Consider the following 57,671-nt stretch of genomic DNA (forward strand, 5'->3'; position numbering starts at 1 on the left):
CCTCCTCACCCTGGGCCAGACTCACCCGCCTCAGGCCAGCGCCACCGCCTTACAGACTCCCCAAAGAAAGAATCGGCCTCCGCACAAAAAGCACGCTTGGACTGACATTTCTAATTTGCGGACGGGGAGGTGCGGATGATTTCTTGGACTACTTGGAGTCATGTATTCGTCCGCACCCCCTTTGCGATGATTAGAGATGTCACCTCTGTTGTCCCGTAGTCTCCCAGCGACGCAGGCCTATTTCGCCGCGACACGGGCGGCCTATCTCGAATCCCACGGCAAGCCACAAGCGTTCTATTCGGACAAGGCTGGCGTCTTCCGGGTCAACGCCTGCTTCGGCTGGAACATTCAGACCCGGGCATGCCCGGCCTCGGTCAGGTGCGCATCACGCAGGACGCTATCGGCGTGAATTTCGTGGACACCATGGTGCGCAACGGCAGCTATCCCGTGGCGCTACCCACGGTGCCTGGCTCCGGGCGACCGCGTGGCGTACTTCTTCGCCGCGGGTGGTTATGCCAGCGAGCGCTTGATCGCCGCTGAGTCACTAATCCGGCTGCCTGACGACATCTGCACGTTCACCGCCGCAACGCTCCTCGCGAAGGGACTTACGGCTTGGATGGCCTTGCGCGCCTTGCACCACCTTGAACCGGGCGAAACCGCCCTGGTCACAGGTGCGTCGGGCAGTGTCGGCAGTATCCTCTCGCGATGGGCGAAGTCGCTGGGCGCGGCCGTGATCGGCGTCGCCGGTTCTCGGGACAAACTGGCCAAGGTCCGCTCAGGCTCGCATCATGCCCTGTACGCCGGGGACGCCAATCTTGGCAACAAGATCCGTGCGTTGGTCCCGCAGGGCGTGGATGTCGTGTTCGATCTCGTGGGCCAAGCCACTGCCGAAGAGACCGCGCGAGCCGTGCGGGACGGCGGTACCATCGTGGCCCTTGGCGCTGCGTCCGGCAGCCCCCTCGCAGTGCCGGCAGAACTGGCGGCGCGCGGCATCCAGATCAAGCGTGGCGGGACACCTCAATTCGTCAACGACTCCACCATCGGCACGGCATCCAGCGAGTTGTTTGCGCTGATCCGATCCGGCGCCTTGCGTGATATTGACGCCGTGCACTTCGAACTGGCAGACGCTGTCCTCGCACATCAGGCGATCGAACGGAGAACCTTGGGCGGCATACCGCTGTTGGTGCCCGCCGGCGCCAGATGCTGAAGCGTAATCCGTTGATGCCCTTCCCTACAGTCAGCCAGGAGTCCTTCTATGCCTTCCGATCCCATTTTCGTCGCCAAAACATTCTTTGCTCACTGGAGCGAGAATCGCCTTGATGAAGCGCTGTCCATGCTCGCTGACGACGTGCTCTATGACAACGTCCCATTCCCAGACATCGTTGGCCGCGACAACGTTCGAAATTTCCACGAGACTTTCGGAATCGGTACCACCTTCAAGGTGGACTGGCAGGTCACCCACCTCGCCGCGGCAGGCAACGTGGTGCCGAACGAGCGCCTGGACATCTTCCGCCATCGCGACGGCGGCGAAATTTCGCTGCCCGTCATGGGTACCCTTACCGTAGTGGACGGCGAGATTACAGTGTGGCGGGATTACTTTGATCCCGCGGATTTTGAGCGCCAGCTTGCCGGCATACAGGGCTGAGCAAATCGGACGCAGCTCTGCGGCGCAGAGCGATTACGTCCAACACTCGCCGAGCAAGGGCCGCCGCGGTCAGCCGTCCACTCTCCGTCGGCCGACTTCGGCCAGTTACGGCCATCTAGCTCAAACTATTCGGTTTATGAAGGGCCGGCGCGAAACAGAAAGCTATCAACGATTGAGTGCACCGGCCCTCGCGACTTTAGGTTAACGGTAAAAGCTGGCACGAACGTTGCTCCCCCCGATTCGTCACTGCATATTGATTACAGACCCATTGGCGTCTGATCTTTCGGGGAGCGTTTGATGAAGAAAAAGATTGCGCGCTTGGCAGCCATGGCGCTGTCCGTTGGTTTACTGGCTTTCGGTACTGGCTGCGCACTGGCGCAGACATATCCATCCAAGACGATCAGGCTGGTGATACCTTTTCCGCCGGCCGGTGCCACTGACGTCCTGGGCAGGGCAATTGCGCAGAAGCTGTCCGAAGGACTTGGACAGTCGGTGGTGGTCGAGAACCGACCTGGTGCAGGCAGCACCATCGGATCGGACATCGTTGCGAAGGCGGCGCCGGATGGCTACACGCTATTGTTGGCGTCAGGCTCTCTTGCCATCGCATCCAACCTATACACCAAACTCGGCTTCGATATTCTGAAGAGCTTCACGCCGATCTCGCTTGTGGGCCATGTACCCCATATGCTGGTCGTGAGCCCTTCGATTCCTGCGAATTCGGTCAAGGAACTGGTCGCGCTGGCCAAGTCCAAGCCCGGACAGCTAAGCGCCGCTTCGCAGGGAAATGGCACACTGTCTCACCTGGAACTGGAAATGTTCAAGTTGTCCACTGGCACCGACATGCTGCATGTCCCTTATAAGGGCAGCAATAACGTCATGCCCGATCTACTTGCTGGCAATGTCTCGGTGTTCTTTGATAGCGTGCCGTCTTCCATGCCGCTGGTGAAGAGCGGCAAGCTCAAAGCGCTTGGTGTCGTTGGGGCCAAGCGCCTGCCCATGAGTCCGGAGATTCCGACACTCGCCGAAGCCGGACTTCCCGGGCTCGAAATGAAGAACTGGTTCGCACTACTGGCACCCGCAGGCACACCGGCCGAGATTATCGAGTTGCTCAACATGCAGGTGCAAAAGGCCGTTATCACCCCGGATCTTGCCGCGCGGCTGGCTGACCAGGGTGTCATCCTGGAAGCCAGCACGCCTAAGCAGTTAGCCACGTTGATGCAATCGGACGTCGCAAAGTGGGGCAAGATCATCAGAAGTGCAAACGTGCGCCTAAACTGACTGAGCGCAGCGCCGAGGCTCTCCCCAGGAGTCCGGGTCATCCGGCGTGGATTCGCCCCTCCCGGCACTTCGTCTCCTCACGCTTCGGGAACCCAAGTTTCGCCGGCTGCAAATCGTTTGGCGCGAGCGTGGACTTGCGGCGATGCTTGCGCGCCGGGACCGGCCCACGACTGACCGTCGAAAATCAGCTCTCGCGATGGCTCCCGTCCGCGTCACACCGCACAGCCGCATCACGCGCTGGAACTCGTCCGGGATGATGGTCAACGCGCGTGCCGGACCCCGCTCGTCGGCGACGGACGCGGAAACTGAGACCTCGGTCGCAGCCCCGATCCATTCCGCAATGTCTCCGTGTTCGTCAAGCACTAGGCGCCGATCGCGCCTAACCGGCCCTATGAACGTGAGCGCGGACCGAGTCCGGCCAGATCCCGTCATTCGAATTCAACCGAACGACTGTCCGAGACATCTTCAATCTCGGACGGTCACGTGTGAGAGCTAAGCAAGACTGAATCCCGATGACCTACGCTGCGGCGGCACCCGTTGCGCGAGCCAGGGTGCAACTACTCCGCGAAGTCCTTCCCCTGCCTCGCCTCCCCGCTCACTTCACCGAATCCGACACGGTAACCATTCCCCTGACACCATCCACGGATCGATACCTCATCGCCATCGAGCAGGAAGTGCCGTGTGCTGCCGTCCGGCAGGGTCAGCGCTTCTTTGCCGTTCTTCGTGATTTCAAGCAGGCAGCCAAGCGAGTCGGGCGTCGCGCCGCTGAGCGTCCCCGAGCCCATCAGGTCGCCAACGCGCACATTGCATCCCGATACGGTGTGGTGGGCGAGTTGCTGCGCCACAGTCCAATACATCGAGCGGAAATTGGTGTGGGTGACCGGAACACGGACCTTGCCGCCTGCCGGTCTGATCGACGCCTCCAGTTCGATCGCGTAGGCGCCCTCCCCGTCCTGACGGAGATAGTCCAGCGGGGCAGGCTGCTGCACCGGGTGGGCGCAACGGAAGGCCTCCAGTGCATCCATGGTCACGATCCATGGCGAGATCGACGTGCAGAACGACTTGCTGTTGAAAGGCCCGAGCGGCGCCGATTCCCACTGCTGGAAGTCGCGCGCGCTCCAGTCATTGAGCAGCACCATACCGAACAAGTGGTCAGGCGCCTGTGCGATCGGGATCGGCTCGCTCATCGCACTCGGCTTGCCGATAACAAAGGCCATTTCGAGTTCAAAGTCGAGCTTGCCGGACGGTCCGAAGACTGGCCGCGGCTCGCCCGGCTGGCGCCGCTGCCCGCTGGGTCGGCTCACCGGCGTGCCGCTGGCCACGATCGTACTGGCACGGCCGTTGTAGCCGATGGGCAGTTCCAGCCAGTTGGGCGGCAGTGCATGCTCCGGCTCGCGGAACAGCCTACCGCAGTTCTCGGCATGGTGGCGCGATGAATAGAAGTCGGTGTATCCGGTCACCTCCAGCGGGAGGTGCAGCCGGGCTTGCGCCATGGGCACCAACGCGCGTTCGCGCAGCGCGGCGGCGGTGTACGCATCGGCGTCCAACGCAAGCCATTCAGTCAGGCGTTGGCGCACATCGCGCCAGGCGGATTGGCCCAGCGAGATGAATGGATTCAATGTGCTCGCCGCGAATACCTTTCGCATCGCCTCTGGCAGCAGGCCGGCCGCTGCCAGCTCCTGGAGATCGACGATCCGGTCGCCGATCGCGACACCGGCACGGGTGCTCCGTTCGGCCGTGGAGAATACGCCATAGGGAAGATTCTGCAGAGGAAAGTCAGTCAAGCCGGTATTGGCAGATTCGACCCAGCTCAGTCGTAGTGTGGTCAAGGCGGGGCTCTCTTCAGGCTTGTGCTCGGAGATTCTGCGGGGGCGCACTGCTCTGCGTGGGCGGGGCGGCCTCGCGCGCTAGCATGTCGGCAACAATCCGCCGCGCATGCACGAGGCCCGCATCGGAGGCGATCATGACCAGCGGGCCGTCCGGATTGGCGTCCATCGACATCTGCTGGGCCTCGACCACCACCTTGTCTTCGCCAAACGTAATCGGAAGGCTGCGCATCAGCGACGCCCTGGTCTCCTCGTGCCGGTCTGCCCCGCAAGTACGCGCCCCGGACCAGAAGTAGTGGGTCGTCGTAGCGGTTTCCGGCGTCTGCAGATTCAAGCCCATGAATGCGATGCCGCTGCTGCGATTGCCTTCGCGCGCGCCCGTTCCTGTGTCCACGGCACCGGTATGGATACGGACCACAGACGGCGGGATGAATTCGATCTCCATCCAGCGGTCAACCTTTGGCGTGCCGAAGGTATGGGCAGCGAGATATGAGGGCGGCGGCACCGAATCCATCATCCAGCGCGTAACGCGCACGCCGTTGTCCAGGCGCGTTGTCTTCGTCTCGGCGTCGGAATGGGCCTCCGGCGTGCCGCCGATGGTGCGGGTATGGACGTAGCCGACATGCGTCAGGTCCATCAGGTTGTCGGTGATCAGTTGATAGTTGGCCCTGACCAGGTAGCGGTCCTTGATCCAGCTCCAGGCCGGATCGTCATGAATCGCGTGGCGCGGCACCGCAGCCGGGTCGGCCTGGGCCGGATCGCCGAGCCAGATCCAGACGACCTGGTCCTGTTCGACGACGGGGTAGCTGGCGACCCGCGCCGCCGAGGGAATGCGGGTCTGACCGGGCACCTTCACGCAACTGCCATAGCGATCGAAGGTTAGCCCGTGGTAGCCGCACTGTACCTGGTCGTCTACCACGCAGCCGTGCGACAGCGGCAGTGCCCGGTGGCAACACCGGTCTTCCAGCGCGGCGACCGTGCCGTCACGCAGCCGGTAGAACACGACCGGTCGGTCGAGCAGCCTGCGTTGCAGCATCTCGCCGACCTTGACCTCATCGGCCCATGCGCCCATGTACCAGGCATTCATTACGAACATAACTGTCTCCTAATTCAAACAAGAGCCAACCTTGCGGCAGGTTTCATAGGTCGAGGACGAGGACCGGCGAAAGCGAGCGCGAGCAGCACGGCAGGAAGCAGTCGTTGCCGGCACGCTCGTCATCGCCGAGGAAGGCATCGCGGTGATCTGGGGTGCCGGACAGCACCCCTATCCGACAGGTGCCACAGACGCCCTGCTCGCAGGAATGCGGCACATCAATACCGGCCGCGGTCAGCGCATCCAGGGCTGACTGGTCGGATTCGACGCGGATTCGCACGCCGGACCGGCGCAGTTCAACGTCGAACGCCGCGTCGCTGGTGCACACATTCGGCAGCTTGCCGAAATACTCACGATGCAGGCGCGACTCCGGCCACCCGTTCCGACGCGCCGCGACAAACGCGGCGTCGATCAGTCCCGCCGGGCCACAGACGTACAGGTGCGTTGCCGCCTCGGGCGATGACAACAACGCGTCCAGCGACAGCCTCTGTGCGGGTGCACCGTCATCGGCGTGGATCGATACCGATCCGGCCAGATCTGCCTGCATCAGCCGTTCACGGAACGCTGCGGCAGCTTCCGTCCGCACGTAGTAGTGCAGCGCGAACGACGCACCTGCCGACGTCAGGTGCTCCGCCATCCCCAGTAACGGCGTGATGCCGATGCCCCCCGCCAGCAGAAGGCTCGACGTTGCGGACGGATCCAGCGGGAAGTGGTTGCGGGGCGCCGAAACCTCCAGGTCGTCGCCTACTTTCGCGTGCGCGTGCAAGGAGCGGGACCCGCCACGGGAATCCGGGGCGTCCAGCACGCCGATCACGTACCGGTGGCGCTCGTCCGGGCTATTGCAGAGGGAATACTGGCGGGTCAGGCCGGCCGGCGTCAGGACATCCACGTGCGCGCCCGCGGTGAACGGCGGGAGAATCGTCCCGGACGGGTCGACCAGTTCGAACGCACGGATCGACATCGTCTCCTGCCGGATCTCGGAAATTCTGAGCCTCATGGCTGCTTCCCGATCTTCATGCCCGCCAGCACTTTGGACCAGCGCGCACGTTCGGCATGGATGAACTGGCCGACCTCGGCGACCGACATCGGATGGGGCTGCACACCGACGGTGGCCATCTGCTCGATCACCGTCTTGTCGGCCACCACCGTATTGAGGTCACGGTTGATTCGCTCGACGATGTCCGCGGGCGTCCCTTTGCGCGCCAGCAGTACAAACCAGCCATTCACATCCTGGCCCGGCACCGTCTCCGCCAGCGCCGGCACGCCTGGGGCCAGTGGTACGCGAGTCTTGGACGTGACCGCCAACGCCTTGACGCGTCCGCCCTTCAGCATCCCTTCCACACCGGGGATGCCGTCGAACAGCAGTTGGACGTCACCGTTCATCACCGCCGTCAGCGCCGTGCCACTACTGCTGAAGGAGACGATGTTCAAGTCCAGGCCAGTGCTGCGGCGAAAGGACTCGGCCGCCAAGTGAGGCAGTGAGTACTGCCCGTTGACGCCGATATTGACCGTACCGCCCGTCTTTTTCGCTTGCGCGATAAACGACGGCAGGGAGTCGGCGCCATACCGCTTGTCGGCAACGATCACCAGTGGACCCATGGCTACCATCGCCACCGGTGCGAAGTCGGTATCCATGTCGTACCGGGCGCTGGCGTTGACCTGCGGCGTCACGGCGATAGCGGCCGCATGTGTCAGGATGAACGTGTACCCGTCCGCCGGCGCTTGCTTGACGGCGTTCATGCCGATGATGCCGCCTGCGCCAGGCTTGTTGTCGACGATCACCTGGTCGCCCCACCGCGTGCCGAGACGCTGGGCGATCAGCCGGGCCATCACATCGGGGGGACTACCAGCCGCGCTGGGCACCACCATGCGGACCGGATGGCCCGGCCAGCCTGCGGCCCCGGCTGATAGCGTCCCCGCCGCCAGCACCAGCGCGGTCAGGGCTCGAATACGTCTGATCATGTTGTCTCCTCAAAATCGATGCAGGACACCGGCCACGACGCCGGTCTGGCTCTCGCCCGGCGTCACGCTGTTGGGCGCTGCGAGGCCGACCGTGGAACCGTGGCGATTCTTCGCATAGCCGATGTTGGCGTATACCAGGGTCCGCTTGGAAAAGTTGTACAAGGCCGACAACGCGAACGTCGTCGCATCCTTGTCGCTGCCTTTCTGATCATTCTGGTAGACCGCGCCAGTCAGGCTGAAGGCCGGCGTGAACTTCCAGGTGAGACCCGTCCAGTAGATATCTGCGATGGCGGTGGTGCCGCCCACCCGTGAGCGCAGGTTGCGCACGCCAACGAAGGCCTTGGCGCGCTCCCAGGCATAGGTGGCCGCCACGACCGTGCGCCGGTCGGTGTTGTCCTGTGTGGCGACCGCGGCGCCGTGGCGCTCGTCGTAGGCAAGCATCGCACCGAACGGCCCCGCGCCATACTGGATCGAGCCGCCCCATTCCTGGCCGACCTTCAGGTTGCCGGGAACTTCACTGCCGTTGGGGATCGTCGAGTCGTAGCCGAAGCTGTACTGCGCCGACACCGTCAACGGGCCGGCTTCCTTGGTGTACCGCACGGCGTTGTCGACCCGGCCGCCCATCTGCGGATCCTGTCCGAAGACCGAGTACAGGTTGTAGACCATCGGGTCGAATGGGATCGCCACGTCGAAGATGGCATTGCGATGGCGGCCAAGGGAGACCAGCCCATAAGGTGTCTCGATGCCCACGTAAGCCAGCCTCCCGAACAGCCGGCCACCCTGTTGCAGCGAGCCGCTGTCCATGCTAAGACCCGACTCCAGCACGAAGAACGCGGAGTTGCCACCGCCGAGGTCCTCGTTACCTCGAAAGCCCCAGCGGGAGCCCGCCTGACCGCCACTGGTCATGCGGGTGACGCTGTGCGAGCCATTGGGCTGGTTGTTGATGACCTCTATGCCGTTGTCGAGAATGCCGTAGATGGTGACGCTGTTTTCGGCATGCGCGGTGCCGGCGACTGCCAGGCACAGCGCCAGCGCTGCCTTGCCGGAACGGCGGCAAATGTCTTGTGGGGGGTGCTTGGGTTGCAATGTCTCCTCCTTTTTCGGATGTCAGTGAGGACCATCCGTTTATGTAAGCGAGCGTGCCTGCCCGACTGTGCAGGCTTTCGGCTACGCCTCGCGTGCTTAAAATCGATACTGCGGTGATCGCGGTCAGCCGTGTCCGGTTAGCCGCCGGAGCAGAGCATCGGGTTCGGCTGGCGGCGCATCGGCACGCCACGCCACGTGCTGATCGGGGCGGATCAGTGCGTAGCGGGCGTCATAGAGCGCTCGGACATGTGCGTTGTTCAACTGCACGATCGTGAGCGGGCATCCAAGCCGAGCCGCGGCGGCTTCCAACGCACCGGCGCCTTCTGCGCTGTCGTCCAGCACCAGCAGCGTGAGACCGCCGCCGAACGTGTCGTAAAGTGACGCGCCCCTGCCCGTGCCTTCCGCCAGCCACGCATGCGGCGCTCGGCAACCGGGGCTGGCGGACGGCACAAAGGCGCTCGGATGGCAGTCCGCCGTCGCCCCGGTGCCGTAGTCGATGAGCGGCGACTCCGTGTAGCGATAGCCAAGCACCACACCCAGCGAGTCGAACTCCCGCGCTTTAGCGGTGCGGACCTGCACGGCCACGGCCTCGCGCGCGGCATCGCCGGCCGGGCCGTCGGTCTCGATGTCCGGCACGCACAGGTTGCTCGTCCGGGTAGCGTGATTCAGTACAGCTTCATCGATCACGCGGCGGTGCACCGGGCGCCGTTCGTGCTCGTAGCTGTCCAGCAGGCCATCGCCGCCCCACCCCTGCATGGTTGCGGCGAGCTTCCAGCCCAGATCGACGGCATCGCCGATGCCGAGGTTCATGCCGTAGCCGCCATAGGGCGGATGGAGGTGGCAGGCATCGCCGGCCAGGAGTACGCGTCCCTCGCGGTAGCGTTCAGCCAGCAACTGGTGTGCTTCCCAGTCGTCGACCGAGAGAATCTCCGGCGAGATGTCCAGCCCGGTGGCGCCGCGGATGAACCGCACGGGATCCTCGGTCAGTGCCGATACCGCCCCGCCGATGTACCAGCGGTCCCCGGTATCGAGCGGGCCCATCACCGCGGGCGAGTCGGCATTGACGAGCCAGTACATCACTGCTTTTGGCAGTCCGTGCATTGCCTCCAGGCCGGGCTGGCGGAAGACGATCATTCGGTTCCGCGACAGTCCGCCCGAACCCTCCATGCGGATACCCAACAGCCGTCGCACAGTGCTGCGGGCGCCGTCGGCGCCAATCAGGTAGCGGGCGCGGACGGTTTCTACCCCGCTGTCACCGTCGAGCACGGCACTCACGCCATCGATGTCCTGCGTGAACGCCTCCAGCCGCGTGTCGAACGAGAGGCAGACACCGGGCTGCGCGAGAATATGGTCTTGCAGTACCTCCTCCAGCTTGTATTGAGGAATCCACTGCGCGTGCTCCGCATAGAGCGGGTTCTGCCCGGGCCGGCAATAGAATGCGTTCTCGAAAGCGGTGATCGGCCGGCCGGCAAGCCGGGTCGCGAAGCAGACGGTCGAGGGATAGTCGACACCGAAGGGCGCCTTGGCCCGGAATGCGTCGATCAGGCCCCAGCGTCGCAGGTGCTCGCAGCTCCGGACGTTAGTGGTTTTCGCCCGTGGGGCATTGCCCACGCGGGCATTGGCTTCGACGATACGCACTGTCACACCGCGCTGACCGAGTTCGATCGCCGCTGCCAGCCCCACCGGCCCGGCACCGACGATCAGGACATCGACGTCGCATGCGGCGACGCGTTCATCCTTCATCTGCATGATTTTCATCCTGTTGACTGGCGCCGCCGGACGACGCCGTTGACTGGCTTCGACCGTCTCAGTCGGCGTTGCCCTGAGCACCCGTCGTGCCGGTCTTACCTGGATAAGGCGGCGCCCAGCTCGCCAGCATTTCGATGCTGTTCGGGTAAAAGGCGGCAGGCGTACTTTCGTTGAAGACGTCGCCGTCGGCGTAGTGCTCGACGACATTGCCGGCGGGGTCGTGCCAGTAGTCGAACACCTGGCTACCCAGTACGTGCCGACCCACCCCCCAACGCGGCTTCCAGCCCCTGCTGCCCAGCCAGTGGTGCCCTGCGCTGATCGCGTCGAACGACTCCACCTCGAACGAGGCGTGATGCGCCGTTCCCGCCAGCGGGGCCGGTGCCTCGACAAAGCCGACGGCGTGGTGATCGACATACTGGTCTGCCTTGGACAGCCGGTAGAATCCGGCCACCATGCGGTCGCCGCCAGGCTCAGTCAGGCCATCGGAGAGCCGCAGCCCGAGATGCTGCGTGTACCAAGCGTCAGTGGCCGCGATGTCGCGCACATGGAGCAACACGTGCCCGAGCCGGAAGACTGGAGCGGGCCCACGCGGCGGGCGCAAGGTTGCGCCGAGCCGAGATTTCGCGGCCGGCGTGTTGGTCTTTGCCGCGCAGGCAGGCGGTTGGGCGTTGTGCGTCGTTGTCGCTGCGTCGCGCTTCCAGTGCACGAGATGGATCGCGAAGCCGTCAGGATCGCGGAGCCGCACGCGCAGGCCTGCGCAGGGACCCCCGACTTCCTCGATCGTACTCGCGCCGGGGATCGCGACCGCCCGGTGCAGTTCGTCGGCTGATGCGACTTCAAAGGCTACGTAGGCCATGCCGGACCTGTCCTTGCTGGCGGCCAGCGTGACATGCGCGTATGGCTGTGCGCCGTTGCCTTTCATGTGCAACGCGTCGCAGGTCTGCGACAGCGGCGCGAGTCCGAAGTCGGCAAGGAAGACCGACATCGTCACGAGGTCTTCGGCGTAGTACGCCACATGGGCGATGTCTTCGAGCTTGATCATGGCGGGAGGTTCGTGGATTGTCGCCGGACTGCCGCTCATTGGGCGGCGGGGTCGCTGGCCACGGGATTGCACAGCACACCGATGCGGTCAACTTCGACCTCGACCACGTCTCCCGCCTTCATCCACAGCGGCGGATTGCGCTTGGCGCCCACGCCGCCCGGCGTGCCCGACACGATCACGTCACCTGTCTCCAGTGGCATCACCGTGGAGAGATAGGCGATCAGTTGCGGGATGCTGAAGATAAGCAGGTCAGTCGTCGTGCGCTGAACTTCCTCGCCGTTCAGGCGGGTCGTCAACGTCATCACGGTGCCGGGCGGAATCTCGTCAGCTGTGACCATCCACGGGCCGAATCCGCCTGTGCGGTAGAAGTTCTTTCCCGGCCCCCACTGCGGCGTATGGACCTGCCAGTCGCGCACGGAGCCGTCGTTGTAGCAGGCATAGCCGGCGACGTGATCCCAGGCGTTCGCCTCCGCAATGCGGCGGCCAGGTTTGCCAATGATCACGGCAACCTCCCCCTCGAAGTCGAACTTGTGCGACTCGGGCGGTACCAGCAGCGGTTGCCCGTGCCCCTGCTGAGAATCGGCTACGCGCAGAAAAATGGGGGGATGGGCAGTTTCAGCCTTGCCAGTTTCGGCCAGGTGAGCGTGGTAGTTGAGACCGACGCACAGAATCTTGCCCGGGTTGGGGATCGTGGGCAGGAATATGACGTCCTCGGTAAGGAAATCAGGACGACCTGCCGAGGCGGCCGCAGCGCATACCGCTTCCGCCGGCGCGCCAAGCAACGCCTTCAGGTCAGGATAGCGCTCGCCAAAGCGCGCGGAGAGGTCAATGATGCCGTCATGGGTGACGACGCCGTAGGCTGGGCGGCTGCCGGCCAGGAAGGAAGCAAGGCGCATAGTGGGAGCTGTCTCGGGTGATGTGTTTGTCGTTTTGCGGCATGTCGTCGCGCCACGGACCGAAAGGTAGCCCCGCCGCCGTTCCCCCGAAAGATGGCAAAATTGCGCCGGAGATAGCTGACAGCTATCACTAAATCCACACAGGCCCAACTCCGATGAAGCTTCACAACCTCCGCGACTTCGTCGCCGTCGCCCAGACAGGCAGCCTGCGTGCGGCAGCGCGCAAGCTGGAACTGGCACAACCTTCGCTGTCCAAGAGCATCCAGCAGCTCGAAACCGAGCTGGGCGCGACGCTGTTCGAGCGAAATGCGCGCGGCGCGATGCTGACGCCGTCAGGAAAGGCATTCCTCCATCGCGCGCAGGCGGCACTCAATGAGCTGAAGCGGGGCCAGGGCGAAGTACGGCAGATTTCCAGCGGGACGGGCGGCAGCGTCAGCATGGCCGTCTCAGCGGCGGTGGCACTTTCCGTCCTTCCCGACACCATCAAGGCGTTCAGCGCGAAATTCCCCGATGCGGCGATCCGCATCATCCCGGCTCAGCCCGGCACGATGCTTCCGGAACTCCGCGCCGGCGCACTGGACTTTGCCATCGGACCCCGCCCATCCCTGCCGCTCGGGGACGACTACAGTGTCGAACTGCTGATGCAAAACAGACGCGCCATCGTCTGCCGCCGGGATCATCCGCTGCGCAAGGCGCGCAGACTCAGCGACCTGCTCGGTGCGCAATGGCTCGTGTCGAGCGCCACGGGCATGATGGCGACCGACCATGATCAATTCTTCCAGTCGCACGGACTCGACGTGCCATCACGGGTAGTGCTGTGCGACTACGGCACTGCGACATGGTCGCTCCTGGCATCCACAGACATGCTTGCGGTGCAGCCCCGGCAGTGGGTCGAAGCCGCGCTGATGAAGGGCGTGCTGACGGAGATCCCGATCGCTGAAAAGCTGCCTTTCGTAGACATTGTCCTTGTGCGGAGGCGAGGTTTGCCACCCACGCCTGCAGCAGAGACGATGCTGTCTCTGTTGCAACGGCATATCGTGTACTACGCCGGCGAGGTGGGAAGCGAGGATTCTAGCGGCGCCGGCAGCTAGTTTTGCCGACGTGGTTGTGCCGCTCTCGAAAGGCCTTTACCGGGGTCCGTCTACTTGACACCCGTCGCTCGGTTTGTCACTGGGGTTTATTGACCGCAAAATTCGGCAGTGGGGATGACTGCTCGTCAACTGGAAGCAGACCTACGGCATAGCTCGCTCGAATGGCCCTGATGGGTCGCCTTCAGCCGGCTGGCCCAGACGTAACCGATCTCGCGGTCGGTCGGGCCCCTACCGGCGCAGCATAGAATTGATCTCGAGACCGGTCATTAAAGCGCCTGCGTATCATGGAGAATTCGCTGCTGGAATTGATTGACTCCGCCCTTCGGGAGATTCAACCGATGGCCGCTCAGGCGTTCGAGCCGGCAGTCAGCATCGAGCGTCAACTAAATTGGTGTCGCAGTTTTGAATGTGGACTTCCTATCGAACCGGCGCCGGGACCATTTTCGATGGGCCTGATTGCGGTCCGTGAGTTCGATATGTACGGAGATATGCCTGAACTCGCTTCTCTCATAAACAAGGTGCAGCGACTCGTTGAAGCCAAGCTTGCTAGAGCGAACGAGAAAAGCTGATCGGTCAGGAGTCCATCCGCCGGTGGACGCCTGCCCCGTCAACGAAGCAAAAGAACCGTGATCACGCCAAGCGCCAGCAGGATCAAAATAAGCCCGGAGATGCGTTCCAGCCACGGCAGAGTCCGTGCGAAGCGTCTCAGGACGCTTTGGTGGCCGATCAGGACGGCAATCACCACATCGTAAAGCAACACCACACTGAACATCCAGGTGCCGTAGAGCGCCTTCCATCCCGCACTGGCGTGAGGGCCGGCCAGCATCGCGGCCAAGCTGGCATAGAACAGCGCGTTCTTCGGGTTGAGGATGCCAGAGAGGAAGCCCATGCCGGCGGCACGTCGCCAGGCGACGAGTGGTTGCGTGCGCGGAGCGTCCCGGCCAGCGGATGCTGCCACATTGAGGTCATTGCTGCCGGCGCAGCGCACGAACAGCACGCCGATATAGAGCAAATAGGCGCAGCCGGCCAACTGCAGAACGACGAACAACCTCGTGTCCGGCTGCAGCGCGGCTGTGCCGCCGAACGCGGCAGTGATGAACACCCCATTGGCTATGGCGATGCCAAGGCAAGCGCCGCTGGCAACGCGCCAGCCAGCAGACAGGGATGTTCGGGCGATCAGGAAAAAATCAGGGCCGGGGGAAAGCAGGGCCAGGAAATGCACTGCGGCGATCATCAAAAACTGATGCATTCAATGTACACCTACGAATCTTTCTCGCAGTGTGCCGACCGCAGCGCGTTCTGTATTGAAGGAAATTGCAGTCGTACCGTTTCCGACGCTACGCGCGGAAGCGTCCTGGCGTGACGCCCGTATGCGCTTTGAAAACCCTCTGGAAATGCGCTTGATCGGCAAAGCCTAGGTTCTGGGCGACGTCCGAGATGCGCTCTCCACCCCGAAGCTGCTCCCTTGCCAGATTGATGCGCTGGTTCAGTTGCCAGGCATGCGGCGTCATGCCGGTCACTGCGCGGAAAGCGCGGATCAGTTGGTAGCGACTCATGTCAGCGAGTTGTGCCAGTTCGTCCAAAGTAATGCTGGAAGCGGGCGCGGTGCGAAGGCAATCGAGGGCTGGCCGGATTTGTGCCAGCAGCTTCGATGGAGCGTCTGGCGCTTCGATGCGCAAGCCCTGCCTAGTGTCGCAGTCGCCGATGAACACGATCAGCGCTGCTTCCTTGTCGCACGGGCTGACCTCAGAGAACAACAACGCGTTAAGTTGGCAGAAGCGTGCGTAGACCGACGGGTCGGTCACGACCCTTATCGGCTCGGTATCTAGCGAGTGGGCCTGCGCGTACTCCATCCGGACGGCATGGAGCCAGGCCGCGTCCAGGTGCAGCATCTGGTAGCTCCAAGCCGTTTCGGGTGCCGGGTTGCAGGCATGCACGCGTGTCGCGGGCACGAATACAAGTGTGCCGGGATGCAACGCGACTGGACCGCCGGTGCCGCCGTCGAAGACACTGCGGCCGTCATCGACGGCGCCAATGGAAAAGGTGGGATGGTGGTGCGGCTTGTAGCAGGCTCGGCTATGACAGGCGCGGCGGCTCTCGACAAAAGACATGCTCGGGTCGTGCCAGAACGCCTGACTCGACTTGTTGCGCGGTGCCGCACGAAAAGGCGAATGGGCTGACATCCAGTGCTTCGGTTTTGATGGGATCGCGTTTAAGAAGACTCAATGCATAGATCATACTAGAACCTCCCGGGTGCGCTAACGGAGCGATCACTTCGTTCACACTGGCATGCGTGGCTAGGCGAAAAGAGCCATGCGTACACGAGAAGTCCCGCCTCATCTGTTTGTTGCGGGACTTCAGCCGTGCGTACAACGGCGGCGGTTTATTTCTGGTTTGCAGTAAGTACCTTGAAACTCGTCATCAGGTTGCGATAGTCGGGAATGTGGTTGGCGAACAGCGTGCCAAGGCCCTCAATGTCATTGCGCCAGTCGCGATGCAACTCGCAGGCCACGCCGAACCACGTCATCATCTGGGCCCCGGCATGGGCCATTCGGTGCCACGCCGCATCACGAGTGATCGGATCGAAGGTACCGGAGGCATCGCCCACGACAAAAACATCGAAACCTTCGGCCATTGCAGACAGGGCGGGAAAGGCGACGCAGACTTCCGTCACTACGCCGGCAATGATGAGTTGCTTCTTGCCCGTGGCCTTGACGGCCTTTACGAAATCCTCGTTATCCCACGCGTTGATCTGTCCTGGGCGTGGAATAAATGGCGCTTCGGGAAACTGTGCCCGTAATTCGGGCACAAGCGGGCCGTTGGGGCCATTCTCAAAACTGGTGGTAAGGATGGTCGGCAGCTTGAAGTACTTGGCCAGATCGGCCAGCGCCAGTACGTTGTTCTTGAACTTGTCCGGGTCGATATCGCGTACCAGCGACAGCAGGCCAGCCTGGTGATCTACCAGAAGCACGGCGGCATCGTTCTTGTCCAGGCGCTTGTAAGGCGTGGTCATGACAGTCTCCTTGCGGGGATGGGCATTTACGCTTGCGGATGAAGCGTTCCTTAATCGCCTCGAAGACCGCCTTGGCGCAGGCGATCGCCGAAGCGTGGAGGCAATCATAGGATTGCAGAACCCAACGTAGTAGTGCCGTAAGATGCCGTCTGTGTTCTATGAAAGGAACAGTCATGGACGACCTCAATGATCTCTACTACTTCGTCAAGGTCGTAGACCATGGAGGCTTCACACAGGCCGGCCTGGCACTGGGCACGCCAAAGTCCAAGCTGAGTCGGCGCATTGCCGCGCTGGAGGCCCGATATGGCGTGCGGCTGCTGCAGCGCTCGACACGCCACTTCTCGGTGACCGACACCGGCCGAGAGTTCTATGACCGGTGCGTCGGGGTACTCGTTGAAGCCGAAGCGGCGCGCGAGGTGATGGAGCGCGAACGGTCTGAGCCCCAAGGTATCGTGCGCATGACCTGTCCGACCACATTGCTTGAATACCGTATCGCGGGGCTAGTAGCCCAGTTCATGCTGGAATATCCGAAGGTACGTGTACACCTGGAAGCTACCAACCGGCGCGTCGACGTGATCGGCGAGAGTCTAGATCTAGCGTTGCGGGTCCGGTTTCCTCCGCTGGAAAACAGCGACCTCATAATGCGCGTGCTGTCCGAAAGCCACCAGCGACTCGTGGCGAGCCCGGCCCTGCTCGAAAACCGGAATTTGCCTCAGCAACCGACAGACCTGACAGGTCTGCCGAGCCTAGACTGGGGGCCGGCACGCAGTCATGTCTGGCAACTGGTAGGGCCAAATGACGAGCAAGCGGAAATCCGGCACGAGCCCCGATACGTGACCGACGACATGTCTGCACTCCGTAAGGCGGCGCAATACGGTGTCGGCATCGTGCAGCTCCCATGTATGGTGGTTGAGGATGACTTGCGAAAGGGCACGCTGGTGGATGTGCTACCAGGTTGGGAACCCAAGGGGGGCATCATCCACGCGGTGTTCCCGTCGCGCCGAGGCTTACTGCCCAACGTGCGGCTTCTGCTCGACTACTTCGCGGCGCACATCTACAAAGAATAAAGATGGCGGCGCGCAAACGCGTAGCGCTGTCGCGACGATCACTACTTTTCCCTGAACATCCTCGCGGCCTTCCTCAGGGATCGACGATGAACCGAACAAGAAGCGTTGTTTCGGTGAATGGTCGCGCGTCAAATTCGCCAGGCAAACCTGCAAGGAGCTTGCCAGCCGAGGGCATGACATTTGGATTGCACGTAAGGTGTTCCCTAGCAGCTCATGAATCCGCTAGGGATTGGAAGTCCCGGCCTGCTCGTCCCAAACGTTCGAAGTTTCGATGTGACCTTTCAACTCGAACTGGCGCTTCGCGGCGTCACCCAATGATCGCTACGCACGGTCATATCCAGGTAGCCATTTCGCACACTATCAACAAGCCAAGCAGCAGACGGCATGATGTGTCCTGGCTAGGCCTGCCGCGCAAGTTGACTTAAAAATGCGCTGCAAATGTATCGATATAGATACTTTTTGCGATTAACGCGAACGGGGGGCTCTCCTGTCCGCTGTACGCAAGCGATATCGATCGATTCAAGTCAAGAAAGCCCCGGGCCACTTGGGTGATCAACGCGTCGACGGTAAACCGGTTGGTGATCGCAGAACTTCGAGGCAAATATGTTAGCCAACAGTCCCGTTCCAAGAATGCCACGATCAATCGGCCGACTGGTTACGGGGCGCCAAGGACGATGACCTCCATTGTCCCGTAGGCTCCCAGCTTCGCCCCTGGCTGCGGGAGGCAGCGATGGCGAACACGATCGGTGACTATGAGAATGCGCGTTGATCGCATGAAGGCTCCAGGCGGTGGCAGGACGGTCATTTGACGCGCTGGTCCAAGTAGCAACCGTTGGCCCGCTCACAACAGAAATCGTGTCACCGAACAGAACTCGCCTTCGCGAACCGTGCGCGTGTCATGTAGATCAGATTCCTTCCTCAAAGCATCCAGGAGGGTTTGCCGTGGCACCTCGGTGTGACGCTCCTCACTACCATGGACATGGTCGAGCGTAGAGAGCAGTGTGACGAGCCGCCCTTTTTTCGACTTACCGCCCTTTGACGCAAAGCCCTCCCACAGGGTCTTGGGAGTCGCATTGCGGCTGCCGTGATGGCCCACCTTGTAGAGCCCCACATTGGCCAGTCGCGCTACATGCTTTGGATCTGATAACGCGTACTGCCAGTTTTCAAACTGCGCATCGCCGGGGAACAAAATGAACTTCCCGTTCGCTTCGAAAAGCAAAATGACACTTGTGTTGTTCATCTGCTTATCCAGAATCCGAACGAGCGACAGCAAGTTCTCGGCTTGTTCACGCTGCGCCTGGTATCGATACCATCGCATATCCCACGGACGACGCACGTCCTCGTACTTTGGAAACAAGCTGAAAGAGCCGGGCTTGCCCATTCTTGCGATGCGCCCACGTTTAGCCCAAAACTCTGCCCGAGCTCCTGACAATTGCCAGTACTCTTCTGCGTTGGTCTGGCTTTGCTTCCGAATTCCAGCATGCTGCTCGAGCGTAGGCGGGCCCAACACGTATGTTTTTACGCCAGGGAGGATGTCCTCAAGTCCTGCGCTCGCGCCCGCATACACATACTTCCTTCTCCGCCCCATGCTTGCAAGGTTCTCGACGGCATCCCGATTGGCCAGTTCGTTGTCATCACCAAGAAATTCTAGCTGCGCCTTTACTTCATTGAGATGGTTGCCTCGCAAGCGCGCGCTCGCCGATTTCACATAGCCAGCAAACTCATTCATGTCGTTAAGCATTACAAGATGCTTACGCATGGCCTGATGGTGATTGCTTTGGCTCACGCTCGTGGGTGCCTTCGCGTCGGCCTGGGCCTCGGGATCCTCGGTCCAGGGCTGGATTACCAAGTCCGGATTTAATTTTCTGATGATTTGGCCTGGCCCCTTACCCGAAACTAGCGAAAAGCCGCTGATGTGATCTTTGTGTCTGTGCGTAGCGACGACCGCGTGCAGCTTGCCTCCACAATCTGTCTCGATCGAGCGCGCAATCTCCAACAGGTACTTCGCCGAGTCATTGCCCTTGGGCGCTCGCGTGGTGCCGAAGTCGATGAGTACATGCCTGAGATCCGCCGGATAGTGAAACGTAAGCAAGAAACAATCACCAAAGCCTACGTTGTAGCTGCGCAGCGTCAGCTCTGTCGGACTATTCTTTCTCGCTGCTGCCTTCTTCGAGGTCATGCTACCAGCCCCCTTTTGCCGTGAATGCCGGTCGAAGCTCTCGATCGCGATGCATCGCCGCAATCCGTGCGGTGACCGACTGCGGCTGTGAAAAATGGCCACTGTCCCAGAGGCTCCGCAGGCGATCACTTTGCTTTTCGCTCGTCACGCCGGTCCCGATGTGGAATTTGAGTAGACCGTATTCGTTGAAGACTATTGTTCCACCGCCAAAGAGATGAATCAATTTGGCAGTCGGCATCTCCGCGGGCTTCCTGATCCCAAGCGTCGCAAGTTCGCTGGCATAAACGGACAACTGCTGAATGTACTCAACCACCGTTTCACGTAGGATCGTGTGGTCGTTGCTCACCCTCACGACCGGCCTTACCGACGTCACACGCGTGAAAGCGTCCGGATGGATGCCGAGCGCAATTTTGTTCTCCCATACGAAGCGGAACACCTCGACAGGATCGCGTTGCATTCTCTCAAAGTGCGTACCTATGAGCGTAAACTCGCTTGCTCGCGGTGGCTTCCAGGCGCCATCAGTTCTAGCATTGCTAGCTGGCTCCACCCCGAATGACGCAAATGAGGCCCGCAGTGCTTCTCGATAGTGGTATTTGCCATCATTTGGGTAAAGCTGCATGTCTGCGGTCAATATGCCGCTTAGGTAATCGCCGAAGGTCAGATCGACGGGTGGCATGTAGTCGAGCGCCCGAATTAGCATCCGTAGCAGGTGCGTGGCGGATTTCACGCCCTCCTCTACGACAACCGAGCGAGCCACACCACCTGGGCTTGTCTTCACGATTGGGCTCAGCCGTTTGACCCAGACTTCGAAGAATGCATGCATGACGATGGCGACAAGCAGTTCGCCACGATCATGCGCCTCCTGAAAGCGCTCGCTCTTATAGAGAGTACGATCCGGCTTGATGTTGAGCGATTCACGTAACGCCGAACCCGGCACGCCGTTTAGCGCAGCGCCCATTTGCTTGGCGAGCTTGGCGAACTGAGCACCGCTAAGTTTTTTTGCCGTCAGATTGACCACGGGCACGAGACCGCCTCGGGCCGACAAGGGCTCGAGCAGCCAATCGATGATGGAATCGCTCTTAAAGACTGATAAGAGCGCGATGATGTCAGAGTAGCCCTCGTGGAAAGCCGCCTGATCGGGCGACGATGGAAGAAGGTAGTAAGGTCTGAGGCCATCCAAAAGCGCATGGGTTGTCTCATGCACCACAATGTCGTGCGACAGACATGTGTAGACCGGCTTGCCGTGCTCATCGGGGAAATACCCGAAGTTCAGACTTTCTGATTCGCGGGAATAGTAGGCATTGGCATCAGCGAACGCATGCGGCGCTACCTTGAGCTGATGGCTTGGCATCTCGAACCCCCAGGCGACGGTGCGACCCAGTGCAGCTTCGAATGTCTGTAGGGTCGCCATGGTGATGGCATACACGTTCTGCTGATGAAAGTACGGATTTCGAACCAGCTTGTCGATGTCCGTTACCGAGGCAAATATGTCGGAATCGAGGTCGTCGGCCCGAGATTTATAGAACGTGTCACTCGAGGCGTCATAGTCGATAACGTGGACACGAAATCCTTTGGGCCCCTGCTCCAGACGCTCTGCAGGTAACGACACTGTTGTTGTCAGGGCCCTACCCCCCGCGCCCAACACCGCAGGATCCTGTGCGAGGATCGTCCAATCACGCATTGGTACATCGTGCGTGACAGCATCGTAGACGATGCCACCGCTTGTTCTCGCGACCATTATCTCCCCCCCTTCTCTTCGGCTTCGTCAGCCTTTCACGGGTATTGTCTTTGGGCGGCTGCTAGCGACGATGTATGCGGTCGTCGACTGTCTTGTTGTTGATACGAACTGGCGCCAAGCGTAATCCACAGTATGGCAACGAATAGGTCAACGCATCCCCTCAAAATGGGGGAGAGACCCAGATAAATAGCATTCGCTGAAGAGGCCAATCGAAGAGGTCGCGAATTTCGTTTGGAACATCTAGATTCTTCTTCACGTCTGCGACTGCAGCGCTGGTTGATGACTGTCACAGCCGGCTGTTCAGAAGACAGACCTTCCGGTGTCCATCTCTTGCCGATACTCATGGACTCGCTAAATAGTCCGTGCTTTGGCACAAAATGCAATCGGCTTCCGCTCGTGAGATACGTTGCAAGGGGGCCAGGAAGAGTCATTGACCCCGAGACGGCGTGAAGTCCGCTCTACGTGTTGACAATACATCGCTCGCCGCTGGCTTGATAGCGAGGCCGGCCGCGATCGCGGATGGCGGCTTCCACGCGAGGCGGTGGCACAAGATGTACAGAGTTGGCGATATACACTTTGGCGCGGCATGGGCGCTGTTGCGCGTTGCAGGGCGCCGGGCTTTATCTCAGCAGACCGCGTTCGAGCGCATTGTGGTGGAGCGCAACGGCAAGATTACATTTGTGAAGAGAAAGCCTGCCGAAGCAGCCAGCACAGATCCGGGCCACCGCGTGTGGGGCGGTGAAATGGAACAACGAAGAGACCAAGAAGAACAAATTTCGAAGACGCACCCACAGACTCGGCATGGCGCGAAATATCGTCGCTCTGAGTGCTACGCCGGCCGGCTGACCGTGTCAGGTACAGTTAGCGCGATAGGTTTCCTCGATCTGCTTGCGCGAGTTATCTCGCTCCAGCTTTGGAACGGCGCGGCCCTGTGCGCTTTGCGTCGCGGTGCCGGGGGAAGTGTAGCCGCGCTGCTTCGACGTGCCGCTCAGCTCTTCCAGCAGTGCCTCGCAACGTTCGCGCTTGGCATCGGCCGGACTGGCGCTTGGTGCCGAAGGCGGCCGATAGGGACTGCTTCCTTCGCGCACCGCGTCGGAGATGGCTGCGGCACCGGAACTTGGAGGCTGCTGCGCATGGGCGAGGAAAATGCCCGGGCAGATGCCCAGCGCTCCAACGGCGACGATCACGCACTGAAACGGCTTCGTGGTGTTTGGCATGGGTTGCTCCGCTGAAACAGTGATGCACGGCGACTTACTCTTCAACAGCCAGCACTTAATGTGCACGATGCTGGAAAGGCTTGCCATTGGACCTTGGCCTCAGCACGCCGTCGACAATCGCTGCGGCGCAGCTGAAGCCATCGCTGCTTTACGGAATGAGGATAGGCTGGGCCAGCACCCCGGTACGCAGCGGACGGCACAAAATGTCCCGCATTTTTGTTTTCATCGTCAATGGCACTCTGGCACCGCCGCAGCAAGTGTCGGCGCGCCATCGCTACCGTATCCGTTGCAGCTCGTCAATGCGAAGACGGTATGCGCGCATCAGGCACGCCTTGTCTGCACACTGATTACGTGAATGCCTGAGCCAGTCGCGCTGCCCGTCCCGTAGTGGCGCCTTGTTGGTGCTTGCCTTCAGCTTCTTCCCGTACAAATTGCCGAGCTCTCGATCAACGCTTGCCAGTTCCGCGTCACCACAGACTAGCTGCAAAGGCATTGAGGCCACCTTGCTACAGTCCAGGCTGCGCATCAGGGCGTCGCGGTTCTGCGGATGCTTTTCCAGCTTGCCGGGCTTGCACAGTCCCTGCAGCGACCCGCACGCGACGCTACGTCCAACCCACGCCATGTCTCGCGCACCGTGATCTGCGATGAATCGGTTGATGGCGGCATGACTGACACCCCGCTGCATTGCGTTTGCGGCAACGATCTCGTTGCACAGCGAATCACTCACATACGAGTTTGCAATCCGTTTGTAGCAGCTATGGAACCCTAGTTGTCCCGATCCGAGAATACCGCGGCGCTCACCAGATGCAAACAAAATCGATGCGCACGCTGATGCGCATCGAGCGTTGTCGGGAACGACGGTATAGACACGAATCTTGTCCATGACATCGACGAGTCTGAAGGCAGCTTCGACGTTTCCGCCTGGACTGTTCAGGATCAGTGCCACGAGTCCGTCGTCATCGCGATCTGCGAGCCGCGCGACCGCGCGAAGTTTGTCGGCATCGCCCTCATCGATGCGGCCTTCCGCAATGATCATTCGCTGGTCGAGTTGGGGCTGCTGATAAAAGCGAAACTCCATGCCCAACGCTTCGACCGGAATCGCCAGCGCCTGGAGGAAAAGCCAGGGCAGGAAAGGCGCAACCTGGCGCAACACCATTCCATCGCGTGGCAGGCCTACAATCACCCGCATGGCTTCCTCCAAGGCTCGAACTCTGCTCCTAGTTTAAGTCATCTGAATTTGTAGGTTGGGGGCGCTACTTCCAAGGCGCAAGCCCACTCTCTCACTGATGGATGTCCACCGGAGAAAAGTTGCAGTCCGTAGGTCATCGCCCCCTGAGCAAGCCATCATTCGACACTGTCATGCGTGACCGCGCGCGGTACGATGCAATTGCAGTTCAACGACGACGATTTGAATGAAACCGCGTGCAACAAACCTAGACTGGCGATTTCCCGGAGGGGTGACCACCATCTGACATAGACATCATTCCGTTTGGAAAAGCTGTAGTGGTGTCCCGTGCCAGGTGGCTAGTTTCTGGGACTTCACACCCCGTCCGCCCCGCCGCCCAGTACCTTGTACAGCGTCACCAGGTTGTCCTGCCATGTCATCCGCAGCGTGACGAGGTCCTGCTGCGCCGCATACAGCGAACGCTGTGCCACCAGCACGCTCAGATAGCTGTCCACGCCCTTGCGATAGCGCGCCAGCGACAGGTCGTAGGCCGCCTGGCTGGCATCGGTCAGCGATTGCTGCGCCGCCAGGCGTTCGTCGATCGTGCCGCGGGTGGCCAGCGCATCGGCTACCTCGCGAAAGGCGGTCTGGATGGCCTTCTGGTAGCTCGCCACCCCGATGCGCTCGCTGACCTTTGCCGCATCGAGATTGGCGCGATTGGCCCCGCCATCGAACATCGGCAGGCTCACGGACGGTGCGAAAGCCCACGCGCCCGTCCCTGCCTTGAACAGTCCGGACAGCTCGCCGCTGGCGGTCCCCGCACTGGCCGTCAGCGTGATGCGCGGGAAAAGCGCCGCGCGGGCCGCGCCTATATTGGCATTGGCCGCCTGCAGCGTATGTTCCGCCTCGCGCACATCCGGCCGATCCAGCAGCACATCCGACGAAACGCCCGCCGACACCTCGCGGATCACTCCCGCCGTCAGGTCCTCCAGCGGCGCGACATCGTCCGGAATTTCCGCGCCAAGCAGTAGCGCCAGCGCATTGCGGTCAAGCACCATCTGGGAGGTGTAACGCGCCACGTCCACGCGCGCACTGTCCACGCTGGTCTGCGCCTGCTTCAGATCCAGTGCCGACGCCGTGCCCAGTTCGAAGCTGCGCTGCGTGATGTCGTAGGTGCCGCGTTGTGCGGCCAGCGTCTGCTGGGCCAGCTTGTACAGGGCGGCATCGCTGCTCCACGTCAGATAGGCCGTGGCAACCTCGGAAACCAGCGTCACCTGTGCCGCGCGGCGTGCTGCCTCGGTGCCCAGATAGGTCTGCAGCGCCTGGTCGCGCAGGCTGCGCACGCGGCCAAACAGGTCCAGCTCGTAGCTCGCGGCACCGACGCCCACGCTGTATTGATGCGTCGTGGTGGCTGCCGTGGTGCCAGCGAACGATGCTGGCGTGCGTGATGCAGAACCGTCCGCCGTGGCATTGATCGTTGGAAACAGCGCCGCCCGCTCGACCTGGTACTGCGCGCGCGCCTTCTCGACATTGAGCAGGCTGACGCGCAGGTCGCGATTGTTGTCCAGTGCCAGCGCGATCAGGCGCCTCAGCGTGGCGTCCGTAAAGGCCTCGCGCCACGGCAGCTCAGTGGCTGCGACCTCGCCAGCACCGTTGGCGGCGGCCTTGCCCTGCGATTCTCCGCCGGGCAAGGCGGCAGGCGTGGCGCTGTCTGGCCGCTGGTAGGCAGGCGCCATCGTGCTGCACCCAGCCAGCGTCAGCAGGCAGGCCAGCGCCACGGCCGCAATCGTCGGTCTTTGCATCATGCTTGCTCCTGTGTGTCGGCATCCGGTGCAAGATGCTTCCGCTTTGTTGCGCGCCGCGCCATCACGTCGGTAATCATGTGGAAAAATAGCGGCGCGTAGAAGATGCCGAGCAGCGTGGCCGCCAGCATGCCCCCGGCCACGCCGGTACCCAGTGCGTTCTGGCTGCCCGCGCCTGCCCCGGTGCTGATTGCCAGCGGCAACACGCCGAGGATGAACGCGAACGACGTCATCAGGATTGGCCGTAGCCGCATGCGCACGGCCTGCAATGTGGCGCGGGTCAGGTCGACGCCCTCCGCATGGAGCTGCCTGGCGAACTCGACGATCAGGATCGCATTCTTGGCAGACAGGCCGATCGTCGTCAGCAGCCCCACCTGGAAGTAAATGTCGTTGTCGAGCCCCCGCAGCGTGGCCGCCACCAGCGCGCCCAGGATGCCGAGAGGCACCACCAGCATCACCGAGAACGGTATCGACCAGCTCTCGTAGAGCGCAGCCAGGCACAGGAACACGAACAGCACCGAGATGGCGTAGAGCGCCGGCGCCTGGGACCCGGACATGCGTTCCTGGTCCGACAACCCGGTCCACTCGTGGCCGATACCGTCGGGCAGCGTCTGCAGGATGCGCTCGATGGCCGCCATGGCTTCGCCCGAGCTGTGGCCCGGCGCGGCTTCACCTACGATCTCGACGGCGGAAACGCCGTTGTAGCGCTCCAGCCGCGGCGGACCCTGCGTCCACGACGCGCTGGCGAACGACGAGAACGGCACCATGTCCCCATCGGTGTTGCGCACGTACCAGTGGTCGATGTCCTCGGGCATCATGCGGCTCGAGGACATGCCCTGCACATAGACCTTCTTGACGCGCCCCTGGTGCAGGAAGTCGTTGACGTATGCGCCGCCCCAGGCCGTCGACAGGACGTCGTTGATGTCCGCCACGCTCACGCCAAGCGCACCTGCCCTGGCGTGGTCGATATGCAAACTGACCTGCGGCGTATCGTCCTGCCCGTTCGGGCGCACGGCCACCAGTGCCGGCTCCTTTGCTGCGGCCGCCAGCAGCGCATCGCGCGCGGCCATCAGCTTGTCGTGCCCGAGCCCACCGGTGTCCTTTAGCTGCAGGTCGAAGCCGGTGGAGTTGCCCATGCCCATCACGGCCGGCGGCACCATCGGGAACACATTGGCCTCGCGGATCTTCGCGAACGCACCCCGGGCACGCGCGGCGATGGCGGCCGCCCGCAGCGACGCCTTGTCGCGCATGCTCCAGTCCTTGAGCTGCGCGAACACCATGGCGTTGTTCTGACCATTGCCACCGAAGCTGAATCCCACCACCGCGAACACCGAAGCGACGGCATCCTTTTCTTGCCCCAGATAGTATTGTTCCACCTGCTTGATGACCTCCAGCGTCCGGGCCTGCGTGGCGCCAGCCGGCAGTTGCACCTGAGTCATCAGGATGCCCTGGTCCTCCTCGGGCAGGAAGGAACCCGGCAGGCGCGCCAGCAATAGCGCCATGGCGATGCCTAGCGCCGCATACAGCGCCAGGTAGCGGCGGCGGCGCCCCAGCATGCCGCGCACTGCTCCTTCGTAACGGGATGCGCCGCGCTCGAACGTACGGTTGAACCAGCCCGCCAGCCCGCGCGTCGCCAGCGCATGACCGCCCTTGCCGTGCGATTTCAGCAGTGCCGCGCACAGCGCGGGCGTGAGCACCATCGCCACCACCACCGACAGCGCCATGCTCGAGACGATCGTCACCGAGAACTGCCGGTAAATCACACCGGTAGAGCCGCCAAAGAAGGCCATCGGCACGAACACGGCCGACAGCACCAGCGCGATGCCGATCAGCGCGCCCGTGATCTGCGACATCGAGCGGCGCGTGGCTTCCCTGGGCGGCAGCCCTTCCTCGGCCATCACGCGCTCGACGTTCTCCACCACCACGATGGCATCGTCGACCAGCAGCCCGATCGCCAGCACCACGCCGAACATCGTCAACGTATTGATCGAGAAGCCCAGCGCGGCCAGCACGCCGAACGTGCCAAGCAGCACCACGGGTACGGCAATGGTCGGAATCAGCGTGGCGCGCAAGTTCTGCAGGAACACGTACATGACCAGGAATACCAGCACGATAGCTTCCACCAACGTCTTCACCACTTCCTGGATCGACAACGTCACGAACGGTGTGGTGTCGTACGGGTAGACGGCCTTGACGCCGGAGGGCAGCGATGCCGACAGCTCCGCCACCTTGGCCTTGACCGCCTGCGCGGTGCTAAGCGCGTTGGCGCCGGTAGCCAGCTTGATACCGAGCCCGGTAGCCGGCTTACCGTTGTAGCGCGACGTGGAGTCGTAGCTCTCGCTGCCAATCTCCGCGCGGGCCACGTCGCGCAGCCGCACCGTGGCGCCGTCGGTCGTGGTCTTGAGCAGGATGGCCTCGAACTCCGAGGGCGTCTGCAGGCGGCTTTGCGCCGTCACGGTGGCATTGAGTTGCTGCCCCGCCACCGACGGTGCGCCGCCGATCTGCCCGGCCGACACCTGCGTGTTCTGCGCCTCGATCGCCGTCTTGACGTCGGCCGGCACCAACTGAAAGCTGCGCAGCTTGTCGGGATCCAGCCAGATCCGCATCGCGTACTGCGATCCGAAGACCTGCACATCGCCCACGCCATCCACGCGGCTGATCGGATCCTGGATACTTGACACCGCATAGTTCGACAGGTCGGCCTGGCTCATCTTGCCGTCCTCCGACACGAAGCCGACAATCAGCAGGAAGCTGGTGGACGACTTGGTCACCGACACGCCAAGCTGCTGCACCGTGGTGGGCAGCAGCGACGTGGCGAGCTGCAGCTTGTTCTGCACCTGCACCTGAGCGATGTCGGGATCGGTGCCGGCGTTGAACGTCAGCCGGATCGAGGCATTGCCCGCGGAGTCGCTCGACGACGACATGTAGCGCAGGTTGTCGATGCCCTTCATCTTTTGCTCGATCACCTGCGTAACGCTGTCCTCGATGGTCTTGGCCGAGGCGCCCGGGTAGGTCGCGGCGATGCTGACCGACGGCAGAGCGATCTCGGGATACTGCGCCACCGGCAGGGTGCGGATTGCCAGGCCGCCAGCCAGCATGATGACGATGGCAATGACCCAGGCAAAGATAGGCCGGTCGATAAAGAAGCGCGACATCGTTATTCGGCCCTCCCCGCCTGCGCGGAACCGGCCTGCGCGTTGTTGGCAACCACGGGCGCCACGGCGTGCCCGCCACCAACCACCACCGGTGTGACAGCCATACCGTCACGCACCTTCTGCAGGCCGTCCACGACCACACGATCCCCGGCGCTGATGCCCGAGGCGACGACCCAGTTCGTGCCCGCGCTACGCGACGTGCTGACCTGCCGCACATGGATGCGGTTGTCGCGGTCCAGTACCATCACGGTCGGATTGCCCTTGCTGTCGCGGCTCACGCCCTTCTGCGGCACCAGCAGCGCCTTGTCGTCCGTGCCCTCCTGTAGCACCGCGCGCACATACATGCCCGGCAGCAGCTGATGCGCTGGATTCGGGAACGTGGCCCGCAGCGTCACGGCGCCGGTGCTCTGTTCCACCGAGACGTCGGTGAACTGCAGCCTGCCGCCCAGCCCGTAGGTGCTGCCGTCCTCGAGCACCAGGCCGACATCGGCACCGCCCCGCTGCAGCGAGCCATCGGCCAGCCGGGCGCGCAGCCGCAGCAGCTCGGCGCTGGACTGCACCACGTCGACATAGACCGTGTCGAGTTGCTGAACCGTCGCCAGGGCCGTGGTCTGGCTGGCCGTCACCAGTGCCCCGGGCGTAACCCCCGACTTGCCAATCTGACCAGCGATGGGCGACGTCACCCGCGTGCGCTGCAGATCGATGCGGGCGCTTTGGAGGGACGCCTCGTTGGCGATGACATCGGCTTCGTAGGCATCCAGCGACGCCTTGGCGTCGTCGTAGTCCTGCTGGCTTACGCCCTTGATGTCCAGTAGCTCCTTGTAACGCTGAGCCTTGAGCCGGGCTGCCGCCAGCGTGGCCCGCGACTTGGCGACCGCGCCACGCGCGTTGTCAAAGGCTGCCTGATAGGATGCGGGATCGATCTGGTACAGCACGTCGCCGGCCTTGACCTGGCCGCCTTCGGTGAACAGCCGCTTCTGCACGATGCCGCCGACCTGCGGGCGCACCTCCGCCACCAGCGCGGCCGACACCCGGCCCGGCAGTTCGGTGGTCAGCGTGGTACTGGCCGGCGCGATCGTGACCACGCCGACTTCGGGCGGCGCGGCGGCCGGCGCGGCGCCTTCGTTTCCGTGGCAGCCGGACATCAGCGTCGCTGCGACCAGCATCGGGCCCAGCGGCAGCAAGCGGTGGATTCCTGTTGTCATGCATTCCCTTCCTGAAGCCGAAGGCATGACGAAGTGATGCAAAACCAACGTCGCCCCCCGGACAATTAGCTTGCAGTCATTGTCGCGAGGGGCCCTTCCGGCAGGGGTAAGCAACTGCAAAGGAATACGTAAAGAACCTGTAAAGCCGGCCGGCTACCGGTTCAGAGACGGCGCAGATGGCCGATAATGCGGCAACGGAATACGGACCAAGACGTGGAAATCCTGCTGATCGATGACGACGCGGAGCTGTGCGACATGCTGGGCGAATACCTGGCGGGCGAAGGCTTTGCCGTGACCGCCTGCGCCAATGGCGAGGCCGGCGCGGAGCTTGCCACGTCGGGCCGGTTCGTGGCGGTGCTGCTCGACATCATGCTGCCGCGCGTAAGCGGCATCGAAGTGCTGCGCGAGATCCGCACCCGCAGTACGGTGCCCGTGATTATGCTGACGGCCAAGGGCAGCGACATCGACCGCGTCATCGGCCTTGAACTGGGCGCGGACGACTACGTGCCCAAACCTTGCTATCCGCGCGAACTGGTCGCCCGGCTGCGCGCGGTGCTGCGCCGGACCCAGGGCGGCGCCAGCGCCGAACCCGCCGACGAACTGACAGCCGGGCCGGTCACGATCGTTCCGTCCCAGCGCAGCGCCCGCGTGAACGGGCAGCCGCTGGAACTGACCGTCACAGAATTCAACCTGCTTGAATTCCTGGTGCGCCACGGCGACCGCGCGGTGTCGAAGGACGATCTGTCGCTGCAGGTCCTGGGCCGCCCGCGCATGCAGTACGACCGCAGTCTCGACGTCCATGTCGGCAACCTGCGCCAGAAACTGACAGCCGCGGGCGCGCCCGAATCGATGCTTGCCACGGTCTGGGGCTTCGGCTACCGGCTCGATAGCCAACAGGGTGACTGAACGATGCATCGCGACGCGGAGACTTCCATCCACAACCGTCCCGACACCCTCAACGCCTCCAACACCCCGGAAGCGCCCAAGCCGCCTCGCCGCTCCTGGCTGCGCCGCCTGCCCGTGGGCGGGCTGTTCTGGAAGATCATGGCCGGCTTCTGCCTGACCGTGACGGCGGTATCGATCGGTATCTGGCTATGGTTTACGGTGCTGCGCAATGATGCCCCGCACGTGCAGCTCATCCATGAAATACAGCAGGCTTCCTCGCGCAACACGCTGGCTGCCGCACGGACCCTGATGGAAACGGGCGGACAGCCCGCGCTTGAGCGCTTCCAGCGCGAACAGGTCGGCCAGGGCACGCTGACGTGGTCGCGTGTTTCCACCACGTCCGATCCGCTGGTCGAGGATCTCGTCTGGAGTCCGGACGGCCAGCCGTGGCAGATCCACTATGCGCCGCCCGAGGTGCTGTCGCGGCTGCCGCCCGATACCGGGCCGCCTGCGCCCATCATCGTGCTCTACGTGCTCTGCGGCCTGCTCTACAGCATCGCGCTGGCCTGGTACCTGACCGCGCCGCTGCAACGGCTGCAGCGCGCGTTCGATCGCTTTGGCGCAGGCGATCTGGCAGTGCGCACTGCCGCCGGCGTGCAGGGCCGCCACGATGAGATTGCCGAACTGTCGCGCGACTTCGACGCCATGGCCGCTCGCATCGCTCGGCTTGTGGAAGGCCGCGAGCGACTGCTGCACGATGTGTCGCACGAACTGCGCTCGCCGCTTGCACGCCTGCACGTGGCGGCCGGGCTGGCTCGCCAGGACCCCGCGCGCATCGGCCAGTCGTTGAACCGCATCGAACGTGAGGCGGCGCGCCTGAACGAACTCGTTGCGGGCTTGCTGACGCTGTCGCGCATTGAGAGCGGAACCCAGCCGGTGGTCGACCATTTCGACCTGCGTGAACTTTGTGAAGCCGTTGCCGCCGATGCCGATTTCGAAGGCTCGCACCGCGGCGTGCGCATCCGCTTCGAGGCAGCCTCTCCGGACGAAGCGCCGATGCGCGGCAATCTGGAACTGATCCGCCGCGCAGTCGAGAATGTCATACGCAATGCGTTGCATGTGTCGGCATCGGGCCAGACGGTGACGGTGAGTTTTGTCCACGACACCGACCGGCGCCTGTACTGCATTCACGTGTCCGACCAGGGCCCCGGCGTGCCGCCGCCTTTGCTGGAAACTATGTTCGAGCCGTTCGTCCAGGCCCAAGCCAACCAGGGCGGCTTCGGCCTGGGCCTGTCCATCGCCCAGCGCGCCATCGCCGCCCACGGCGGCACCGCAACTGCCGCCAATCGCGTACAAGGAGGCCTCGAGGTCAAAATCGTGCTGCCCGTGGGCCCATTTCCCGCTATTTCCGAGACGGCTCCGCCGCCGGCCTAACGGCCACCGTGCAACGCCGGACTTCCTCGGAAACCTCCGAGTCAGTCATTTTTGGGGGCTTTTCGAACTTTTCCGAAATATCTCGCCGCAATCTCTTTACGCTGATTGCGGAGCGCCTGTTTTCCACCCGCAAGACCTCATCTGCGGTATCTGTCTTGATGGCACTCCACTGGAATGGCGTGGGCGCTGCCGGGCATAACCACGGTAAACCGGTCGGCCGAGGCCGGCCAGGAGCGGCCGGTCAACCTCGGGAGCCAAATCATCGACAATCGAGACCTACCAGCATAACTAAATCGGGGTCGGGACTCATGGGTACAACAACACTCGAAGCGCTCTATCAAGATATCGGTCGAATGGCATTCGAAGCCGCCGAAGGACCGGTCTATCAATTGCTGCTGTATGCAGAGGTTGGCATCGACCGCAGTGCTTATCAAGCGCGCCTATCGAGCTTGCAGCCGCCGCCGACCGCTTAGAGGGTCGACCAGAGACTGCCGGCCATGACCACGGCCATCCAGTCGACCGAGGCCGGCCAGTAAGCGACATTGCCACAAACGCCTCCAATGACCGCTTTGTCGATAGAAGGCGTCATAAAGATTCCATGTCGCCCAGCACGGTGCACAAGTATGAAGGCGGCATACAGCGAAGAGGCAGGATCTGCGGGCGCGAGTTCTTGAAGAACAGCTCCGAACAAATCAACTCGCTAATGACGCACGTAAGCTAGTCCTTGCCGCACAAAGACCGCAAGCCATCACGGCCACCCAGACTCTGATCCAACGATGATGGAGCATCGAAGCACGTTGACTCGCTGCGGGCTAAACCATTAGGCGGACATCCTTTTGGCTGACCTGCTCATTTTGAGCAAGGTTCTATCCTCTGTTAGTTCCACGTATTTGATCCTTTTTCGCTGTGTGACGCCTGGAGGTGCGGATATGTCGACGATATGGGGCCTGTACGTAAAGCTATCCGTGGGGACGACTGCAACCTTCGCGGTTCTATCAGCGCTCTCCGCTTGTGCATCAGTGGAGGCGCCACAAGCAAACGCGAACGTGAGCGCAGAATGTGCTGCCTCTCAGGAGACGAGACCTGAACGCGAAAGAGTGGACTCATTGGCGCTTTCCGGAGGCGGATACCGCGCAGCGTTATTCCACATAGGGGCGCTTTGGCGTTTGAATGAAGTTGGGCTGCTCGACAAGGTGGGCCATGTCTCGAGTGTTTCCGGGGGTTCCATTGTCGCAGGAGTTCTGGCCATCAATTGGGCAAGGCTCAACTTCGATAGTAACGGGGTAGCGAAGTGCTTTCCAGACTATGTTGTGAAGCCCCTTCTTGAATTAACGAGCAACACGTTAGACGCTCCCTCGATAGTCTTAGGTGCCGCAACGCCATTTGCCGATGCTCCCATGTATCTGGAGCAATCGTATGCGAAGCATTTGTTTGGCGAACTGACGCTTCAAAGTCTGCCCGACTCGCCTGAGTTCATTTTCAATGCCACAAGCTTGCAAACGGGCGAGATCTGGCGGTTCACGAAGAGGTATGCCGGCGACAACGCGGTTGGGTATGTTGGAGATCCGAAGATACCCCTATCGAAGGTGGTCGCAGCATCCAGCGCATACCCCCCGCTATTGTCGCCAGTGGCTTTAGACCTCAAGAACAACAATTGGATTGACTCGGGCCAGGAATACAAGCGCGGCACCACGAGCAACCCTTTGTCATCGTCGGTACAGAAGGATATTGCCAATTTCCGTCAGACCGTTCTTCTTACGGACGGGGGCATCGGCGACAATCTTGGCACGGAGTCCGTATGGACGAACAACGGGCGCCTCTTCGCCAGTGACGGCGGAAGCGGATTTGACCCATCGCCGACACCATCCACGTCTTGGATGTCGCAGACACTCAGGGTAGTCAGCCTGATTCATGGTCAACCGTCCCAACTGCGAACCAATATGCTGATCGACCGTTTCCGGCAGAGGAGCCCGGATGGGTTGTATTGGTCGATACTCGGTCCGCAGCCCCGCCACAAGGAGTGCCTTCCAATCTGGAAGGTATCTGGAGAGTCGATCGCAAGACTCGCTTCTATTCCTACGCGGCTCGCGGCGTTGGGTGAAAAGGAAAAAAAGGAACTCATCAACTGGGGCTATTCGGCCGCTGAAGCGGCACTGCCATATCTTGACGATCTATGGGTCAGTAAGACGACCCCAGGCGTATTTCGATGGTCGGCCCCACCTCCTCGGTGGCCATACCAAGACGCCGCTCTCCCGATCGACGAGGAACACGACGCATGGATGCAGAAATGCCTCGCGAAGTCGAAAAATTAGTCGCCCGTGGTGCTGCGATCGGGCCACACCTCATAACGCCCTGCGGGGGGACATCAGCACGAGCAGGCTCTCGCCGATAGACTTCCGCTTGGCTAGCCGGCGACGACGATCGGGCGCGTTCCAAATGTCCACTGCGGCCAATCGGGCTCATCGGATAGTTCTTGAACGATTGGTCGGCGGCCAGGGCGGTCGCGATCTCGACAATGCGGAGCATGGGGTCGGCAATGCGCGCATCAAAAATCTGTCCATGACCGCTCCCAGAAGAATTTCAGCCATTTGCTCGGGACGCACCAAACGGCCGAGAAGGGTCGGCCACGGACCGTCGACGCCGGGATCTTTGGCCGCGGTGGCGTTCGGACTCTCCCCGGCGGGCCATTAGCGGCCATCGATTGGATCATGCTCGATTGACGTGCTGCAATTGTGCTTGAGCCAGATTCACCATCCGCAGCGCCTCTAAAAAGATGCCATCAGCCTTCTTCCCGCTCTCAGTGACGGATGCTGCTGCGTGGTCTGCCGCTATGCCTTCTGCCATCTCAAGCAGCATCCCGGGCCGATCAGATTCCAGCCGCTGCAACAGCAGGTGCAGAATATAAACACAGGCGCCCGCTTGATTGTCCTTAGTAGAACTCATATATTCACCTCGTCTGCTAGTAGGAAGATCGAACCGTAGCGCGGAACTCGCCTCCCTGTTGGGAGGAATGACCGGGATGGTCGTCTACCGCCCTCTGCGGGCAGATTGGCGATCCCGCTAGGTCTATCCTTGTTCATATGACAGGTACCGTCATTGCAAAGCGGGACCTCGAGCCGAATCCAATGTGAGGGCGACAAGACGTCCCTCACCTCCGACGCCCGAGAGTCCTCTCTGGCGCCATGAGCGCGGCGCGAATTATGGCTGACCTGCGGCTTTCGGCCGAACGCAACAGCGCTCGGCATCGATGGGGCGGTTGTGGCAGGCGGGCAACGCTGGCGTGTTCTTGCATAGCAGGCTGTTGACCTGCCGCGCGTACTTGAACTGCTGCTCAATCATGCACAATTGGGCGCCAGCAATGTCGTTGAGCAGCATCGAATCGGTCGGCTCAATCACCGTGTTGTAGCCACAGGCCTTCATGGCGTTCTTGACGCCTTCGACATCCGTTCCGGGGCGAGTCCAGTACATATATGCAGGCGGCCGCGCGGGCGGGCTCGCCACGCGGGACGGATCAAAATCGGGATCGGTCCCGAATGTCTTGCCACGCGGCACCCGTGCGCACGTTGTCCGTTCCGGAAAGTCGGTACAGGCAATGCGCCGCCCTTTGTATGTGAAGCCGTTGTCGATCATGCACAGTTGGGCACCGGCATAGTCATTGCCAGTCATGTGGACGCTGTCATTGCTCGTGGCGCTTGCAAAGCCGCAATCACGCATGGCCGCGCGCACGCCATCTTCGTTCACCCCCTTTTTTTCCCACATCGTGTACGCCGGGGGGTTCGGCTGAAAAGGCCGCGCGGTGCATGCGCCCAGGGCGAATAACGTGGCGGCTAAGGCGGCAGTCCGCATGGCCTTCGCGGGAGATTGCGTCAGGCGGGCTACAGGCATGGTGTCGGGCTATCGGTGTAACTTGGATGCAGGATTCTAAGCGAGGGCACTTCCGGCAGGCCAGCACCTTCTGTGCATCGCCGTCGCACCGCCACCATTCGGCGTCCAGATTAATGAGGACGGACAAGAGGCTCACTTTTACGCCGGAGCGTGAGACCACGAATGTCTCGCTGAGCGCGGATTTCAAGCTCGAGCAACAGCTCACTACGGATTGAATTAGCATCTCATCAGACACAGTTCGGCCAGTAACTGCCCTTGAGATATGCTCTCGCCGAGTATCGCCCGCTTCTCTTCGACTTACCGTTACACCACAAGAGTACGCACGCGACCCGAACACGAGCCAGCCATTGAACCGCTCGCCATGCATGAGCGGCGTTCTACAGTCGGAAATCTCAGTCAGTGCAAAGTAAGGAGAACTCCATGATCAAGGTCACCGTGATGTACCCGTACACCAAAGGCGCGCGCTTCGACCACGCCTACTACCGCGACCGGCACATGCCGATGGTGAAGGCGAGGCTGGGCAGTGCCTGCGCCTACTACACCGTCGAAAAGGGCCTGGCCGGAAGAGCGCCAGGTGCACCGCCCGCCTTCGTGGCGATGTGTGCGTTCATTTGTGATTCGGCCGAAGGCTACCAGGCCGCCATGCAGGCGCATGCCGCCGAGATCCTGGGCGACATTACCAACTACACCGACATCGCGCCGGTGGTCCAGGTCAGCGAGGTCGTCGTCGAACGGTCGGATCGTTGAACGTAACAGATTGAGTCTGACGACACCCGGACGCCTGGCATCGGCCATTTGCGGCCATTGCTATTTGCCTCGCGAGCGTCTCTTTTCCAGTCACGAACTGACCTTGACACAACCCTTTTCGTCAGGACGCGCGCTCCCAAAGCTACCGTCGAGCGTCAGCCGCAGTATATCCGGCGTCTCATTGTGTATTTCTGATGATGACCCATGCGCTTCGACCACGGCTTACGCAAATATCAGGTCTCGGGGACGCGCAGCTATGCATCGCTTCAGGAGTTCCTCAGTTCGTTGATCCTTTCCCATACATCTGATGGGATCGCGTTCTGCCACACGCCCTGGAGCAGCACTTTAAATGCTGGCTCACTACGACAAAGTTGTTCTACCCATGGAAGAACTTCCTTGCCGTGGGATGCAAGCAGATCCTCGAGAGGGCCAGCGGCCAAACTCGCAAGTCTCGCCATATCGCTTTTGTCAGTCCGAGACCAAATCAAGGAAATCGCATCCCAGCACGCTTGAGGCTCGTGCCGAGCGGTTTCTCCGAGATACTCAATCACCCAGAAGAACTCTTCGCCGGCGTCGGTTCGGTGCGCATAGTCTCCAATCTCATCGTGGGCGCGGTGAAACGCAAACCATGCGTCGGAGATGTCATTAAGGCTTGGTTTCATCATCGGCATTTACTCATTGCACGGGACAAGCAGGCGGAGGCAAAGAAGCGAAGTAATCAGCGTCACTGCGATATGAACATCCCTTTGACTTTGCCCTTGCGATCGCTTTCGCCAACTCGCGTTGCTTGTTTCCATATTTCTCCAAGTGACCAACCCACGAAAATTTTCCGATAGGATTCACACAGAACAGGTTGAGCTTGTCGATCGTCAGATTCAAGTACCGCAATCGAAGGTCTGTAACCAACTCGGATATCTTGGCTTGTAACGCCGCACACTCGTTGTCACATCCAGCTTGTCCGGATGATGACGAGCTCCAACTCGACCCGTCAGGTAGGATAATCGATAGTATGCCAATTCGCGGTGCTTGGCGTTGGCCGGAGGCTTCCTCCAAATCGTCTGCAGGCATGCGCGTTGACCGCACCGGCGGCTGCAGATGACTTGATGCACCTGTTACCGGCACCAAGACCGACGCAGCCTGCGCACGCGCCTCAGAGATCCATGAAGTCAGCCAGATCTTAAGCCACGACCATAACTGCTCTAAAGTTCCCGCCGCACTTTCGTCATTCATAGCCGAAGCACTCGCGGAGATCCGGCTAGTGGCGCCAGCAGGGCTTACCGTTTCGGAAGGAACCAGCATGCCAACTACTCGATGGGCGGCATCGTACTGATATCCGAGATAGTAGTCTCCCGGACCCTTCGTCGCGGTGAGGAACCCGGCTGCATCGTATTCAAATGTGACTGTCACCCCATCCTTCTCATAGAGGATAGGGTTGCCGCGGGCATCGTACTGGTATCGTACCCGTTGTCCGTCCGTGTTAATCGCTTCCAGCACACGCCCTGCAGCATCGTACTGAACGATTCTTCCTATATTGCCAGCACCGTTGGTGAGAGTTTGCAGCTTCCCCGCATCGTCATAGGTGTACGTCCACTGCCCCGTGACGACATCACCCTCCTTCTCGACCGTCGCGGCGACTAGGCCATTGGCATCGTAGGTCCACCCAGCGCTGGTGACGACTCCTGAGGGCGCTGCGGTAGTTCCTTGGCTACCACTACTGTCATTGGTTGGAAACCAGGCAAAACCAACGATCTGGCCTTTGGCGTCATAGCTAAAGTACTCCACGCGGCCTGGCGCGGCCGCTTTCAGCGGCAGATTCCACGTCGGATGCCACTCGGTAGTCGTGGTCTTCGCGTCGGGCGTACCGTAGCCCTCGATGCGCTGAGTTTCGCGGCCAAGTGCGTCGTAGCTGTAGCGCGTTTCCTTGTCCGCAAAATCCCTCCGACTCGCGACATTGCCCGCCGCATCGTAGGTCACCGCCTTGGCAATGTCCCAGCAGGCCGGACAGGGTGCGGAAGCACCAGTCGGACGCAGCACCTTCCCCTGTAGTTCCGAGGTGAAGGTCCGGCTGCTGCCGTCCGCTGTCGTCACAGACGTCTGGCCGTTGCCGAGGAAGCTGAGCTGGAACTTGTCGACACCCCCGGCGTGCTCGGTACTGGCGGCGCGGCCAAGCGAATCGTAGCCGTAGGTCGCGAAGCGGACGCCCTTTTCGTCAGTAACGCCTGTTAGCGCCCACCGGTATTGGTTGTTTTCGTAGTGGTACTTGCGCTGTGTACCATCAGGATAGTTGACTGAAGTCAGCATGCCATTGCTATTGTACGCATACTGAACAACGGTCCCGTCAGGCATCGTCGCCGAGTTTATGAAGCCCTGCGCATTGTATGTAAAGCGGATCGTCTGACCAAACTGGTTGCGGATCTCGACAAGCAAGTTTGCGTTGGGTGCCACCGTAGTTGGTGTGCCCACATTGCTGTACGTGAGTGAAGAGACTGAGCCTTGTCGATCCTTAACAAGAATGAGGCGACCATTCGCATCGTAATCTTCGATGAGGTCTAGATAGCGATCCGTAAGTCGGAAGCCTTGCCTAACACCTCCACCCGCATCTGCAACTGCCGCAATCTCATATCCTCGGCGATCTATAGAGTTCCAGATGCCATTGCTAAATGAAAAGATAAATGATGCTCCGTCCGGTCGAAGTGCTGCGAGGCTGGGAGTTGCACCGTAGTACTTCGACAGGTCGAGCCGACGCTGCCACTGGTGCATCCAGAGCGAGCCGAACCCCTCGGTTGGTCCTACAAGGTAGCTCGATCGATAGGAACGTTTGAACTGCAATGTTTGCGGCAACATACCATCAAAGTCGATTTCGATCTGTCGCTTCAATCCAGCCCCTACGGAGCATGGATTGCCAACTTCGCAGCTTCGTTCGTCCAGTTGATTCATCGGGATTTGAGTGCCCGCATAGTTCGATGTGTTGCCTTGCACTGAAATCCAAGACCCCGGAGGCACATATATGCCGACGTGGTAAGAATAGCCCGTCGGGAGGGGGCAGTACTGCAGCGTACTAAGGTGCACGTAATTTTGGGGTACAGAACTAGACGGAGGTCCCGGAGGAATTCCGACGAAACCGACGTAGCCTCCCGCGTAGTATGCGAGTGTAGTGTAAGAGCCAGATTGGTATTTTGCTTGGATTATTTTTCCGAATGGAACGTCTTCGCACGTCAAATTTTCCACATTTTGCGCGTGAACCATCGGAAATATCACCAGCGCCGCTAGCAGAAAGGCTCCGAACAAGTTTTTAATCACTTGAGAGTTGTAACTCGTTATGGTGCGAGTTGCGTGCCCTGCAAGGCAGGTGAAACGGAGAAATTTTGGTGATTGCGCAAGATTCATTTCGTCCGATCAAATATCGATTACATTGACGTGGATTGGTGATTTTGTATGAGTCTAAATGCTATGTCTTCACCTCATGTACAGGGTTACGCACATCAGATGCTAGGTAAACTTAGATCTGGAACGCACTATAAGTAACCAGATGGTCTTGCTTGCCTTCCGCCGATCCACTACGGGGCCAATGACACGGAAATGAGCATAGGTTTGGATCTGAACGACTTTATTCGCACAGCTTCCTGCCATTGGCGGCATGGCAGCCCGATGACCCAGAAGGGTCGTAAGCCGCCATCCGCCACGGCTCACGACAGGCGCCGCCAAAAGCACGGTGGCGCCTCTGCGGAACCCTCAGACGAACTCGAAAATCTGTCACCAGACGTGGAAATAATGTCTGTCGTCGATCGATGGGAGCGCAGGTGTCCTGGTCACGGACTTTCCTTCTGGCGCTCGCCTAGTGCGAACAGCGATTCGAGTTCTGCCGCGCTGAGATTGCCAATCCATTGCTCCCCCGTACCGACCGTCAAGTCGGCCAGTTCCCGCTTGAACCGGATCATGTCGTTGATGCGCTCTTCAAACGTGGCGCGGCAAAGGAATCGGTGGACCTGCACATTACGCTGTTGGCCGATACGATAGGCTCTGTCCGTTGCCTGCGCTTCCACGGCCGGATTCCACCATAGATCATAGTGAATGACGTTGGAGGCTGCCGTCAGATTCAGGCCTGTGCCGCCAGCTTTGAGCGACAGGACGAGAACGCGTTCAGTACGGTCGTTCTGGAATCGCTCCACCATCGCATCTCGTCTGGTTCTTGCAACACCGCCATGCAAAAAGAGCGGCTCACGGCCATACCGCTGCCTCAGCCAAGCGCAAAGCAGATTGCCCATCTCCCGAAACTGGGTGAACACCAGCACCTTTTCATGGCTCGCGTGAATGTCATCGACAAGCTCAAGAAAGCGCATCGCTTTGCCGGATGCTATGGGATCGATGTCACCGCCTTTCAGGTACTGCGCCGGATGGTTACAGATCTGCTTCAATGCCAGCATCAACTGGAGCACTAGTCCCTGGCGCCTGAACGAATCGGCTTCTCCCGAGATGGTGCGCAATCCCTCCTGCACGACAGATTGATACAACGCGCTTTGCGCCTTGGTAAGTGAGCAGTATTGGTCCTGTTCGATCTTGTCAGGCAGGTCACCAATGATGGCTTTGTCGCTCTTCAGGCGGCGCATCATAAAGGGTGCCGTGACACGCTTGAAGCGCTGTACGACATGCTGATCGTGTTGAAACTGGATTGGCGTGGCATATTCCTGCACGAATTGCCTGAGGTTTCCCAGATAGCCCCGGTTGGCAAAGTCCAGGATGCTCCAGTATTCGGACAGACGGTTCTCCACAGGCGTCCCGCTCATAGCAATAAAGCTACCAGCATTGAACGCCTTCACGGCCTTGGTCTGGGCAGCAGCCGGGTTCTTGATGTTCTGAGCCTCATCCACGACGATGATGCGCCATGTCAGCGCCTGTAGCGATGCAGCGGCCGTGCGCGAGATGCCATAGGTCGTCAGCAGGACATCAGGCCTCAGTATCGTGAGTTCACGCTTGCTGCCATGGAATACGCCTACGGTCAGCTCTGGAGCGAAGCGTTCAATTTCCTTCTGCCAATTGGTCAGCAAACTGGTTGGCATGATGACAAGGACTTTGGCGTCCTCGAGCGCCCCGTCCTCCTTGAGTTTTTGCAGCGTGGCAATGACCTGCAGTGTCTTGCCCAGCCCCATGTCATCGGCGATCACGCTGCCTAAGCCAACTCGCGCATTGCGGTAGAGCCACGCATAGCCTCGTTGCTGGTATGGGCGTAAGGTGGCATTGATTCGACGAGGCAACGGCACCGTGTCTGCCTTCACTAAATCCTGAAGAATGGCGCGAGCGCGGGCATCCAGACCCACTGGCGTGCCGGCGAATTCGCCAGCAAGGGCCACATGCAACAGCTCGGCGCCCGATGGCACCGAGGGCTTGACCAATTGGGCACGCAGGCGCTCGATCTCCTCGGATTCCAGATAGACATATGATCCCTTGAAGCGCACAAGACCTGAGGCGTCCTTCACCAACGCTTCGAACTCTGCGCGCGTGAGTAGATGGTCGCCGATGGCCACTTTCCAGTCGAAGGCAAACACATCGTCGGCGTCAAAATATCCCGCAGTATCAGTCGACTTACCCTCGATCTGCATGGAAAGACGGGGGCGCAGCAAGCGGTCGAGGGCCTTCGGCAACAATGCCCGAATCCCGAGTAGACGGATGGCTGGCAGCGCGTCAAATAGCAAGGCTGGCAACTCGCTCACCGTAATTCGGATGGGAGCGTGGGCTCCGGCCCTGACATAGGCAAGCAAGGGTGAGTAGAACTCCGCCAAGAGCGAGACGGTCTGCAAAATCCCAAACCGCGCCTTTGACCATGACCCATCGGTCAGGATCACAGCCAACGGCACAGGCTCGCGCGGCGCAGTGGGTCGTTGCTCAATAGCAAGTGTCAGTCCAAAGCGGCCCCCTTTCACCTCTTCGAGACAGAGCACCGGAGCATAGTCCTGTTGCGCCAGATGGTATCGCGATAACCAGGTGTGAATGCCAGCGGCTATCTCCCCTTCCCCAGGACCGTCGTAGCGCGCTTGCCCTGTCCGAAAGAACAAGGCAAGCGTCTTATCGCCGTGGGGCTTTTCGCTGGCGCCGTTTGACCAAGCGTGAATGAAGTGATCCAGAAAAATGGAGCATAGGAATACCGCCTGGGACTCGCGCGCAAGCACCGTGCGTTTCCGTCCTGTTCCGACTCTGACCAGTCCCGATGGCAGCGACGCGGTGAGGTGTTGTAGGACGCTCGTCACTGCACCGTCGAGCTTTGTGGGAATCCAGCGTACCGAGACCGCACCGGCTTCGTCCGATAGAATCTGAGGCACCACCGCTCCACGCGCGAGCAGTTGCAGCGCCATCAGCCGAACCTGATACATTGCAGCAACCTCATGCTGCATCTCTGGCAGAGTACTCGCTTCTACTCGAGCCAGCGCGGCTTCGAGCGCCTCGATGCTGTTGACTTCTTCCGCGCCCACCACGGTCGGCTGCAGCCGTGCGTCTAGCGCAATAGTCGGCCGATCATCACTTGAAAACACGAAGCGCTGGGCCTCGACGACACTAGCGCCGGCCACCATCATTTGGCGCGCTGCCGTGCTTACCCGTTTCAGCGCACGCTGCAACGTTTCTCGAAAATCTCCGTTGGGAAAGAACGTGGGGCGCGCTGGCAGCAACTGTAGCAGCGGCCCAGACAAATCTGCAATCTCGGAAAAATCCAGTTCCGCGAGTGCCGCGAGATCGCCCGGATCAACCAGTGCATCTGACGTAGTTGACAGCGATTCGGCCAATGTGGGCAGGACCGTTCCAGCGGGCGGTGCCAGGTGGATGTCTCGCGACGTGAGCGCCTGCGCCAGGTCGATACCGCGCAACGCAAACACCAAGAACGGATTGCCGTCAATCTCCCGGCTCAGGAGATAGATCGCCGCAGCCAGATGCTTGCAGGGCACGGCCCAATCGGGGCACGAGCATTGCATTTCAAGGTCTTTCCACCGGGTAGGAAAGATGGAAATCCCAAGCTTGCGGGCATGGTCCAGCACGGAAGGATCCAGTTCCCGGTTGAGCATCCGGGCGATCAGTGTCGGCTCTGCGGCAACAGCGTCCAGAAGTCGTGTGGAATCAAGAGAGGAAAGCGGGGGCACCTTGATCGTCACATGGTAAGGGCGTGGCCGGGAGCCCTGCACCTGCGCTTGAATCGTCCCGCCGGTGACGACAAGATCCTTGACGGCGCCTTTGTTCGCGTAAGTACGTCCGCGCGGCAAACGATTGTCGTAATCGAGCTCCGTCAGGGCATTGAGCCATTGCTCGCCCCACCATGTCCTGCCGAAGGATTGGCGGACTGCGGACCGAACCGCTTTCGAGGTGCGGTCAGTCTCCCGATCCTGGCGGAGTTTGCCAACCAACTGTGGGGAAGTTCCCGTCGGCGGGGCAACGCGTGCCGCCGACTCCAACTCTTCCAGGGTCAGCCCATACTTGGCAACCTGCGCCCGGATCCAACGAATCGCCTTGGCCCGCTCACTCGCTGCATCTTTTCTTGCTACCGTTGTCGCTTTCAATTCCGTCATCACGGTTCACAGTCGCGCCAAGTGCGCCACGTCTTCTATCCTGTTCAATCTTCGCCGTGCGGACCGCCGCGCAGTCTTGGTGCCATCGTAGCGTCGCCGGCCATCCTCGTCCTTTGCTATGTCGTTGCTCCATCTCCTGACACAAGGCAGTCGAGGGAAAGTCAGGCGCAGAAACTGATGATAGCCAACAGCAGCCATGTCGCATTCCCCGCATAACACCTCGCGTACTGGAAACCCGCGATAAGCCTGGCGCTCGACGCATGGCGCACGGTAGGTAATACAGCTGGATATCCGCCTGCCCACATACGTCAAGAGTAAGTGTCAACCTACCCCTTTTCGGCCAGATCATGATGCCCCATTCTGACAGGAACGACGGCAAGGGCGTTCTCCCAGGCACTGCTTAGTACGCCAGAAGCCTGGTAAGACGAAACCTCTCACATCCATGGCGCGATCTTTGGCAAGACAAAGGCGGGACGGCAAAGATGGTCAAAAACGGCGACGGCGCGGGAAGGACTCCGTCGTGATGATACGCGGCGGCTGCGCGTGCCCTCGTCGTCCCATGACCGAGACGGCAAGAGCAGCGTCGATCCCGAACCCTGAGTCAGAGCGGCATTGAAGGTCATCGGCCGGCACGAGCGGCAACTTCCATAGGCAACTCAGCAACGGAGATTCCACTCGTGGCCTTCGGGCTTGACACCCGCTCTACGAATTCAACGCTTTCGCCACTCCTGAAGGCTATCGACCCTGTGGGTGACCTTCTCGCGGCCGTCGCCAAGCAACCGCCCTTATCGCTCTTCCCAAGAAAGAGGCGTCTGCGCAGATTGGCCCGTCACAAGCCTGATGAGAGATATCAACGCGGACTTCTGCGCCCTGCAAGACACGCTACTCGACTGAGCGGTTGATATGCGTCAATTCTATGGCACTTCTCCGGGCGTGCACTCCGTACCCCGGCTATGTTTTGACGAAACAGCGGCAAACATCCGAATGCCGCGTGGAGACAGCTAATGTTGAGCGCTCATGAGTTTGCCGCGCTGCTGGTACTCGACTCCCGAGGATCTCCCGCCGGGTTAGATCCCCGGGACGTCAATGCACTGTTCAACCGTAGTCTTATTGAGGTCCATCCCGATCGACCGGCGGACAACCCCTTACGACTGACCCACGAAGGTTTGCTGACCCTGGCGGCGGTGGGAGGCCTCGGCGAGCTATTCATGGGACCACGACGCCATGGAAAGCACCCATTAACTGGTCTGCCGTGCGCGGAGTAAGCGCGGAAGCGGTTGAGTTTCTGCCCATATCCACGGGACGCCAGGTGCTCTTGAAGAGGTCGTCATTGCGCGGCTGCGGAGGGCAGGCGGCCGCCCCCCTGCTTTGTACGAGCGTCGCAGCCAATCCCCAACGCGTATCGCGCTTACTCCTTGATGGGCAGTACGCAGTGCCTTCGCCTGACTGAAGCCGTCCGGTCTTCAACCCATGCTCGACATGCCCGACGTCGATTTTTCTGACACACATCAAGAAGTCAGCGGTCGGCCATGCGCAGAATGTACTTAAGACCTCAGAGACGCATCCATCCGATTCCATCGGCACCTGCCCCAAGACCCACCATGTTCCCAGAATTTCGTACGCAAATATCCCGCCTCAAGTCCGAAGACGCTCACTTCGCCCGGCTCTTTGCTCGCCACAACGACCTCGATCACGAAATCAAGAACAAAGAAGCAGGGTTGATCCCCGGCTCATGGGACGACATCGAGACACTGAAGAAGCAAAAGCTCCAGCTCAAGGATCAGCTCTATGCGATATTGAAACGCCAAGGTTGATGCAAGCGGTAGGCCGGAATTCCATTCCTTCCAGTTCCTTATGAGGAGAAGCCAAATGTTCAAACACATCCTACTGCCAATTGATGGCTCGGAACTTTCCCGCAAGGCTATTCCTGCAGCCATCATCTTTGCCCGTCAAACGGCGGCGAAGCTCACACCTTACATCTGCGTTGACAAGTATCCGTTCTCGCAAGGCTCTGATTCCTCCCACGAGACTCAGAACAGCTTCAAAGCAAGGGTGGAAGCGCGGGCGCGCGACGAGCTTGCAAAGATCGAATCGAACGCCTCGCTGGCGGGCGTTCCGTGCGTCGGGATGATTTCCACGGCGAATGCTCCCTATCTGGGTATTATCCAGACGGCCGAAGAGATGGGTTGCGATGTCATTTTCATGGCGTCGCACGGTCGCAGCGGTTTGTCGGGACTGATTCTAGGCAGCGAAACCCAAAAGGTGCTTACCCATTCGACGATTCCCGTCCTCGTATTTCGCTAGGAAACCCCGGGGTCTGGGCACCGCAGGAAATACTGCGGCAGATTGGACAGTGGCCGTCGTCGCCCTCGCTCCAAATATCATCTGTCTGACCAAGGCGGACGACGGGCCGTAGTGGAGGGCACCGTGTTGGCACCTGGAAGCTGACATCCATGTTTGCCATCAAAAGTGGGGCGCGACTCGCGGACCTACTGAGATGCAAAAAGGTAGCATGCATCATCGACACAGACTTGCACCCGGATGTCGGTGCGCGGCCAAAATCACGGCTCATCGCGCGTAGGGGGACGGCCCGAGCGCGCTACGCGCTTCGTCCCTTTTCAAGCGCTTCCGGCTTACGGCGCGCTGGATCATGTCCTCGTGCCGCCGACCTCTTCCACACATGCGCTTTTTGATCCCTGCGGCCGCCTGCGGCATATTCGATGGGTGCGGATCGTAGGCCATCCTCACGCACCATTCTGCGACCAGATATTTGCCTTTCGCGAGTTGCCAATGCCTGCCGGGACCTCTGTTCTCCAAACGGAAAGTTTGAGACGGCTACCTTCTAATCGGACGAGAAGCGCCGACTAGCATGGCTTCAGAAAAATCCGTGCATTGCGCAATCACGTAGAGGCCCCCATCCTGCGAACGCCAAGTAAGAAGAGTCAGAAAGTACATGCCAAATGTCATGTTCCGATGTGCACAACGATGTCGTCGGCGCTAGCATCAACGTTCCATTGGCTCAACAAGGAGTGGTTCATGACAACATACAAACAACTTTTGGCTGAGAAGGCTGCACTCGATGAGAAGATCACCGCCTTAAGAGCCCAGGAAGTCTCGGAAGTTACCGACCGTATTCGCGCGTTGATGGCGGACTACGGCTTGAGCGTGGAAGATCTTGCACCGAAGCGCGGTCGCGGGCGCCCTCCCAAACCGGCCGACGCCACGCTGGAACCGAAAGAACCACTACCGGCAAAATACAAGGATCCGAAATCGGGAAAAAGCTGGTCGGGCCGGGGGCGCGCCCCCGCCTGGCTTGGCGCGAACCCGAAGCGCTTCCTTATCACGGCATAATTGCCTCGCCATAACCATGCCCGCGCGGTTTTTTTTTGCGCAAGTTGCGCGAAAATCTTCCGTGCGCGCATATTCGCCCGAACGGTTCGCTGATACACTCCGCCTCCGTCGAAATCAATCAACGGAGTATTGCCAGCATGGCCATCCAGAAACTCGCAGCAAACGCAGTCAAACGTGCACCGAAGAAAGCCGCAGCTCCGGCAAAGAAGGCGAGCGCCTTCGAGCGCGAAGTGAAGGCTGCCCAGAAGCAACTCGACAAGCTGCGTGCCGACCTTGTCAAGCAAGTCGCCGCCGGAAAAAAGGCGATCGTGAAGGCCGTGGCCGAGCTGAAGGCGCTGAAGGAATCGACGCGCGCCGCACGTGCCGCAGAAAAGGCAGCTGCTAAGGAAAAAATTGCGGCCGCCAAGCAGAAGGCTGCTGCTGCAAAAGCAAAAGCCAAGACGGCCAAGGCAAAGCCTGTGAAGGGCGCGGCAACGAAGGCCGCTGGCAAGGCGCAACAGGCCACCAAGCGCACCGCTGTTGCTAAGGTCTCTAAGGTCGCCAAAGCGGCGAAGCCCGCAAAGGTTGTGAAGGCTCCGGCAACGGCGCCTGTCAAGGCAGGCGTCGCGAAGCCCGTCGCAAAGACTCGTCGTGCCAAGCCTTCCGCAGTAACCCAAAACTCCGTGTCCGCCGCAGTTTCGAGCGTGACGACGGCATAAGCTCGGATAGCTATAGGAAAGGGCGGCTTGTGCCGCCCTTTTTCCATTGTAGGGGATGTATCTGCCCTCCCTGCTTGCTGGCCGGATGCGGGGAAACGCCCGCTATGCAGTTGGAAGAGGCGCTTGGCGGTTAATCGCATTTTTTACGATCTCCCTATTCTTCACGATCCGGCCGAGAGTCAGGAGAAGGCCAACGCAAGGATCCGCGCCTGCATTTGCGTCCAGGCGTTAGACACCCACCTGGGTAGTAAAAAACGTCACCAAAGCCGGAGATCCTCCGCCGCTTTACCGCGCTATCAAGCTAGAAATAAAACGCGAGACCAACGAAAAAAGCCCGGACTGCCAAGGAAGCACAGTCCGGGAGCGGGAATACCGGGTTCCGGGGAGTCGTAAAACCCGGTGAACGGTGGTTCCATGCACCAAAAACCACACAGGAAGCTTACGGACTACGCAATCTGTCAACAATCGATCAAGTTCGATACCGGGCCACCGACTCGTAGGACTACCTTGATTCGCTTCGTAAGCGCTTTTCAGCTGCGGGCCTTTCTCTCTAGGCCGCATCTGGAACCAACCCCGTTGTAATCGCGTATCTGATGAGTCCTGCATCGTTGGACACGCCGACGCGCCTCATGGCATTGCTCTTCTGGGTACTTACCGTCTGTTTGCTACGATGAAGATGAGCTGCGATCTGGCTCACGCTCATGCCCGATGCAAACAGTCGGACCACCTCACATTCCCGTTTGGAAAGTCCCGCTCTCTGACTCAAGGCAGGCGGCCCATGTTCGAACCGCCTGATCACGTCCGTCACAATGGGCGAGAAATATTCCCCTTTCGCGCTGGCAATATGAATGGCAGGCAACAGGAAGCTCATGTCATCCGACTTGCTAAGAATGCAGCGCACGCCGATGGCGAGTAGATTGTTCACAACGGCGGCATTGTCAAGCATCGTCATGACCACGACTTGCACGTCGGGATATCGCCTGGACACGAAGTCGAGTAGTTGCACGCCGTCCCCGAAGTCACCGCCGGGCATCGCGTAGTCTGTCAGAAGTACGTCGACGGCATTGTCGTCAAGGGCCTTGATCACTTCCGTCGAGTTTCTCGCCCCGGCGACGATTTGGATCGTATCGGCAATGAGCGCATGCTGGAGTCCTTCGAGCACGGCGGGATGATCGTCCGCAATGACGACCTTGACACGATAAACCTCCATTACATCATTCCCTTACAGTCACCCAGTGCTGTGAAAACTACTCGTCTGTCTTCTGAGCGGCGTTTTCCGCGCAGTTGCGCCGCCAATGTGCGAGCATCAATCTTCTTTCTGCAATCGACGCAAAAAGGTATCGGTTCAACGACTTCAGGAACCTGTCGCCATCCGCTTTCGATAGGCAAGCGAAAGCGAAAAGAAGCTTGTTAACGTTTTCCATGGATTTCCCTCCTTCCACTTAACCGGGACTAAGGCCGCGCACCTCCATAGCGACTTTTCCTCGTTATGGCGGCGGCAACTTAAGTCTATGGGGTGCGCGCACAGGCGGCGAATGGGACACTGTCCAAATGAAACGATCTCGCTCTCGGATAACTTCGAAAACTGAGAAAGCATGTGCGTGTCCGATGCCCGCAGCGCCCATCCGACCTTTGGGCAGAACTCAGAACCACCACCGGACGGTCGACAACACCTACCGCGCTAGTTGCTTAGCGTCGCCATCCGCGATGTCTCTGTGAAGTGCCAGCACGCACGCATGATGCCGCCGGTGGTTAGCGTCAAGCAGACAGCGCCTCTGGCGCACGCTCCTTACATTGCATAAGGGCTGGATATCCTGTCATTTGCTTTCCTTCCGCACAACCCGATAGTTGTCGTAACGCCTCGGAGCCGAAGGGCTCGTCCTACTTTTATCACGGCACGACGAATGAATGAAGCTCGGCGCGTTCGGCATTTTGCCGGAGATCAAAGGGATTGCTTGAAGCGGGGCCTTACAGCGTTCACTCTACCTCGTTGAACCACGCCAACAGACACCAACAGCGCATTCCGTATGTATCTGGCGATCGCTTTCGTACGTGTACTACCTGTTTGGGCGTCATCTTCGTACTTGTCCGATTCTCATCCAAATTGAGGGCACCTAAGATGGCGCCCCGTGACCCGACGTGCGCCCCACTAAGCCCATCGATGTCACTGCTCCTGACGAAGTTATCGGTGTGATGACAGCTTTGCGCACAGCAGCCTCCTATCCTTTGAAACGATTGCGACGACGCTTCGCAAACCGCCCTTGACTCATGTTGAACGAAAATTTTTGCCCGACTTGCAAACACTCGTTGACCTGCTTCATACAGTCCGCTAGCTGGGATACGTTGATCAAGCTGAACAAACTTGTCGTGCAGCGCAAGACTCTGTACAAGGGAGCAATTCTCTTCCGTATCGGAGATGCCGCCCAAGGCATCTATTCCTTGCGTTCGGGTGCAGTCCGAGAGCAACTGAGGGCAAACAATGGCCGCACACATGTCACGGGCATCCACATCGCCGGAGACACATTTGGACTTGAGTCGCTGTGGTCGGGTGTGCATCAAACAGAGGTGATTTGCCTCGAGAAAGCGACGGTTTGCCATATTGAAGGCGACGGACTGGCTGACATCGCCTGTCGGGACGTTGAATTCGGAAGGCCCTACATGCGTATGCTCGCCGAACATCTGCGGCGCGAACAGACCGCCCATATGCGGTTCGGATGTATGAATGCAACGGAACGGGTGGCCGACTTTCTTCTTGATTGGTCAGAGCGCGTCGCCACCGATGGCAGGCCGGCGAACGCGTTTCGGCTCCCTATGACCCGCTGGGCGCTCGCCAATCTTCTCGGGATGTCGCTTCAGACGATCGGCCGTGCCTTGACCGAGCTCGCGGGCAAGTCATGGATCACTGCCACAAGGGGCTTTATCACCATCCTGGACCGCCCCGCCATGCGAGCCCGAGTGGACCTGTTCAAGTCCTGTGAGCCCACTGATCGCCAGAAAGGCGATTTCACCTAGTCTCACTCCCACTACGACAAGGTGCCGCGTGCCCATCCAATTGGTCTTGGGAACGGATCTCCCAGACGCAATGTGCCCCTGCTATCTGTCCCTGCTATCTGTCCTTAGCCGCCGTACTTCCGTGAGTGTCCAGATACCCGAATGCGCATGTGCAAACTTGCAAGCATACGCCGCTGGCCCTGAAGCGAACATGCCGTCATCCATGTGGACATGGGCGATGAGAGCGGCAGTATGCTTGCCGTCTACATAGATCTGCCGCGTGCGAAACAGATTGCTCCGCATTCCTGGCGCCTGTAGTCGGGCGATCGCACTGACGCACTGCGCCAGCGCCGACGATTAGACATGCACGAAGCTTTGATCCTGCGGCAGCTCACTGGGAGGTGTTTTGGAATCGACGCCGACATCCGTTCCTTCGAGGTACTCGGTTACGACTTGATGCTCGGAGTGTTGCGATGCGGTATTGAGCGCAATCACGGCGCCAAATCCGGCGGCGGCAGCAAAGAACGCATGACAGATCCGTAGCCGCTCCAAACGCTTTCGCCCCGCTTGAATGTCAGTCGCCGCGGACCGCATTTAGCTTTCCTCGCCAGAAACACTCGCCTCGGCTCGCCGGACGTGATCGGCCAACGCCTTCTCGATGCGACAGTGCCATCCTGGCCCTGCGCGACGGAAATGATCGAGTATGTGCGAAGCAACTCTCAGTCCAACGGCTTCCCTTTGCACAATCAAACCGCCGGTTCCGATGCCGGCGCTGTAGAGAGAGGCCAGCGCTTCGCTTCGAAGTCTCACTTGTTCGTGCTCGTCGGGAGCCGCATCGCTGCGCACGCATTGAAGCCACTTCGCAGGTCCATAGAGTCGTCGCATAACGGACTCTGCCACGACATCGTTCTCAGCTTCCAGCTTGCCGCAAAGCGAGCCTGATCGATAGATGTGGTACTGCATCTTGGTTCCCATACTTATACGAACTCTCCTGAGACGCCAGATGTCCAGTGCATGCGTAGTGCAACGCTGGCAACAAGGACAATGCTAAGCGTCAGAGGTCTAGAACGGAACAGACCAGCGAGTCGACCTTTTCGAACATTGCGTTACCTCAAACGTTCGGTGGCTTCGCCCCTGTGCTTAAGAGGCAGCACCCTATCGGCATGCATGCGAAAGTGCAGTCCGCTCAGGAACGTAGCGGCAAGCACACGGATTCTGCTGGTGATGCCTCAGCGTCGTCACAGACGGCCCCTGAAGTCATTGCTGACCATTATCTTGCTAGTGAAGCCTGGCAGCACTCCATGTGTCGTTAGCGCAGGGTTGGGCGTGCCCGTCCTGAATGAACTGATGGGCGCTCCTCATCCATGGAAACGCATTTTGCAACGTGAAGGCTAGATGGAGAGCAGCCCCAGGATGGGGTGCCCTGCCCTTGCCGCTATCAGAAGCTCCACGAGATGGACCGGGACGGCATCGTCTTGGCTGAGCTCGTGTCACAGGAAGAGTGGGCGTAACACGCTGGTGTCTGCTTCGATTTGCGCGCTTTCGATCAGGTACTAGTTCGCGCGCCAGAAAATTGCTACAAGTAACACGCGGCAGAAAGAAGGCCGCGCTAAGCGGGGTCGATTTGCGGAAGATCAACCGCGAGAGGCCGGGTCAACCAAGAAGATCGCAAAAGCTTGATCATCCAATTTCGCTCTCATGACCCATCCTGCTACGCTGGACAAACTTCGCGGCATGCTACTTGCCCAAAATGTCTTGACCTACGCCCTGCTTCGGACGCTTTCCGCGCCGGAGCGTGAAGCGCTCAAGACGGCTTACGCCGCCGAATCCGAAAGGATCACGGAAGAGATGCTCGCTTTTCCGAGTAGCCGGGACGTCCGGAACGGATTTGAGGAGCAAGTCAATATGCACCTGCAGCGGTTGTATGCGCTTCGTTCCGCATCGCATCCCTAGCCGCGGAGAAGCGGCTCGTCATTGAAACATCAGCCCGCCTATGCTGGATCTCTATACCGTAGCCGTTCGCTACGACCCGACCTATTGGCCAGCGCTAAAGCTATTCGAGCAATACAGGCTGAATCCAGGTTACTTCCGGCCCCTCCGGAAGGGTGTGCCGGGGCCTTGTGCGGTGTACCATTGCCACACCATCAGCCCGCTCGACCATGGCATTGTGCAGATGAAGCTGTATCTACGCACAGGGGCCCACGCACTGCCCACCCGATTGTTCGCCGTCCCTGCGAAGCTCATCCTTTGGATAGGACACGGTCACGCTGGCCACCAAGCGCTTGGCATGCCGAGTCCGAACATACAAGATCTCAGGCGGCGGCAACTGTTGCGGCCTAGTTGAGTGCAATTCTGACAACTGCACAAGAGGGCAAGGCGCCTCAAATGGCAAGCAGCGTTGCAGCACCAGGTCTGCCTTGATGCGTTAGGTGCGTGGCTTAGCGCGCTGCCACTGAGGTGCCCAGACGGCCGGCGAAGCTCCCGTCGACAGGGACACGGGCTGGCACCATTATTGTCCTGTTGCAATGACCCACCTTTAGGACGGTGCCCGCCTGCCCGGCGCGTTCGCGCGACAGCAGCGCCAGAAAACCAAATGGACCAGTCCCTGTTGTCACCGGGAAGCGCAACGCAATGTGGCCATCACTACGCAAGATGCCGGCTTGGTCTGCGAAGTCTGCCGCAACAGCGTTTTCGACGCCGTCACCGAAGACCGCTGTTCAGGCGAATGCTATTCCTAGCGGGGTAGCTTTCCACTGTCGGGACACAAGCATGCACAACTTGGGCGTTTTGCGCAGCGGTCAGAAGCATGCAACGCGGAACATCGTGCGTTTGCAAGCGCCGCGTGCCGCCACTTTCCTTCATGTGCCGATCGTCCTGGTCGGACACGCATGTCTCATGGATGAGATCAATGCCGCCGTAGCAGCCGGCGCGCGAATGGCATGGATTGCTCGCGCGGCCATCCTTTGGAAGATCATGGCCGGGATCCTCGCGCCTTGTCGGTCTCGGTGGGCCGAGAGCAGATTTGCCGCCCAATTCGATAGCCAAATGTCCATCGGCGTGTTCGGCGCGAATCCCGTTCAATGTTTGCCAGCATTCGCTCGCCACGGAGTGGCGACGCATTGGTAATCTGTGTCCTTCACGACAGACACTCGCCTGCCCTTCGGACAGGACATGACCCGCAGACGACGCGCCTTGCATTTCCTTCAACCGTCGCTCACGGCGGTGGTCGTCGAGTAAGACGACGTGGCAGCGGGCCAGACATTCATCTGCCAGCCCGCAAGGCGCCTCCGCCTGCTCCGCGGGAGCATACCGGGTGATCGGCGACCGTACGGACACTCGTCCGGGCACCCGCTTAACGTTTATCGGCCATCCGCCCAGGAGAAAGTATTGCCAAATCCGGTTCGTGACGCCTCGGCTTCCCGTAAGACCTTGGCCACCGCAAAGACTGCTCGCGCGAAGCCCGCAGGCAGGTCCCTCTCGATTGAAATGCCGCTAGACGCTGCGCCCAAGGCGTGCCGGGACGAAGAGCGTCACCGCCAGATGCGTGCACTGATCGCTCTGGGTCGGGAGCGCGGGTATCTTACCCATGCCGACCTTAACGATCATCTACCTGACAATGTCACCCAGACCGCTGCGATGGACACCATCGTCAGTACGTTTGGCGACATGGGGGTGACGGTGCACGAACAGGCGCCCGACGCGCAAGACCTCCTGCTCGCGGACGCCACGTCTGCGGCATCCGATGAGCAGACAGATGAAGAAGCCGAAGCGACGCTGTCGACGGTCGATTCCGAGTTCGGCCGAACCACAGACCCGGTGCGCATGTACATGCGAGAAATGGGTGCCCGTGGACTGCTCACCCGCGCAAGTGAAATCGAGATCGCCAAACGCATCGAAAGCGGACTGCAGGACATGATTCAGGCCATCGCCACCTGCCCGGCCGTCGTGTCCGCGATTCTGGCCGATGTGGATCGCATTGTCGCCGGGGACATCAGCATCGATGAGTTGGTGGACGGCGTCAGCAGCGACATCGACGAAGTGGAGTCGGATGATACGGCGCAAGTCGCCGATGAAACGGATATCGAAGCGGATCCTGACGGGGACCCCTCGACAGATGATGACGACGCTCAGGTTGGATCGGACAAAGCCGAGGCCGCGCGTCTCGAACAACTGACGGCTGAAGCCTTTGCAATCTTTGCGCGCGTCCGCGCCTTGTTCGAACAGCTGCCCGACGCGCCGGTGACCGGAAAGACCCGCGTGGCGGCCTTCGCCAAGATCCGTGAGGCCATCCGGCGCGAGCTCGCGCCGGTCCGATTTACGGCCAAGACCATCGATCGGCTGTGTGCCGGCGTGCATGAACAGGTGACAGAGGTGCAGACGATCGAGCGCAGCATTCTGGAGATTGCGGTCGAACGCTGTGGCATGCCGCGCGAGGCATTTATCCAGGCCTTCCCGGGCTATGAGACGGACCTTGCCTGGACAAGCCGTATGGCGGCGACTTCGGAACAATTCGGCGCGGCGCTCGAGCGTCATCTACCGGCTATCCAGGCTGGCCAACAGCGACTCATCGAGATCGAGACGCGGGTTGCACTGCCATTGCAGCAACTCAAGCAGATCAACCGTCAGATGACTGCCGCCGAGAGGACCATGCGGCAGGCCAAGCGCGAGATGACCGAAGCCAATCTTCGGCTGGTCATCTCGATCGCCAAGAAATACATCAACCGCGGTATGCATCTTCTGGATTTGATCCAGGAAGGCAATATCGGTCTGATGCGGGCGGTGGACAAGTTCGAGTACCGCCGTGGCTGGAAGTTCTCAACCTATGCCACGTGGTGGGTGCGACAGGCCGTCACGCGTGCGCTTGCCGATCAGGCGCGTACCATTCGGGTGCCGGTCCACCTGATGGAGACGATCAACAAGCTCAATCGGATTTCGCGCGAGATGCGCCAGCAAACGGGCCAGGAGCCGGACCCTGCTGCGCTGGCCGAGCGTTTGGAAATTTCCGAGCAGAAAGTTCGTGACATCCTCAGGGTCGCGCAGCAGCCTATCTCGCTGGAAACGCCGGTGGGCGAAGAGGGCGACACAACGCTTGGTGACATGATTGAAGATAAGTCCGCGAGTTCGCCCCATGAGGCCGCTCTCCGAGGCAATCTACGTGCGGCCATCGAAGAAGCGCTGGACGGCCTATCCCCTCGCGAGGCGAAGGTCCTTCGGATGCGATTTGGCCTCGATGTGAATGCGGATTACACGCTCGAAGAGGTGGGCAAGCAATTCGACGTGACCCGAGAGCGCATCCGCCAGATCGAGAGCAAAGCGATGCGCAAGTTGCAGCATCCCAGTCGCGCCGACAAACTGCGCGGTTTTCTGGAGCGATGAGCGCGGTAATCCGGCGCCCGTGCCATTGGCGCAAGTGCACAAGCGCACAAGATCCGCAGGCAATCGCCACTCCGGCGCTACGGCGGCAGCACGGTAAGGCCAGACGCGCCGCTCGAGGTCGCTCTGCGCAGACTACGCAGGACCCCGTTCCCGTCAAATTCGAACAGCGCCGTTGACGACCGAATTTTTCCGCCAGCGAATAGCGGCCCAATGATTGGGAGGAAGCTCTCGGGATGCGTCTGGGAGGAAGCGTACGCGTAGAGGAGGATTGTCGCGCCGCTGCTGAGTTTGATCTCGGACGTGGGACTGCCCATTTGCGCGACCACATCGTCCTGGGTCGAGAACCCAACGATAAAGCTGTCCAGGTCAGCCTGCTGGATTTCTACACCGGTCGATACGCAGGCTTGCAGCAACCCACACACCGCAGTCAGCGCGAAGAGCCGGTTCATGACGTTGCGTTCCTGTTTACCACCAGCGCGATGCGCTTCTTACGCTACATTCTGGCGCCGCCACCTACGCTTGGCTGAGCGCGCATCTGACACGGGAGA

At 60.5% G+C, this 57,671-nt stretch carries 45 protein-coding genes; 19 read left to right on the plus strand and 26 right to left on the minus strand.

Translation table 11 applies throughout. The annotated features are described in order from the left end of the window. Nucleotides 1-484 precede the first annotated feature (484 nt). The 3 genes from MFF62_RS28790 to MFF62_RS28800 all read left to right on the plus strand — a co-directional run bounded on the left by MFF62_RS28790 (nucleotide 485) and on the right by MFF62_RS28800 (nucleotide 2,923). On the plus strand, nucleotides 485-1,207 hold the full coding sequence (locus MFF62_RS28790) for a zinc-binding dehydrogenase (RefSeq protein ID WP_238267057.1): 723 nt from the start codon (nucleotides 485-487) through the stop codon (nucleotides 1,205-1,207). 48 nt (nucleotides 1,208-1,255) lie between these two features. Further along, the gene (locus MFF62_RS28795; RefSeq protein WP_238267058.1) at nucleotides 1,256-1,645 is read left to right on the plus strand and encodes a limonene-1,2-epoxide hydrolase family protein; all 390 of its coding nucleotides are present in this window, start codon (nucleotides 1,256-1,258) and stop codon (nucleotides 1,643-1,645) included. Nucleotides 1,646-1,942: 297 nt separating this feature from the next. Then, complete coding sequence (locus tag MFF62_RS28800; protein WP_238267060.1) at nucleotides 1,943-2,923, plus strand: Bug family tripartite tricarboxylate transporter substrate binding protein; 981 nt, start codon at nucleotides 1,943-1,945, stop codon at nucleotides 2,921-2,923. Nucleotides 2,924-3,480: 557 nt separating this feature from the next. Here the strand turns inward: MFF62_RS28800 and fahA are convergent. The 8 genes from fahA to MFF62_RS28840 all read right to left on the minus strand — a co-directional run bounded on the left by fahA (nucleotide 3,481) and on the right by MFF62_RS28840 (nucleotide 12,577). Further along, nucleotides 3,481-4,752 (minus strand): fumarylacetoacetase, encoded by a 1,272-nt coding sequence (gene fahA / locus MFF62_RS28805; RefSeq protein WP_238267062.1) that lies wholly within the window; start codon nucleotides 4,750-4,752, stop codon nucleotides 3,481-3,483. 13 nt (nucleotides 4,753-4,765) lie between these two features. Further along, nucleotides 4,766-5,836 (minus strand): aromatic ring-hydroxylating oxygenase subunit alpha, encoded by a 1,071-nt coding sequence (locus MFF62_RS28810; RefSeq protein ID WP_238267063.1) that lies wholly within the window; start codon nucleotides 5,834-5,836, stop codon nucleotides 4,766-4,768. Nucleotides 5,837-5,888: 52 nt separating this feature from the next. Next, nucleotides 5,889-6,839, minus strand: a complete 951-nt coding sequence (locus tag MFF62_RS28815) for a PDR/VanB family oxidoreductase (protein WP_238267068.1) — start codon at nucleotides 6,837-6,839, stop codon at nucleotides 5,889-5,891. After that, nucleotides 6,836-7,804 (minus strand): Bug family tripartite tricarboxylate transporter substrate binding protein, encoded by a 969-nt coding sequence (locus MFF62_RS28820; RefSeq protein ID WP_238267069.1) that lies wholly within the window; start codon nucleotides 7,802-7,804, stop codon nucleotides 6,836-6,838. The genes MFF62_RS28815 and MFF62_RS28820 overlap by 4 nt, the downstream gene beginning before the upstream one ends. Before the next feature lie 9 nt (nucleotides 7,805-7,813). Beyond that, nucleotides 7,814-8,890 carry a porin gene (locus MFF62_RS28825; protein WP_238267071.1) on the minus strand — a complete coding sequence of 359 codons (1,077 nt, stop codon included), beginning with the start codon at nucleotides 8,888-8,890 and terminating at the stop codon, nucleotides 7,814-7,816. Between the two features lie 123 nt (nucleotides 8,891-9,013). After that, nucleotides 9,014-10,639, minus strand: coding sequence for an FAD-dependent monooxygenase (locus MFF62_RS28830; protein ID WP_238267073.1), 1,626 nt, complete (start codon nucleotides 10,637-10,639; stop codon nucleotides 9,014-9,016). A 58-nt stretch (nucleotides 10,640-10,697) separates the two neighbouring features. Continuing rightward, the gene (locus MFF62_RS28835) at nucleotides 10,698-11,681 is read right to left on the minus strand and encodes a VOC family protein (RefSeq protein WP_238267075.1); all 984 of its coding nucleotides are present in this window, start codon (nucleotides 11,679-11,681) and stop codon (nucleotides 10,698-10,700) included. 35 nt (nucleotides 11,682-11,716) lie between these two features. Further along, nucleotides 11,717-12,577 carry a fumarylacetoacetate hydrolase family protein gene (locus tag MFF62_RS28840; protein WP_238267076.1) on the minus strand — a complete coding sequence of 287 codons (861 nt, stop codon included), beginning with the start codon at nucleotides 12,575-12,577 and terminating at the stop codon, nucleotides 11,717-11,719. Nucleotides 12,578-12,732: 155 nt separating this feature from the next. Between MFF62_RS28840 and MFF62_RS28845 the strand changes: the two genes are divergently transcribed. Continuing rightward, nucleotides 12,733-13,668: a LysR substrate-binding domain-containing protein gene (locus MFF62_RS28845; RefSeq protein WP_238267080.1), complete on the plus strand. Its 936-nt coding sequence runs from the start codon at nucleotides 12,733-12,735 to the stop codon at nucleotides 13,666-13,668. 284 nt (nucleotides 13,669-13,952) lie between these two features. Next, on the plus strand, nucleotides 13,953-14,237 hold the full coding sequence (locus tag MFF62_RS28850) for a hypothetical protein (protein ID WP_238267081.1): 285 nt from the start codon (nucleotides 13,953-13,955) through the stop codon (nucleotides 14,235-14,237). Between the two features lie 38 nt (nucleotides 14,238-14,275). Here MFF62_RS28850 and MFF62_RS28855 read toward each other — a convergent pair whose 3' ends face one another. The 3 genes from MFF62_RS28855 to ycaC form a co-directional block, all read right to left on the minus strand. Continuing rightward, a complete protein-coding gene (locus MFF62_RS28855; RefSeq protein WP_238267082.1) occupies nucleotides 14,276-14,917 on the minus strand; it encodes a LysE family translocator in 642 nt (213 codons plus the stop codon). An 88-nt stretch (nucleotides 14,918-15,005) separates the two neighbouring features. Further along, the gene (locus tag MFF62_RS28860; protein WP_238267083.1) at nucleotides 15,006-15,851 is read right to left on the minus strand and encodes an AraC family transcriptional regulator; all 846 of its coding nucleotides are present in this window, start codon (nucleotides 15,849-15,851) and stop codon (nucleotides 15,006-15,008) included. Nucleotides 15,852-16,051: 200 nt separating this feature from the next. Continuing rightward, nucleotides 16,052-16,681 carry an isochorismate family cysteine hydrolase YcaC gene (gene ycaC / locus MFF62_RS28865; RefSeq protein WP_238267084.1) on the minus strand — a complete coding sequence of 210 codons (630 nt, stop codon included), beginning with the start codon at nucleotides 16,679-16,681 and terminating at the stop codon, nucleotides 16,052-16,054. A 173-nt stretch (nucleotides 16,682-16,854) separates the two neighbouring features. Between ycaC and MFF62_RS28870 the strand changes: the two genes are divergently transcribed. Further along, entirely contained in the window at nucleotides 16,855-17,748 is an 894-nt protein-coding gene (locus MFF62_RS28870; RefSeq protein ID WP_238267089.1) for a LysR substrate-binding domain-containing protein, read from the plus strand. Nucleotides 17,749-18,589: 841 nt separating this feature from the next. Here MFF62_RS28870 and MFF62_RS28875 read toward each other — a convergent pair. From MFF62_RS28875 to MFF62_RS28905, 7 genes are all read right to left on the minus strand, one after another. Further along, complete coding sequence (locus tag MFF62_RS28875) at nucleotides 18,590-19,927, minus strand: ComEC/Rec2 family competence protein (protein ID WP_238267090.1); 1,338 nt, start codon at nucleotides 19,925-19,927, stop codon at nucleotides 18,590-18,592. 1 nt (nucleotide 19,928) lies between these two features. Beyond that, nucleotides 19,929-21,608 (minus strand): gluzincin family metallopeptidase, encoded by a 1,680-nt coding sequence (locus tag MFF62_RS28880; protein WP_238267091.1) that lies wholly within the window; start codon nucleotides 21,606-21,608, stop codon nucleotides 19,929-19,931. Nucleotides 21,609-22,516: 908 nt separating this feature from the next. After that, nucleotides 22,517-22,882 carry a hypothetical protein gene (locus MFF62_RS28885; protein ID WP_238267092.1) on the minus strand — a complete coding sequence of 122 codons (366 nt, stop codon included), beginning with the start codon at nucleotides 22,880-22,882 and terminating at the stop codon, nucleotides 22,517-22,519. A 274-nt stretch (nucleotides 22,883-23,156) separates the two neighbouring features. Beyond that, complete coding sequence (locus tag MFF62_RS28890) at nucleotides 23,157-24,083, minus strand: ATP-dependent Clp protease proteolytic subunit (RefSeq protein WP_238267095.1); 927 nt, start codon at nucleotides 24,081-24,083, stop codon at nucleotides 23,157-23,159. A gap of 338 nt (nucleotides 24,084-24,421) precedes the next feature. Further along, nucleotides 24,422-25,849 carry an efflux transporter outer membrane subunit gene (locus MFF62_RS28895; RefSeq protein ID WP_238267155.1) on the minus strand — a complete coding sequence of 476 codons (1,428 nt, stop codon included), beginning with the start codon at nucleotides 25,847-25,849 and terminating at the stop codon, nucleotides 24,422-24,424. Then, nucleotides 25,849-29,004, minus strand: a complete 3,156-nt coding sequence (locus tag MFF62_RS28900; protein WP_238267098.1) for an efflux RND transporter permease subunit — start codon at nucleotides 29,002-29,004, stop codon at nucleotides 25,849-25,851. Before MFF62_RS28900 ends, MFF62_RS28895 begins: the two co-directional genes overlap by 1 nt. 2 nt (nucleotides 29,005-29,006) lie before the next feature. After that, nucleotides 29,007-30,209, minus strand: a complete 1,203-nt coding sequence (locus MFF62_RS28905; RefSeq protein WP_238267099.1) for an efflux RND transporter periplasmic adaptor subunit — start codon at nucleotides 30,207-30,209, stop codon at nucleotides 29,007-29,009. Nucleotides 30,210-30,422: 213 nt separating this feature from the next. Here MFF62_RS28905 and MFF62_RS28910 point away from each other — a divergent pair, with 213 nt between their 5' ends. From MFF62_RS28910 to MFF62_RS28925, 4 genes are all read left to right on the plus strand, one after another. Further along, complete coding sequence (locus MFF62_RS28910) at nucleotides 30,423-31,115, plus strand: response regulator transcription factor (RefSeq protein ID WP_238267107.1); 693 nt, start codon at nucleotides 30,423-30,425, stop codon at nucleotides 31,113-31,115. Nucleotides 31,116-31,118: 3 nt separating this feature from the next. Next, a complete protein-coding gene (locus MFF62_RS28915; protein WP_238267112.1) occupies nucleotides 31,119-32,528 on the plus strand; it encodes an ATP-binding protein in 1,410 nt (469 codons plus the stop codon). Between the two features lie 308 nt (nucleotides 32,529-32,836). Then, nucleotides 32,837-33,001 carry a hypothetical protein gene (locus tag MFF62_RS28920; protein WP_238267113.1) on the plus strand — a complete coding sequence of 55 codons (165 nt, stop codon included), beginning with the start codon at nucleotides 32,837-32,839 and terminating at the stop codon, nucleotides 32,999-33,001. A gap of 363 nt (nucleotides 33,002-33,364) precedes the next feature. After that, complete coding sequence (locus MFF62_RS28925; RefSeq protein WP_238267114.1) at nucleotides 33,365-34,840, plus strand: patatin-like phospholipase family protein; 1,476 nt, start codon at nucleotides 33,365-33,367, stop codon at nucleotides 34,838-34,840. A gap of 394 nt (nucleotides 34,841-35,234) precedes the next feature. On the opposite strand, the gene MFF62_RS28930 is transcribed toward MFF62_RS28925, so the two are convergent. Continuing rightward, the gene (locus MFF62_RS28930) at nucleotides 35,235-35,471 is read right to left on the minus strand and encodes a hypothetical protein (RefSeq protein ID WP_238267115.1); all 237 of its coding nucleotides are present in this window, start codon (nucleotides 35,469-35,471) and stop codon (nucleotides 35,235-35,237) included. A 255-nt stretch (nucleotides 35,472-35,726) separates the two neighbouring features. Then, complete coding sequence (locus MFF62_RS28935; protein ID WP_238267117.1) at nucleotides 35,727-36,374, minus strand: hypothetical protein; 648 nt, start codon at nucleotides 36,372-36,374, stop codon at nucleotides 35,727-35,729. A 459-nt stretch (nucleotides 36,375-36,833) separates the two neighbouring features. Between MFF62_RS28935 and MFF62_RS28940 the strand changes: the two genes are divergently transcribed. After that, nucleotides 36,834-37,160: an EthD family reductase gene (locus tag MFF62_RS28940; protein ID WP_238267119.1), complete on the plus strand. Its 327-nt coding sequence runs from the start codon at nucleotides 36,834-36,836 to the stop codon at nucleotides 37,158-37,160. Between the two features lie 266 nt (nucleotides 37,161-37,426). Here the strand turns inward: MFF62_RS28940 and MFF62_RS28945 are convergent, their stop codons facing one another. The 3 genes from MFF62_RS28945 to MFF62_RS28955 form a co-directional block, all read right to left on the minus strand. Then, nucleotides 37,427-37,831: a DUF6869 domain-containing protein gene (locus MFF62_RS28945; RefSeq protein WP_238267120.1), complete on the minus strand. Its 405-nt coding sequence runs from the start codon at nucleotides 37,829-37,831 to the stop codon at nucleotides 37,427-37,429. A gap of 4 nt (nucleotides 37,832-37,835) precedes the next feature. After that, nucleotides 37,836-40,097, minus strand: coding sequence for a DUF6531 domain-containing protein (locus MFF62_RS28950; RefSeq protein WP_238267123.1), 2,262 nt, complete (start codon nucleotides 40,095-40,097; stop codon nucleotides 37,836-37,838). Between the two features lie 872 nt (nucleotides 40,098-40,969). Next, nucleotides 40,970-44,707 carry an SNF2-related protein gene (locus MFF62_RS28955; protein WP_238267130.1) on the minus strand — a complete coding sequence of 1,246 codons (3,738 nt, stop codon included), beginning with the start codon at nucleotides 44,705-44,707 and terminating at the stop codon, nucleotides 40,970-40,972. A 1,601-nt stretch (nucleotides 44,708-46,308) separates the two neighbouring features. Here MFF62_RS28955 and MFF62_RS28960 point away from each other — a divergent pair. The 4 genes from MFF62_RS28960 to MFF62_RS28975 all read left to right on the plus strand — a co-directional run bounded on the left by MFF62_RS28960 (nucleotide 46,309) and on the right by MFF62_RS28975 (nucleotide 48,756). Next, nucleotides 46,309-46,521, plus strand: coding sequence for an HP1242/YdcH family protein (locus MFF62_RS28960; RefSeq protein WP_238267131.1), 213 nt, complete (start codon nucleotides 46,309-46,311; stop codon nucleotides 46,519-46,521). Nucleotides 46,522-46,576: 55 nt separating this feature from the next. After that, nucleotides 46,577-47,011, plus strand: a complete 435-nt coding sequence (locus tag MFF62_RS28965) for a universal stress protein (protein ID WP_238267132.1) — start codon at nucleotides 46,577-46,579, stop codon at nucleotides 47,009-47,011. Between the two features lie 732 nt (nucleotides 47,012-47,743). Further along, entirely contained in the window at nucleotides 47,744-48,058 is a 315-nt protein-coding gene (locus MFF62_RS28970) for an H-NS histone family protein (protein ID WP_238267134.1), read from the plus strand. A 137-nt stretch (nucleotides 48,059-48,195) separates the two neighbouring features. Further along, nucleotides 48,196-48,756, plus strand: coding sequence for a hypothetical protein (locus MFF62_RS28975; protein WP_238267136.1), 561 nt, complete (start codon nucleotides 48,196-48,198; stop codon nucleotides 48,754-48,756). A gap of 550 nt (nucleotides 48,757-49,306) precedes the next feature. Here the strand turns inward: MFF62_RS28975 and MFF62_RS28980 are convergent. Further along, the gene (locus MFF62_RS28980; protein WP_238267137.1) at nucleotides 49,307-49,966 is read right to left on the minus strand and encodes a response regulator; all 660 of its coding nucleotides are present in this window, start codon (nucleotides 49,964-49,966) and stop codon (nucleotides 49,307-49,309) included. A gap of 1,133 nt (nucleotides 49,967-51,099) precedes the next feature. Here MFF62_RS28980 and MFF62_RS28985 point away from each other — a divergent pair. Further along, entirely contained in the window at nucleotides 51,100-51,768 is a 669-nt protein-coding gene (locus tag MFF62_RS28985) for a Crp/Fnr family transcriptional regulator (RefSeq protein WP_238267138.1), read from the plus strand. A 342-nt stretch (nucleotides 51,769-52,110) separates the two neighbouring features. After that, nucleotides 52,111-52,290, plus strand: a complete 180-nt coding sequence (locus MFF62_RS28990) for a hypothetical protein (RefSeq protein ID WP_238267139.1) — start codon at nucleotides 52,111-52,113, stop codon at nucleotides 52,288-52,290. Nucleotides 52,291-52,341: 51 nt separating this feature from the next. Here the strand turns inward: MFF62_RS28990 and MFF62_RS28995 are convergent, their stop codons facing one another. Beyond that, the gene (locus tag MFF62_RS28995) at nucleotides 52,342-52,722 is read right to left on the minus strand and encodes a hypothetical protein (RefSeq protein ID WP_238267140.1); all 381 of its coding nucleotides are present in this window, start codon (nucleotides 52,720-52,722) and stop codon (nucleotides 52,342-52,344) included. A gap of 723 nt (nucleotides 52,723-53,445) precedes the next feature. Between MFF62_RS28995 and MFF62_RS29000 the strand changes: the two genes are divergently transcribed. Both MFF62_RS29000 and rpoD read left to right on the plus strand, forming a co-directional pair. After that, nucleotides 53,446-53,700: a hypothetical protein gene (locus MFF62_RS29000; RefSeq protein WP_238267141.1), complete on the plus strand. Its 255-nt coding sequence runs from the start codon at nucleotides 53,446-53,448 to the stop codon at nucleotides 53,698-53,700. A 1,587-nt stretch (nucleotides 53,701-55,287) separates the two neighbouring features. Continuing rightward, nucleotides 55,288-57,123 (plus strand): RNA polymerase sigma factor RpoD, encoded by a 1,836-nt coding sequence (rpoD, locus tag MFF62_RS29005; RefSeq protein WP_238267142.1) that lies wholly within the window; start codon nucleotides 55,288-55,290, stop codon nucleotides 57,121-57,123. A 77-nt stretch (nucleotides 57,124-57,200) separates the two neighbouring features. Here rpoD and MFF62_RS29010 read toward each other — a convergent pair whose 3' ends face one another. Beyond that, complete coding sequence (locus tag MFF62_RS29010) at nucleotides 57,201-57,572, minus strand: hypothetical protein (protein ID WP_238267143.1); 372 nt, start codon at nucleotides 57,570-57,572, stop codon at nucleotides 57,201-57,203. Nucleotides 57,573-57,671: the final 99 nt, after the last annotated feature.

The sequence above is a fragment of the Cupriavidus pauculus genome (genome assembly GCF_022179805.1).
GTDB lineage: Bacteria > Pseudomonadota > Gammaproteobacteria > Burkholderiales > Burkholderiaceae > Cupriavidus > Cupriavidus pauculus_E.

Bases quoted from the DNA above. Each gene is read 5' to 3' on its own strand.
- MFF62_RS28885 (WP_238267092.1), bottom strand. From the start codon at position 22,882: ATGCCAAACACCACGAAGCCGTTTCAGTGCGTGATCGTCGCCGTTGGA.
- MFF62_RS28855 (WP_238267082.1), bottom strand. From the start codon at position 14,917: ATGCATCAGTTTTTGATGATCGCCGCAGTGCATTTCCTGGCCCTGCTT.
- MFF62_RS29010 (WP_238267143.1), bottom strand. From the start codon at position 57,572: ATGAACCGGCTCTTCGCGCTGACTGCGGTGTGTGGGTTGCTGCAAGCC.
- MFF62_RS28990 (WP_238267139.1), top strand. From the start codon at position 52,111: ATGCACGAAGCTTTGATCCTGCGGCAGCTCACTGGGAGGTGTTTTGGA.
- MFF62_RS28875 (WP_238267090.1), bottom strand. From the start codon at position 19,927: ATGACCTCGAAGAAGGCAGCAGCGAGAAAGAATAGTCCGACAGAGCTG.
- MFF62_RS28895 (WP_238267155.1), bottom strand. From the start codon at position 25,849: ATGCAAAGACCGACGATTGCGGCCGTGGCGCTGGCCTGCCTGCTGACG.
- MFF62_RS28950 (WP_238267123.1), bottom strand. From the start codon at position 40,097: ATGAATCAACTGGACGAACGAAGCTGCGAAGTTGGCAATCCATGCTCC.
- MFF62_RS28940 (WP_238267119.1), top strand. From the start codon at position 36,834: ATGATCAAGGTCACCGTGATGTACCCGTACACCAAAGGCGCGCGCTTC.
- MFF62_RS28995 (WP_238267140.1), bottom strand. From the start codon at position 52,722: ATGGGAACCAAGATGCAGTACCACATCTATCGATCAGGCTCGCTTTGC.
- MFF62_RS28965 (WP_238267132.1), top strand. From the start codon at position 46,577: ATGTTCAAACACATCCTACTGCCAATTGATGGCTCGGAACTTTCCCGC.
- MFF62_RS28955 (WP_238267130.1), bottom strand. From the start codon at position 44,707: ATGACGGAATTGAAAGCGACAACGGTAGCAAGAAAAGATGCAGCGAGT.
- MFF62_RS28870 (WP_238267089.1), top strand. From the start codon at position 16,855: ATGGACGACCTCAATGATCTCTACTACTTCGTCAAGGTCGTAGACCAT.
- MFF62_RS28930 (WP_238267115.1), bottom strand. From the start codon at position 35,471: ATGAGTTCTACTAAGGACAATCAAGCGGGCGCCTGTGTTTATATTCTG.
- MFF62_RS28840 (WP_238267076.1), bottom strand. From the start codon at position 12,577: ATGCGCCTTGCTTCCTTCCTGGCCGGCAGCCGCCCAGCCTACGGCGTC.
- MFF62_RS28905 (WP_238267099.1), bottom strand. From the start codon at position 30,209: ATGACAACAGGAATCCACCGCTTGCTGCCGCTGGGCCCGATGCTGGTC.
- MFF62_RS28860 (WP_238267083.1), bottom strand. From the start codon at position 15,851: ATGTCAGCCCATTCGCCTTTTCGTGCGGCACCGCGCAACAAGTCGAGT.
- MFF62_RS28800 (WP_238267060.1), top strand. From the start codon at position 1,943: ATGAAGAAAAAGATTGCGCGCTTGGCAGCCATGGCGCTGTCCGTTGGT.
- MFF62_RS28815 (WP_238267068.1), bottom strand. From the start codon at position 6,839: ATGAGGCTCAGAATTTCCGAGATCCGGCAGGAGACGATGTCGATCCGT.
- MFF62_RS28835 (WP_238267075.1), bottom strand. From the start codon at position 11,681: ATGATCAAGCTCGAAGACATCGCCCATGTGGCGTACTACGCCGAAGAC.
- ycaC (WP_238267084.1), bottom strand. From the start codon at position 16,681: ATGACCACGCCTTACAAGCGCCTGGACAAGAACGATGCCGCCGTGCTT.
- MFF62_RS28935 (WP_238267117.1), bottom strand. From the start codon at position 36,374: ATGCGGACTGCCGCCTTAGCCGCCACGTTATTCGCCCTGGGCGCATGC.
- MFF62_RS28945 (WP_238267120.1), bottom strand. From the start codon at position 37,831: ATGCCGATGATGAAACCAAGCCTTAATGACATCTCCGACGCATGGTTT.
- MFF62_RS28820 (WP_238267069.1), bottom strand. From the start codon at position 7,804: ATGATCAGACGTATTCGAGCCCTGACCGCGCTGGTGCTGGCGGCGGGG.
- MFF62_RS28845 (WP_238267080.1), top strand. From the start codon at position 12,733: ATGAAGCTTCACAACCTCCGCGACTTCGTCGCCGTCGCCCAGACAGGC.
- MFF62_RS28850 (WP_238267081.1), top strand. From the start codon at position 13,953: ATGGAGAATTCGCTGCTGGAATTGATTGACTCCGCCCTTCGGGAGATT.
- MFF62_RS28830 (WP_238267073.1), bottom strand. From the start codon at position 10,639: ATGCAGATGAAGGATGAACGCGTCGCCGCATGCGACGTCGATGTCCTG.
- MFF62_RS28970 (WP_238267134.1), top strand. From the start codon at position 47,744: ATGACAACATACAAACAACTTTTGGCTGAGAAGGCTGCACTCGATGAG.
- MFF62_RS28795 (WP_238267058.1), top strand. From the start codon at position 1,256: ATGCCTTCCGATCCCATTTTCGTCGCCAAAACATTCTTTGCTCACTGG.
- MFF62_RS28810 (WP_238267063.1), bottom strand. From the start codon at position 5,836: ATGAATGCCTGGTACATGGGCGCATGGGCCGATGAGGTCAAGGTCGGC.
- MFF62_RS28920 (WP_238267113.1), top strand. From the start codon at position 32,837: ATGGGTACAACAACACTCGAAGCGCTCTATCAAGATATCGGTCGAATG.
- MFF62_RS29000 (WP_238267141.1), top strand. From the start codon at position 53,446: ATGACCCATCCTGCTACGCTGGACAAACTTCGCGGCATGCTACTTGCC.
- MFF62_RS28880 (WP_238267091.1), bottom strand. From the start codon at position 21,608: ATGCGTGATTGGACGATCCTCGCACAGGATCCTGCGGTGTTGGGCGCG.
- MFF62_RS28900 (WP_238267098.1), bottom strand. From the start codon at position 29,004: ATGTCGCGCTTCTTTATCGACCGGCCTATCTTTGCCTGGGTCATTGCC.
- MFF62_RS28980 (WP_238267137.1), bottom strand. From the start codon at position 49,966: ATGGAGGTTTATCGTGTCAAGGTCGTCATTGCGGACGATCATCCCGCC.
- MFF62_RS28960 (WP_238267131.1), top strand. From the start codon at position 46,309: ATGTTCCCAGAATTTCGTACGCAAATATCCCGCCTCAAGTCCGAAGAC.
- MFF62_RS28975 (WP_238267136.1), top strand. From the start codon at position 48,196: ATGGCCATCCAGAAACTCGCAGCAAACGCAGTCAAACGTGCACCGAAG.
- rpoD (WP_238267142.1), top strand. From the start codon at position 55,288: ATGCGTGCACTGATCGCTCTGGGTCGGGAGCGCGGGTATCTTACCCAT.
- MFF62_RS28915 (WP_238267112.1), top strand. From the start codon at position 31,119: ATGCATCGCGACGCGGAGACTTCCATCCACAACCGTCCCGACACCCTC.